The sequence below is a fragment of the Alteromonas sp. ABV4_515 genome (assembly GCF_056160345.1).
This window is the reverse complement of the sequence record NZ_JBSWWZ010000001.1, coordinates 922,741-979,135: the sequence shown is the minus strand read 5'-3', so window position 1 is coordinate 979,135 and position 56,395 is coordinate 922,741. Positions and strand designations below refer to the sequence as shown.

Genomic DNA, 56,395 nt, shown 5'->3' with positions numbered 1-56,395 from the left:
TCGATTCGTTACGTGCCAGAGGGGTACTCAAGCTCCGTATTGATTTATCAAAACAGTTCGATCCGCGAAACGGCACCCCTATTCCTGCAGCTACGCCAGAAGCCCCTGCCAATACGCGAAAAGCCACTAAAACAAGTTTTGCCAGTGAATTCATCAATGCCGAAAGTCTGTATAAGCAAGGTAAGAAAATTCAGCACACGTTGCTTCAGGCTGTTGAGAAAGGACTGCCATTCGATGATCGTATCCCTAGCGAGTTCTCTCACAAACTGGTTGCGTCTGTCGAGCGTAACCCTGATGCGCTGCTTTGCCTTACCCGTATTCGCGAGAAAGATGATTATCTTCTCGAGCACTCATTGAATGTGGCGATTATTCTGGCCAACTTTGCCCGATTTGTTGGCATGAATGACGACGAAGTCCAAGAGCTGGCCTACGCCGGTTTTCTTCACGATATGGGAAAAATTCGAATTCCTGATGACATACTTCATAAGCCTGGCAGGTTGACCGACCAGGAAATGGATGTGATGAAGAAACATGTGCAGTTTGGTGTTGAGGCATTAGAAGAAGTCAATCTTAATGCGGCGCTCATTCGGACTGTCAGCGAACACCATGAACGTCTCGATGGCGGTGGTTATCCTGCCGGCACTGCCAGTGACGGTATCAGTCATGCCGGACGGATGTTGGCTATAGCCGATATGTACGATGCGCTCACCGCTGATCGTTGTTATAAAGCGGGCATGCCGAGCCAGCGTGCTTTTCAAATTCTTATCAGTGAGAGCCCTCATAAACTGGATAAAGGATTGGTTCAACAGTTCATCAAGTGTATGGGGGTTTATCCGGTAGGTAGTTTGGTGCTGTTATCTAACGACAAACTCGCCATGGTGTTGGCCCAAAACGATTCGCCGTTAACGCCGAAAGTAAAACAGTTCTATTCCACGAAAGGTGGGCACTACATCACACCAAAAGATGTCGATCTGAAAGCTGATACAAGAATCACGATTGTTAAAGCAGTGAGAGCGAGTGACTACAAAATTAACTTTAACGAGTTCTTTAACCAGAGTATCGCCCCGTAACGCTGAGTCCACCTGGAACCGAATCCTCATAGTACCGTTGCCTATTTCATACACTTACAGGGAAATATTTACCGGCTAGAAGTGATCTTCAATATTTAATTTCACTTGTTAACTTTATCGTATTGCCGCGTTGTTCAGCGTGTATTCATCCGCTTAGCACTAATCTGCCCACATATTAGCGACTGGAACAGGAATTGCTGTTTTATCCGTTGTAATCACTGCTAAACACGAAGCAGACCCGATACAGAAGTAGAACCTTAAGAGGGACATGATGAAAAAAGTATTCGCAGTAGGATTAATTAGCGCCGCACTTGCGGTTGGCGGTTGTGCAACCAGTCCAAACAACACACAAAAAGGTGCTGGTATTGGCGCGGTAGTCGGTGCTTTGCTGGGTAAGGCCACGGGCGATAATGATAAAAGTCGTTACGCCTGGGGAGCCGTGGTAGGCGCCATTGCGGGTGGTGCAATCGGTAACTATATGGATCGTCAGGAAGAAGAAATGCGTGAGCAACTGGCTGACACTGGCGTTCAGGTAGTACGTGAAGGTGATAACCTACGCCTTATCATGCCGGGTGACATTACGTTTGCCACCAACAGCGCGTCTATCAGTCCGAACTTCAACCCTGTTTTGCAGGATGTTGCCAAGGTTGTAAACAATTACGAGAAAACGGTATTGATGATCGAAGGTCACACCGACGATACCGGTGCTGATTCCTATAATCAGACCTTATCTGAGCGTCGGGCACAGTCAGTGAAAAACCTACTGGTAACATTTAATGTAAATCCGACCCGGGTAACCACCGTTGGACTGGGCGAATATCAGCCCAAAGTGCCAAATACATCTGCTGAAAATCGTCAGATGAACCGCCGTGTAGAACTGAAAATCCAACCGCTGACAAATTAATCTGTCTGCTAGTCAAGAAAGGGAGCACATCTGCTCCCTTTTTAATGCTGCGCGGTTGCTTGAATTTGTTTTACCACGTCATCTACCAATTCATTGGGGAGTGGAATGGTAAGGTGATACTGTGTTACCAGCCATTTACCGTTTCTTTTCTCAAGTACTCCCGTTCCTCGAGTCACGCCGTAACTCTGGCTATCCAACATTTCATCAAACCAGGCGACATCCCCCGATTGTGAAAAATACACATGACGCGCTGTGGGCGTATATGTCCAGCCCTTGCCCTGATCGAAATAAGGCTTTGCGTACGCTTTGAATTCACTCACCGTCCAGGTTTCAGAGGCATCGGTACCGATGAAAACGCCGTCAGTCGCGAAGGTGCTGAAATAGTCTTCATAGCTGGCTGAAGCTGCTGATTGATGAAGTTTATCAAGAACTATTGCTACTGCCTTCTCGCTAGGTGTGGATGCAATAGCGGATGAGCAGAAGACGATTAAACTGCATAGTAGAAGTTGTTTCATAACTTTCCCTGTAACCCGTTAAAGCATCATCTTAACCTTAGAAGCGCATTTTTGATATTCTCGTATTGGTTGATTGCATATGCACAGTGCAAGCAGGAAAATGCAGCGATTACTCTGTAACTACGAGAAGGGACAACAATGAAAATCGGCCGAAACGATCCTTGTCATTGCGGTAGCGGGAAAAATTTTAAACGTTGTTGTATGGACAGTACTTCAAAGCAGCATGCTCAAGTTATGGATGACGTTGAATCTATGTTGGCAATGAATCCTAATTTGACCCTCGATGAACTTAATACGGTTTTGCAAAAAAAGATGTTGGATCGAAATAACCAACCTAACGCTGATTTTTGTGGTGTAACACCAACGCAGATGGCTAATTGGCTTTATGCGCCTTTTGATGAGTTGCAGTGGGTAACAATTAATACGCCAGATGATCTTTCCACCAGCCCGGTAATGCGCTATTTAGCGCTCATTCTCGATGAAGCTATGGCGCAAGAAGGGTCCTTCAAAGCAACAAGTAAAGGCAATTTGCCGACCAAATTAGTCAAGCAGGCCAGTGATTTATTGGCTGAGTTTCCTGTTTCGCAATTCGAACATCATATAAGCATCAGTGAGTTTGCAGGTAGTAATGAAGACAAGTTTAATGCCCTGCACTACACTCGGGTGCTTGCTGAAATTAGCGGTATTATCTATCGACGAAGTGGCCGGTATCATGTAAAAAAATCAGCGCAGAAACAGTTTCAGACGGTAGGCATACAAGCATTTTTTAAACCCATGTTAGAGGCTGCCATTAGCAAATATAACTGGGGATATTTGGACGGTTTTGAGTTTGATGTCGACTTGCGAACATTTTGAGTGTTTATGCTGTGGCGTATTCAAAACCACAAGCGTGTGGATCGGTTGATTGAAGAAGTCCTGACAGCATTCCCAGATTTACTACTGGCATTACCTGCGGACAATTATTTTTCGCCAGAAGAAAATATAAGCAGACTTATCGAGACTCGATTTCTGGAGCGATTTTTACAGTTTTGGGGATTTGTAATCATTGATTCGAGACGTTATATAAATGCCGATCCCGTAGCCAGAGTGGTTAATGTGCAACCTTTACTCACACAAACTTTTCAGTTCTCTGTAAGTCCATAGCAAAGTCATCTGGCATTGCTGTTTCACCCACTCGTTATTACCTACATTCGAGAGAGTTCGTATTTCGTTTAAATCAGGCCAACGATAAGTATATTCACCGTTAGTGGTGATTTTAGATATATTCGTTACCTGTGAACCAATAAATCACCGATATGGGTGATTTATTGTGCGGGATTATAAGGACGGGGATAATTTGTAGGTTTTTCCAGTCTATTGAGCCCGCGGCTTAAATTTTCTAGTCATATACTTGAAGCCTTGATTTATAAAGATGACGTTAGAGAAAGTTGTAAACCGGCGGAATGCATACTTTTAATGGAGTAAGTAGGCTGAGGCAGGCTCAGCCATGTTTTTACTCAATATTCTGGATCTGCTCTCTCATCTGCTCAATCAGCACCTTCAATTCAACCGCAGACTGGGTGATTTCGGAGTTAATCGACTTTGACCCTAATGTATTCGATTCACGGTTAAATTCCTGCATCATAAAATCGAGACGACGGCCGCAGGCGCCACCTTTTTTGAGAATATTTCGGGTTTCTTTCACGTGGGCATTGAGGCGATCAAGTTCTTCGGCGACATCAACTTTTTGTGCCAGCATCACCATTTCTTGTTCAATACGAGTTGGATCCAACTCTACCTTGGCTTCTTCGAAGCGAGATAGAATTTTCTCACGTTGCCACTCCACAATAGCAGGCATCTTTTCGCTCACTGTAGCGGCTTCAGACTCAATGGCATCAAGACGTTGTTCAATCATTGTTTTAAGGGCATCACCTTCGCTGGCGCGGGCTTCTATGAACTGAGTCAGCGTAGTATCAAACGCGGCAAGAATGTCTGCCTGAATGGCGTCCATATCGGCTTCTTCTGCGGCAATGACACCGGGCCAGCGTAATATATCCAAAGGATTGACGCCGGTAGACTGACCATGGGACTGCACCCAATCTGCTGCATGCATCACTTCTTTTGCCAGTGCTTCGTTGAGGTTGAGCTTAGTGACGGCCGCATCGTTTGCATTGAAACGCAGAGCACACTCTACTTTGCCGCGCTGAAGACGTTTACGGAAGCGCTCTCTGAGCACTGGCTCCAATGCGCGAAACTGCTCTGGTAAGCGAAAATATGTTTCCAGAAAACGCTGGTTAACCGAACGGATCTCCCATACTGCAGTACCCCAGTCTTTTTTGACTTCAGAACGGGCAAAAGCGGTCATGCTGTAAATCATAAAAATGCACTCTCCCAGAGGCTCACTATTGTTTGTGTAAACGATCATACGCGACTTTTGGACAGTATGCCCAATTATCAACATGACGCATAATAGCATTGTTAATATGTAAACACTGTTTCTGGCCACAACAGAGTCATGCGCTAAACAATGTATCTAAATGGTATCTAAATGTTTCGTAAATTGATTTTACAACGCAGCTACACTAATCTTTTACACTGTTTAGACAAACGAAATTCAAAAAAGTTAAATACAAGGAAAGTATTAGTATGCGCAGTTTACTTTTTGCCTTTTGCTTAGCCATATCATTTAGCAGCTCTGCTAAATTCACCCTCGAAGAAATAGCTCAGGCTCCTCAATATCGTGACGCCGATATATCCCCAGACGGCAAACACCTCGCCGTCGTTTACATTAAAGATGGAAAACGGAATCTTGCTGTATTAGCCATGAAAGATTTTTCGGTAGTGGGTGGCACTAATCTCGGTCAGGATGCCGAGATTGGTACGGTTTACTGGGCGAATGAAGAACGCTTGGTAATGACGCTTCTGCGTACTGAAGAAAAGCAAGCTGAGTCAATGAGTCATGGTGAAATTTACGCACTGAACTACGACGGTTCCGACGGGAAAATTATCTTCGGATATACCAAGGCCCGGCGAGGCGGTATTAAAGCCCGGCAAACAAACGCGGATATGGCTGGTGGAAGGATCATCAATTTATTACCGGATGATCACGATAATATTCTTGTTTCATCACAACCATTCTCCCGGGATGGCGGCAGTCTTGCAGAAGTTCACAAGCTTAACGTTTATACCGGCAAACTAAGTCCGAGAGTAATACGTGCACCTACAAAGCTCGCATCAGTTTATACAGATAAAGCCGGTAATGTGCTGATGGCGTCGGGCGTCGATGACAATGGTAATTCGCAAATATTCAGAAAAGCAAAAGATTCAAATGACTGGGAAGAAGTGTCTAGTAATTACGGCACTGAATTTGGCATTGTTGGCTTAAGTGAAGATGGCAAGAGTGCGGTCTTTTTTGATAACTACCAGCAGGACAAAATTGGTCTGTTCAGCCTGAATCTCGACACCTTTGAAAGAAAGAGCATTTACACCGACCCTACTGTCGATCTGAGTGATGTTTCTCTTACTTCGGATGGCACTGCGGTTTACGCGGTGAGAGTTGAAAGTGGCTACCCGTCTTATGTGGTGTTCGGTGATGCGGGTGAAGAAGCACAACTATTTAAATCCTTATTACAGGCCCTGCCAGGCTACCGATTGAACATCACCAGTAGCACAAAAGACAACAAGAAGTGGGTAATTCATGCGAGTAGCGATATTGATGCTGGTACCTGGTATATGTTTGATGCTGATAAAAACAGTCTCACTCAGCTTCTTGCCAACATGTCACATATTGCTGTAGATGATCTGTCTGAAATGAAACCCGTCACTTTCAATGCAAGAGATGGTGAAAAGATCCCGGCTTACGTGACCTATCCGGTTACCATGAAAAAAGGTGAAAAGGTGCCACTGGTTACGCTGGTACATGGTGGCCCCCACGGTCCTCGCGATGCCTGGGCATTCTATCAGGAAGTGCAGATGCTCGCTGGTCAGGGGTATGCGGTTTTGCAGGTAAATTTCCGGGGCTCGGGTGGCTATGGCAGAGCTTACATGGAGAGCGGCTACCAGCACTGGGGCGATTTGATTATGCACGACATCATCGACGGCACACAATGGTTAGTGGACCAGGGTAATATCGATGCCGACAATATTTGTATCATGGGTACCAGCTTTGGTGGCTATTCTGCAGTCATGGCGGCAGAGCTTGCTCCGGATTTATTTAAATGTTCGGTAGCTACAGCTGGCGTCTACGACATGAATTTAATGTTTACTGAAGGTGACACAACCGATGTCTTCTTTGGCACTGATACTCTGGAGAAATTCCTTGGTACGGACCGTGAGCAGCGGATAAAGTTTTCTCCAAATTATCACGTCGATAAATTGAAAGGGCCGGTATTAATTGCCCACGGCAAGAAGGACCGCCGTGCACCCTATGAACACGCAGTACGATTAAGAAATGCAATGGATAAAGCTGGTAAGCCTTATCGCTGGTTTATTAAAGAGGATGAGACGCACGGATTTTATGATGATAAGAACCGTGCGGAATATTTCAATGTCGTTGCCAGTTTCCTGGCGGAGAACCTCAAATAACATTCAGTGAACCATAAAGTGTAAAGTGACCCCCATCCATTGGATATGCCAATGACTGGGGGTCTTTTGTTTTATAGGGGAAATTTAAACAAACTCGACTTTGAATCATCAACAAAGCCTAAACTCCCGTTCAACTTACCCTGTTAAGTAAGCTATAATCCCCGCTTATTTATTGCGTCTAAAGCCTATATCAGGAGATCCCTATGCGTCCAAGCGGCAGAACCGCCAGTCAGATCCGTCCCGTTACCATTACCCGCAACTATACCTGCCATGCGGAAGGCTCGGTGCTGGTGGAATTCGGCAACACCAAAGTGCTGTGTACCGCTACTGTGGAAGAAGGGGTTCCTCGTTTCATGAAGGGTCAGGGAAAAGGCTGGGTAACGGCTGAATACAGCATGCTGCCTCGTGCTACGCATACCCGTAGTCAGCGTGAAGCGGCTCGCGGTAAGCAAGGTGGTAGAACGTTGGAAATCCAGCGTCTTATCGCGCGTTCTTTGCGTGCAGCACTGGATCTGAAACTGCTGGGCGAAAATACCATTACGCTGGACTGTGATGTGATTCAGGCTGACGGCGGTACCCGTACTGCGTCGATTACCGGTGCCTGTGTGGCACTGGTAGATGCTCTGACCTATATGCGCGCCAAGGGCATTATCAAAACCAACCCATTGAAATTTATGGTGGCTGCACTGTCTGTGGGTATTTATGAAGGTACGCCGATTGCCGATCTGGAGTACACCGAAGATTCAGCGGCAGAAACCGATATGAACGTTGTCATGACCGAAACCGGTAAGCTGATTGAAATTCAGGGCACTGCCGAGGGCGAACCGTTCTCCTTCGAAGAGATGAACGAAATGCTGGATATTGCTAAGCATGGTCTGCGTGAACTCTTCGACGTGCAAAAAGCAGTACTGGCGTAAGGAGATATCATGAAAGCGTTTAAGCGTGAATTTATTGAATTTGCCATTGCCCGTGGCGTACTGAAATTTGGCGAGTTCACTTTAAAATCGGGCCGCACCAGCCCGTATTTCTTTAACGCCGGTTTGTTTAACAAAGGTGGCGATCTGGCAAAGCTGGGTCGTTACTATGCCGCAGCGTTGGCAGATTCCAACATTGCTTTTGATGTGCTGTTTGGTCCGGCTTACAAAGGCATTCCTATTGCCACAACCACCGCGGTTGCACTGGCTGATCATCACGACATGGACGTGCCTTACTGCTTCAACCGAAAAGAAGCCAAAGATCACGGCGAAGGTGGCAACCTGGTAGGTAGCCCGCTTGAAGGCCGTATTATGCTGGTAGACGATGTGATCACCGCGGGTACGGCTATTCGTGAATCTATGGAGCTGATTGCCAAAAATGGCGCAACGCTGGCTGGCGTGCTGATTGCCTTGGACCGTCAGGAACGGGGTAAAGGCGAACTGTCTGCCATTCAGGAAGTCGAGCGTGACTTCGGTACTGCTGTGGTGTCTATCGTTTCTCTTGGCGACGTGATCGCGTATCTGGAAGAAACCGGTGAGCATGCAGAACACATGGACTCTATTCGTAAATACCGTGAGACTTATGGCATCTGATAACCCGTCTTTTGTCAACGCTGATCATGAACTGGATGCACTGGGCTTACGTTGTCCTGAGCCAGTCATGATGGTGCGCCTGAAAGTACGTAAAATGACAGACGGTGAAACGGTGTTGATAACGGCTGATGATCCGGCAACGGAGCGGGATATTCCTGGCTTCTGCCGCTTCATGCAGCATACGTTGGTGGCAAGTCAGACAGAAACCCTTCCCTATCAGTTTCTGATCCGTAAAGGTGTGTGAGTAGAAAGACTACGAAAATTGAAGAAGCCGGCACCTGCCGGCTTTTTTGTGACTGTAAATGTTGAGCGATTAGCTTGGTTCAGCGATTTCCCGGTGTGGTGCGGTAAACGGTTTCAAAGCCACAAAATATTCCGAACATAGCAATTCCTGCCCCGATAGCCGCGAGTTCATATTGTCCGTAGCGTTGGTTAAGGATGGTATTGAACGCTTCTCGGATACCGCCTGCTTCCGAAGGATCTAACTCAATGCCTGCCTGAACAAAAAAAGCGCCTACCAGAATGTATACAATACCTCGAGCCAGATAACCGAGGCGGCCGACAACACGACTCAGGTGCACCTCATTATCGTGCATGTGATGGGTGTTGAATTTTCCCATAAAGTCAGCCTTAAAAGCATGTTTGAGCTGAATAAACGAGAACACGAGAATACCCACGCCGATTGCCGCTACCAGCCACTCCCCCCAGATTTGCTGCATGAGTTCCTGCGAAACCTGCTGGCTGCCGCCACCGTCTGAACTACCAGCACCTGTCAGTACTTTTATGGCACCCCATGCACCAACGCCGTAAATGATGGCTGATAAAACGAAAAAAGCCCGGGTGATGACATCGCCAGCTTTAGACATGTCAAGATCTTCTGTATTCAGAAAAGCCTGAATCAGACGCCACAACATGTAGCACACCAGTCCGCACACTACACCTGCCAGTAGATACCAGCCAAAAGGCTGTTCCATCAGCGTACGAAAAACATGTTCCTGGGAAGGTTCTTCTGATTTAAGGAATGAGAGCGCGGTGGTCACAACAAATATTCCCAGTAAAACATAGACCACGGTTTTTGCCCCGTAGCCCGCGCGGGCGATATAGCTGATGACGTTTGATTTGTTCACAGATTTTCCTTTCAGCCGTGATATCCGGAACGATGACACCATGTCGGCTTGTCCGTATTATTTATGTGTACGGTAGGAAGGGATAGATAAGATTTATCTGATGTAAAATTTAATCTATTTCCGATATAGCCTGCAGCAATAATTGCTTAAGACGTAACTTATCCTGGTGTCTGCAGCAACGGATATCACTTATATGCAGCGTATGCTGTTGCAGCAGCCGTTTGAGCTGATGGATGTCCAACTCGAGGGTGATAGTATCTGCTGCAGCATGAAGCCGCCCCTGCGTCATTAGTGCAGTACCCGGGAAGAAAGCGTCTGACGCTGATAAAACGCCTGTCCCTGTTGCAGCGAGAAGCTGATTTGTCTGAGATGAGAAAGCATATCGGGCTCTGTAGCAAATAGAGGCGCCAGAGCATGAATTTGTTGTGCTGCGCTATCAAGGCACACGACCGCTTCGTTAATATTGCCTGACGCGGCATGAGTACGGGCCAGTTGAATAGCGGAAGCGCCATAGGCCAATAAGTCATTGTGTTTTGCATTGGTGTGACTGTCTGAAACCTGAATAGACAACATCACTGCCTGGGCCATCTCAAAAGCTTCTCCCGCTGTCTGACAGGCCGTTTCCATTTCCCCTGAGCGAGCTTTCTCCAGAGCGGTCTGACTGGTTTGCGTAAAGTGTTCCCTGGCGTGCTCGGGATGCATCTGAAGCCATTTCCAGTAAACCGGACAAAGATAGTTTGTTTTCATTGTCGCACCTCCTTTCTATTTAAAGTAATGCAAATGAGAACTATTATCAAATAAAAAGTTCACTACTATTTTTGTTTGCTTGGCTCAGCACTGATTCAGAACAATGTTGTGACATACCAAATCAGCACGACCAATAGGGTTAACGCAATAATTGCTTTGGTTTTGTATCGTCTGATCAGCGACTCGGCTTTGTCGCCCGCGAAGTACACAACAGCAGCCAGCCCAAAATAACGTAGTGAGCGAGCGATCACTGTTGCCAATAAAAAGAGTAGCAGTGAATATTTGGTTGCGCCCGCTGCTAACATGGCTATCTGAAACGGTATTGGCGCAATGCCCAGTGTCATGACGAACCAGAACCCTTGGCTTTCCATTTTGCTGGAAACGCTGTCAAATTGTTCGGGGCTGGATAACGTTTGAATAACCCAGTCGCCCACCAAATCAAACAGGTAATAGCCAAGTGCATATCCAAACAGGGCACCAAGAACACAGCCTAGAGTCGAGACTAGTGCTATGGCCCACAGTTTTTCTCTGCGGGCCTGCATCAGCGGGATCAGGATAGCTTCAAGAGGAATAGGAACGATGGTGGATTCAAGAAAGGATGCCAGGGTGATCCCTTTCAGCATGTGTTTCGAATTCACCATCTTTTTGGTGCTGTGTTTTAACTTTTTGGTTATGGGCATTATCTTCTTCTATTGTTAGAAGATTGCCCCATCCTTCATGACGAAAACAACCTTCTCCATCACCTGAATATTCTCAAGTGGGTTACCTTCAACGGCAATGATATCTGCCAGCTTGCCCTTTTCGATAGAGCCAGACTGGTCGTTGATCCCCAACATTTTTGCCGGTGCGATCGTTGCGCTCTTCAACGCTTCTGCTGCTGGCATACCGGCCTCAACCATAAGCGCGAACTCCTGCGCATTATCACCGTGGGCAGATACACCGCTGTCAGTGCCAAAAGCGATGTTTACACCTGCTTTATACGCACGACAGAAGGTCTTTTGGATCAATGGGCCGATAACGGTTGCAGTACAAACAGTGCAGACAGGCACATTAAACGTTTTTTCATCGTTATTATCTTTCGTGAAGTTTGTCCAAAGGCCGTTTTGCATGATTAAAACGGATTGAATCTACTGTAAAGAGTTGTGACCGGTGACGCCAGTGATCAACTGACCACCTGCTTCAATGCACAAAAAAACGCGGTGCCCTTTCGGAAACCGCGTTTTTCAAATCAGTGAAGGGTGTTATTAAAAGCCGTCGTCTACCAGCAGCGACTTCAATTCACGTAGCTTCGCTTTTATGCGACGCATGTTGTCAGGCCCGGTACGTAACAGTTGTTTTTGCGGCGTACTTAACTCTTCCAACTGGGAATCAGCATATTTGTATGCGACCGAATCTGAATACACTTCCACAGGAACGGGCACTTCTGGTGTATCCAGCAGTTGATCAATCGCTTCTACCAATACTGATTCAAAAGGTTGACCTGGCTGACCAATCTCATCGTATTTTGACTGAATTTCGCCCTCATAACGCTTCATTAACTGAAGCAGTGCTTCGTTATCAAAGCTTTCCATCATTGTGACGTAAGGGGTATATCGCTTATAGCTGGCAGCATCGATCCACTCTTTGTCGGCTTGGCGATAAACCTTGAACGATTGCTCCGGCGCCGTCAGCGGAATTTGCTGGCTAGCAGGCATCTCATCGTTGGCAAGGTTTGTCACGGTAACAACAAAGCGCTGGATCAAGCCTTCATTCACAATCAGACTGTTCGCTTCTTCAGAATCGGAAATTTCATTCAGCGCTTCTTCTACGCCTTTATCAGATACATCAAGTGGCTCTGGCTCTGGTTCTTCTGCCGGCTCAGGCATCGGCTCAACCTCGTCAGTTGGCTCAATTTCCATTGGCTCTGGCGGTGGTGCTGGAGAGAAATCTACGGGCTCATTAGGCTCGATGGGTGTGTCCACCACCGGCTCCTCTGTTACCGGAGCGGGTTTCTCTTCTGTGGGCCAGAGCACAACTGCAATAATTACCACAACAATGGCTGCGATAATCAAAAAGTGCGGGGCCAGTGTTTTCTTCTCTGAATCGTCACTCATAACTTTTCACCCTGTAATGTTACCTCTGGATCTCAATACTACCAGAGATGTGTCCACTGTTTTGAGAATCAATGGATCAATTTGTTCCCTGCAAAAAGCAAATTCCTCTTTTCTAACACTTTTCTACACTAAAACGTCACTTTTTGATCGAAATATTCTGTTTATACTCGCAAAAAGTGCAGGAAATATTACATCATCTTAATGTAAAACCGGCGTCAGCGGGCTGGTCACTATAACAACTCATTCATACACTAACTGAGTGTAAATCAGTCAGAGGTTTGTCATGAGTAAGTTCTATTTTCGCGATATCGAACATGCCCCCATGGTGATAGATTATCTTGAAGTGCAGTCATATGAAATGAACGTCTATCTTGTTCATCTGTGCGTTGGTCTTCGTTCCGGGCTCGTCTACGATGAAAAGAACAATCCAATGCGGTTCTACAGTGCCGGGCAGATCCGCGAATTGTTTGCGCATTGTGAGGTGGAAAAAGCCGTGATGAAACACGATACCCCCTACGATGAAATGATCGGTAACCCGCCTAAAGCCGCTTACTCTATGGCGCTTCCGTTCACTATGACGTTACCGTATTAATATCAGCGTCAAAGCCAGGGCGCGGCGATAGCGCGAAGATTCATCTGTGCATTCAGTCGTTTTGCGAGCAAAAACAGGCCTCCCAGTTTGCGGTGAATAAACAATGCGTCTACAGGAGGCACATGCCAGAAATCCTGGTCGTATGTGAGTGCGGTGCCCAAAGTATGAATGCGTGCGATGAGGTCGCTGGTGCCGAAATCGTATTCTGTATCGTGGTGGATAGCTTCACACGCTGTCATCCCCAATTCTACCACCCGTGCTTTTTGTTCATCTGAGTGGGACGATAACAACAGGCCAATAGACAAAGCGGCTTGCTCCATCATGGTGTTGTCTTGGGTAGCGGCTGCTTTCAATAACTGTTGGTAACCTTTTGCGATATAGTCAGGAATTTCCCGGGTTGCCCCGAAGTCGAGCAAGATCACTTTGCCGGATTGAGGATGAAAGCGGTAATTTGCAAGATTTGGATCGCTTTGGATAAGTTTGAAATCAAAGACTTCTTTGAAGAATAAGCGTATCAATGCACTCATGATGTGATTGCGTTGTGCTTGCGATAGCCCAAGTACCTGCTGAATATCTTCGCCACTTTCAAAACTCATGGCCAACACATCTGTTGTGCACAGCGCTGGAAAACTTTTCGGTACAATAAAATCCTGGTCGTTGTTGAGCAACTGATGATAGCGGTCGAGCATCTGCGCTTCGCGCAAATAATCAGCTTCTTGCTTAAGCTGCCCTTTGGCCTCTTCCAATACAGTGGCAATGTCCAACTCTTTTGGGATTAAGCCACTCATTCGAATTAAAGTGGCAACATTATTCACATCACTGTCTATGCTCTCCCGTACACCAGGATACTGTACTTTCACCGCAAGCATGGTTCCGTCCATAGTGATGACTTTATGTACCTGTCCAATGGATGCGGCCGCCTCCGGGGTAGAGGTAAAATATAAAAGGTCGCTTTGCCAGTTGTCGCCCCAAGCTTCAGCGAGTACTTCATCCAGTTGTGCTTTCGGCATAGGCTCAGCATCATCACGAAGGCGGGCAAGAATATCTGCCAATTCCCGGGGCAGGAAATCACCACCATCCATACTAATGAGCTGGCCAACTTTCATGGCCGCGCCGCGCATTGTGGCGAGCTTATCGGCAATGCGTGTTATGTTCGCAGGAGTGAGCAGCAAATCGGACATGGCAGGCCGCTGGCCTTTAAGCAGTTGACTGGCGCCTGATGTCACCACGTTCCCTGCTATTCGCCCTGCTAATGACCCTAACCCGAATACCCGGGAAAGGCGACCAGATGGAACGGCCTTACCTCGGGGAGGTTGACTATTGTGATCGTCGCTCATCGACGTTCACACGAACATAACGGACAGCATTTGAATGAGCATGCCTATCACGCTGCCGACAATAAACCCGATCCAGCCATTTTTATTGATGTAACGAAACACGGTAGCTAAGAATATGCCGCACCAAAGCATAGCGGCGTAGACAGAGAGTGTGCTATTGGCATCGCTGCCGCCGGGAGTAAACAGCAGTACAATAAACATCGCAGCCATTGCGCCAGAGAGCAGCACCCACATAATGTTCTTTTTATCGGTAAAGCTGTTGGGTTGAGTATTGGTTTCAGACATAAGACTTGCCCGTAGACATTCACAATATTTTAACTATGAAGCATTACGGGCAAGTGGGTCAATGTGCAGATATAAGACTTTAGTGTTGCGCGTCGTTGTGACCAGTGAACTCAACGCTAAGTAGTTCCACATTATCACGGAATGTTAGCGTTTTAATGTCGCCCTGACCTTCCACATTCAATGTGTTGACCTGGGATGGCCAAATATCACGTAACGCATCATGACGAATGCGCAAACCTTCTAAGGCGGGTGGTTGTTCCGTTTCCTGGTATACCCAGAAAAATTTTCCTTCCGTTTCATAACCTACGGTTTTCAATGCGAGGGATTTGTCCTCGGCATTCAGTAGATAAAACCGTGAAGTTACATAGTCTGCAAAGGCTTTCTGCGTCGATTCGTCATCAAGAATATCGGCGTGTTTGTCGAACAGTACTTTTACCGCATGTTCGGCATCGTGCAGATTAAAACGGTGCATAACCTCAATGTTCTCAGTGCGCTGATTGAACAACACTGTGGTAATGGCCGCCTTTATTTGGTGTGCCGCAGTAACCTGACTGATAACCAGCAGCAGAGCCGCTAGGCTCCACTGCTGTAAACGGCGAGACTTAGTTGTCATCGCCTTCTTCATCATCGTCGGTCTTCAGCTCGGTTTTCATATCCTGCATCAGGTCCATTGAAGTGCGTGCTTCGCTCTTCTTAGACTTGTACGCTTCGATACGTGAAGGAATGATACGACGCGGGTAGTAGTTATTTTCTACGTCTACGTCTGCCGTTTCCCAACGAGGATCAACCGTTACGCTTACCAGCTCTTTATCTTTGTCAGTCACAATCAGCTTAGATACCGCCTTAGGTGTACGACGCCAGATTTCAGCAGGAATACGCATGGTTTGTTTTGTGCCATCAGCAAATTCCATTTCCAGCAGTATTGGCATTACCAGACCGCCCAGGTTGCTGAAGTCCATTACGTAATAGTTCTTGTCTTCACGAACGGCACGTTCAAAGGTTTCACGTTCCCATGGCTCCAGTTTTTTCAGGAAATCACGGTACTTGTTACGGTCTTTGTTGGTTGGTGTGTACTGGTCGTTGTCATCATAGAAATCTTTGATGTCATCGAAACGTTCAACCCACAACTTACGGCCTTCTTCGCGGTTACGCTCGTCGGTGAGCGACAGCGGCTTGTCCATTTCAGCTTCACGCTGGCGAGCCAGATCGATGTCAGGATCTTTGGTATCTAAACGCAGCTTGTACACGCGGTCGATAGAGATATCTACGTGATCCGTGGTGTAGAACCAACCGCGGAAGAACCAGTCCAGATCTACACCAGACGCTTCTTCCATCGTGCGGAAGAAATCAGACGGTGTAGGACGCTTAAACATCCAGCGTTGTGCATATTCTTTAAACGCAAAATCGAACAACTCACGGCCAAGAATGGTTTCACGCAGAATATTCAGCGCAACGGCAGGCTTGGTGTAAGCGTTAGGGCCTAAGTGCAGAACTGAGTCAGACTGGGTCATGATTGGCACCTGAGATGAGCCTTTCATATAGCCTGTTACATCGCGTGGCTCAACACCCCAAGGAATGTTTGGATCCCATTCACGACCGGCAACGCCATCGAGGAAGCTGTTTAAACCTTCGTCCATCCAGGTCCACTGACGTTCGTCAGAGTTCACGATCATCGGGAAGTAGTTGTGACCCACTTCGTGGATAACTACGCCAATCAGGAAGCGCTTTTCAGACAATGAATATGTCCGTGAACCGTCATCTTGGAGCTCGGTGCGCGGGCCGTTGAAGGAAATCATCGGATATTCCATGCCGCCAACCGGACCGTTTACAGACTGTGCAGTCGGGTATGGGTAAGAGAACGTAAAACGGTTGTATACGTCCAGGGTGTGTACTACAGATTCTGTAGAGTATTTCTTCCACAGATCGCCACCTTCTTTCGGATAGAAAGACATGGCCATGACGTGCTTCTGCGGACCATCCTGTTCAATACCTTTTGCATCCCACATAAACTTACGTGAAGACGCCCAGGCAAAGTCACGCACGTTGTCGGCTTTAAAGTGCCAGGTTTTGGTTTTGCTGGTACCTGCTTTCTCGTTTTCCAGTGCTTCATCTGCGGTTACGATGAAAACAGGGCGCTCAGCGGTTTTAGCTTCTTCTAAACGCTTACGCTGGGTGCTGGTAAGCACATCTTTCGGGTTTTGCAGAACACCAGTAGAAGAAACGATGTGGTCGGCCGGTACAGTTATAGATACATCGTAGTTACCGAATTCCAGGGTGAACTCACCGCGGCCGATAAACTCTTTGTTGGTCCAGGCTTCGTAATCAGTGTATGCCGCCAGACGCGGGAACCACTGTGCCAGCAGGAAGATGTCGTTACCGCCTTCGCGCTCGTCATCCGGGAAGTGCTCGTAACCAGAACGGGCTGATACGGCATCTTCTTCAACGATGTTATAGGCAAAATCGATATCAAACTTGACTGATTTACCCGGCTTAAGCGGGGTTGCCAGGTCAACACGCATTAGGGTGCCAACGATAACTTTATGCAAGTCTTTGCCACCGGCTTTTACTGCATCAATCTGATAGCCTAATTCGTGGTCTGCCACAAATTGGTCACGACGCAGGGCGCCCATGCTCAGTTTTGCCGGGCTGTCGCCGTTGGCTGATTGTGTTGCTGGACCACGGTTGCCAATACCGCCAAAGGTGGTGGTCAATGCAGACAGTGAATCATCACGGAATTTGTTCTGATCGAGCTGAATCCACAAGTACTTCAGTGTATCTGGCGAATTGTTGTGATAAGTGATGGTTTCAGTGGCTTCAATGCGGCGCTTTTCTTCATCCAGTTCAGCTTTGATGACGTAGTCAACTTGTTGCTGCCAGTACTGGTGGCCGGCTTCACCTGCTGCGTTACGGTAAACGTTAGGTGTAGGGAGTACTTCGTCGAGTTGTCTGAATTTATCTTCGAAGTCGCCTTTTGTTTGTTTTATCGCTGCGGTGGCTACAGGAGCCTGAACCAGTAAACCCAGTACAGGAGCCAACCAAAGCAGACGCTTTTGTCGCGTGCTCATTCAATTTCCTTCTTATTATAAAAAGACAGAAAGTCTAAAATGTTATGTTATAGCTTTTTTACATATCGATGCCAGTTTTTAACCGTAGATAGCTCCTGTCTCACCGCAAATCAGCGCAATTTCACTGGTTGTTTTTATGCTGATGGTCTAAGTCTGCAAAATCCGATCTAAAGGATTACCGCTTACACATTTTTTTCTGCCGGTGTTTGCAGTATTCTCGAAGATCTCTTTGCTTATCACTAATTTTCATGAGTAATTTCACCTGGCAACGTGCTGTTATTAAAGTAGGCAGCGCACTCATTGCGCCAGACGGTAATAACGTCAGCGCAAAATACCTGCTTCCTCTCGCTCGATTCATCACCGAGAGCCGTGCGGCAGGAAAGGAAGTCATTGTTGTTTCGTCTGGAAGCGTAGCGGCCGGACGGGGCCGGGTGGTAATAAACCACCCCGCATCCATTGCTGAAAAACAGGCCATGGCAGCCATTGGCCAGATGCAGATGATGGCGAACTGGCAGCGATTTTTCGACTGTCCCTGTGCGCAGGTTCTACTTACTGCCGAAGACCTGCGTGATCGAACCCGCTACGTGAATATTAAAAATACCCTTCGTGAACTGCTTATTCATGAAGCGCTGCCTATCGTCAATGAGAACGACACCGTGGCAGTGGCGGAACTGAAGGTGGGTGATAACGATAATCTTGGCGCTTACACGGCGCTGGTGGCGCAGGCCGACACGTTAATTATCTGTTCTGACATCGACGGCCTTTACACCGCCGACCCACGCAAAAATCCAGATGCCACTTTAATTCCTGTGGTGGAATCCATAACACCGGAAATTTATGGTTTGGCGGGTGGTGCCGGAACGGCAATGGGCACCGGCGGCATGCGAACAAAAATCGAAGCGGCAGATAAATGTGCCCAAAGTGGTATTCAGACACTGATTGTTAATGGCCGCGACGGCAAGGTATTTGACGCATTGCTTAAAGGGCATTGTCCGGGTACGGTATTTTCAGCTCAGCAATCACGCCAAACGGCAAGGTCACTGTGGCTTACTCATACATTGAAAACGCGCGGTGTGGTGGATATCGACGCCGGCGCCAAACGGGCGATCACCGAGCGAGGTGCATCGCTCTTGCCTTCGGGTGTTATCGGAGTAAATGGTAAGTTTGCTGCCGGCGATGCCATTGAACTGCGTTGCGACGGGCAAGTGTTAGCCAAGGGGCTGGCACTGTACGACGCCAAAGATCTGCTGCAGATAAAAGGGCAGAAGAGCAGTCAGATCCAACACATTCTGGGTTATGACTATGGTGAAGTGATCGTTCACCGTGATGACTTGGTACTGTTACCATAAACTGAATTTTTGCGTGTCCTTGGCCGGCGCGCTTCGCAAGGAGAGTAAAGATGACGGATTTCGCCCCCGCATTAAGCGACTATCCCTATCAGGTAAAACTGACATCCCGTCAGGAAGACAACGACGAAAACGGCTTCATCAATAACGTGGCGTTTTACAGCTTTTTCAATACCGGCGTTAACATGTTCCTGCAGAATCACTGTCCGCAAGCGTTCGAGCATGAGGGCATTACGGCGTATGTCGTGAGCTCTCAGTGCCAGTACATGTCGCCTGCCTCCTTCCCTGACGATATTTTTGTTGGTCTTCGTGTGGCAAAAGTCGGGCGCAGCTCGGTAACCTACGGGTTGTCGGTGTATGCCGGTGAAACCAAACGTCGTGTCGCTCATGGTTTGTTCGTGCATGTTTATGTAGAGCGCCATACCGATAATGCAGTGCCTATTCCGGCGGATGTCAAAGATGCACTGTTAACGTTCTCTGAGGAGTTTTAATGAAAGCGGTATTGCTGGACGCCGATACACTTAAACCTGAAGAGTTAGACTTAACCGGTCTTACTGCATTGCCAATTTCGCTCACCCAATATGCAACTACCACCGCGGATGAGCGTATTGCGCGGATAAAAGACGCCGAAATTATTTTGGTGAACAAAGTGGTACTCGATGCCGAAGTGCTGGCTCACGCCAGTGCTTGCAAATATATCGGTGTGTTGGCCACTGGCACCAATAATATCGATAAGGCGTATTGTCAGGAGCAGGGTATTCACGTAGCGAATGTAGAGGGGTACGGTACTGATGCGGTGGCGCAGCATGCGCTCATGCTGATGCTAAATCTTGCTACGTCTTGTCCAGCCTATGCTGCCGATGTGGATGCGGGTAAATGGGCTGCTGGTCCGCACTTTTGTTTGCTTGATCATCCGGTCATGGAGCTGGCGGGAAAAAATCTGGTTATTGTCGGTTATGGTGAGCTTGGACAACGCTTTGCTGCCATGGCAAAGGCTCTGGGGATGAATGTACAGGTTGCTGCCCGCCCGGGAAAAAGTGACGACGAAAGGCCTTCGTTAGATGCGCTGTTACCCGATGCGGATGTGGTTTCGTTGCATTGCCTGCTTTCCGAAGATTCAAAGCACCTGATCAACGCTGAGCGGCTTAAAGTAATGAAGCCAACGGCGTTATTGGTGAATACCGCCCGAGGGGCGCTTATTGATGAATCTGCACTGCTAAGTGCGCTTAAAAACGGCGAAATTTTGGGTGCAGGGCTAGACGGGCTTTCACAAGAGCCGCCTCCGGCTGATCACCCGTTACTAAATACCGGCCTCAAAAACTTACTGATTACGCCACACTCTGCTTGGTTGGCGAAAGAGGCGCGCCAGCGCTTAGTCAACATCGCTACGGGCCACTTAAAAGCCTTTTTATCGGCATAACCCTTCATCGATTTGTTAGATAACATTTCACTTTGTTTAAGAAGTGGAATGTTATTTAACAGCGTGCTGAACCCTTGTCGTCCATTTATTCCCTCTGGCTGCTTCTAACCTACTGCCCTTATTGAATTTTCTCATGTGAGCTTGTTTGCCCTCTATTGGCATTGCCTTTGCTAACTACACTAAATAAAAGCACCGCTAAAACGGTTTGCAAATAACTCGTTCAATAATAAATAAAAGGGTTTCACCATGAAATTAGTTGCCAAGGTCAGCTTACTGACCGCACTTGCTGCTCTGGTTCCTTCTGTTGCGTTTGCGCATACCGGCACGGGTTTTCATTCCCATGGCCTTATGGCGGGTCTGGCTCACCCAGTGATGGGCTGGGACCATCTGGTGGGATTGCTGACCGTAGGTTTCTGGAGTATGACGCTGGTTAAAAGCCAGCAGACAAAAGTTATCACCACCTTTTTTGCAATGCTGATGTTAGGTTTTGTTGCCGGAGCATCGGGTATTGCGTCGTCTGCCGTAGAAAGTGGAATCGCTGCGTCAGTGCTGCTCGCAGGCTTGCTATTAATACGTAATCGCCAATTTGCAATGCCTGCGGCAGCGTTTTTTGCCACTTTCTTTGCCGTGTTTCACGGTATCGCTCACGGCGCTGAGGCATTCGTTGGCGCGTCTTTCGAATTCGCCGTTGGCTTCATGTTAAGCAGTGCCATGCTGTTTGCGTGTGGTGCATTGTTTCAGATGGTATTTGCACAGCGTTTCGCTGCAGTGCGTTATATTGCGGGAGCCGGCGTTGCCTGTGCCGGTTTAGGAATGATGGCGTTCTGATAGTAAGACAAGTCGCGGGCCCACCGCTGATCCGGTGGCCACCCGCGGCGATTTCGTTAGCAAATTCGCGGCAGTTGTTCTCCTACCAGCATATCCATAATGCGTTCGCCGCCGAAAAACGTTTTTACCACAACTCTACCCGCTTTACCTTCCGCTACTTCTCCAATAATGGCTGCGTCCTTTCCCCCAGGATGCGCACGCATAGCCGACAGCACGGTATCGGCAGATCCTGCTGGTACGGCAGCCACAAGCTTTCCTTCGTTGGCGAAGTACAACGCTTCGAGGCCAAGAATTTCACAAACACCGCGAACTTCTTCACGAATGGGCACCGCTTCATCATCCAGACGAATACTTACCTGAGATGACTCTGCAAACTCACAGAGCACAGTAGCGACACCACCACGGGACGCATCGCGAATTGCATGGATATCGGGACACACTGCCAGCATAGCTTGAACTAAGCCATGTAGAGGCTGACAGTCGGTTTTTAGCTCGACGTCCAGCGCCAGATCGCCACGGGCGTTTAAAATAGCCGCACCATGATCGCCAATGAAGCCATTCACGATGATTTTATCTCCGGTCTGGCAGCGCTTCGATGAGATATTTACGCCGTCAGGGATCACGCCGATACCCGTGGTGTTGATAAAGCATTTATCGCCTTTACCTTTCGGTACCACTTTGGTGTCGCCGGTGACAATCATCACACCGGCTTCATCTGCAGCCTGCTTCATTGAGGTAACGATACGCCGTAACTGTTCCACTGGCATGCCTTCTTCGAGGATCATGCCGCACGACAGATATTTAGGCATTGCGCCAGACACGGCTAAATCGTTTACTGTGCCATTTACTGCCAGCGTACCGATGTTACCTCCGGGGAACTCAATTGGATCTACAACGTAGGAATCGGTAGTGAATGCTAACTTCGCTCCTTGTTGTTGGAACGCGGCTAAGTCGAAACGCGCCTGATCTTCCAATCCGTTTAAATGTTCGTTATCGAAGGTGCCGACAAAGACATCGTCGATAAGATCGCGCATGGCTTTGCCGCCAGCACCATGCGCCATGGTAATGGTGGCGGCTTTTAAAGTATGTTTTGACATTGCAACTACCCTGCTTGATGTACGTCTATCTTGCCGTAACTGTAGTAGGCAGAACAGGCGCCCTCGGTGGATACCATCAGCGCGCCGACGGGCGTTTCTGGGGTACAGTCTTCGCCGAACGCAGTGCAATCCCACGGCTTCAGTGCGCCTTTGAGTACTTCGCCGCACTGACAGGATTTAGGATCTTCAACTTGCAGCGTGGCCACTGAGAATGCTCGTTCTGCATCGAATTCTTTAAACGCTTGGCGGATCTTCACGCCAGACTCAGCAATAGAACCCAAGCCCCGCCATTCAAAGTGCTCACGTACCTCAAACACCTCGTTCACCGCCGCCATGGCGTTCAGGTTGCCTTGTTCCGGCACAATCCGAGCGTACTGGTTTTCAACTTCGGCACGTCCATCGCGTAATTGCTCCACCACCATTAATAGCGACTGTAAAATATCCAGTGGTTCAAACCCGGCAACCACCAGCGGGCGGTTGTAGTGAGAGGCGATGAAATTATAAGGTTGTTTACCAATCACCATGCTTACGTGTCCCGGCCCGAGAAAACCGTCGATAGACATGCCCGGCTCATCCAGAATCGCCTTCATGGTTGGAATAATGGTGATGTGGTTGCAGAAAAGATAAAAGTTGTTCAGTCCTTCACGCTTCGCCTGCATCACGGTAAGCGCGGTGCTGGGCATAGTGGTTTCAAAACCGAGGCCAAAAAACACCACCCGCTTGTGCGGGTTTTCCCGGGCGATAGCCAGCGCATCCATCGGAGAGTACACCATACGCACATCACAGCCTTCGGCGCTGGCCTGCTGCAGGCTCTTCTTCGAGCCCGGTACCCGCATGGCATCACCAAAGGTGGTGAAAATTACATCCGGCTGCTCGGCAATAGCAATACAATCGTCCACTCTGCCCATGGGCAGTACACATACCGGACAACCCGGGCCGTGCACCATCTCAATGCCTTTGGGCAGCAATCCTTCCAGGCCATAACGAAAGATAGAGTGAGTGTGGCCACCGCAGACTTCCATAATTTGCAGCGGACGCTCCTTAGCACGTGGAATGTCTGCCACTACCTCGTGGAGTTTTTTCAGTACCTTGCGGGCAAGGGCCGGATCGCGGAATTCATCAACGTATTTCATTATGCTCTGCTCCCCGATTGCGTCATGGCGTCCATTTCTTCCTGCAGCTCGCCAATTTCTTTCAATATCTCCAGCGTGCGCTGTGCTTCGTCTTCATCAATGAGGCTCATGGCGAAACCCACGTGAATGAGCGCCCAGCTGCCGATAACGTCAGATTCGGGCTGATCCGGGGTGTAAACGCAGCTCAGATTCACTTCACGCTTTACACCAAGAATACTGGCGACGCCAAACTGGCCGCCTTCTCTGACCTCAACGATCTGGCCCGGAATACCTAAACACATAATGACTCCTAATGTTTGGGGCGATCGGTGATGTCGCCCTTATCGAGGTCGTAGCGTTCCAGTTTGGAGCGTAAACCGACCCGGGACAGGCCCAGTTCCAGAGAGGCGCTGCTTTTGTTCCAGCGATGGCGGATGAGGGTTTCCCGCAGAATGCGTTTTTCCAGCATCTCCACACGTTCTTTCAGTGTACCGTCCAGATTCGCCAGCAGTTCCAGTTCTCCGCGTTCGGATTCCGGTGAAGCGCGCAGAATACGGCTTTGTAACAGGTCGGCAGTTAGTAAATTACCCTCTGCCATCACCAGCATGCGGCGGACTTCGTTCTGTAATTCGCGCACGTTACCCGGCCAGTGGTAGCGAGCCATACAGGCCAGCGCTTCATCGCTGAAGCCGTTAACCTGCTTGTCGAACTGCGACATCGCGGTATCGAGAAAATGGTTCGCCAGAACAGGTATATCAATTTTGCGACGCGACAGCGCTGGTAATTCCATGGGGACTTCGGCCAGACGGAAATACAAATCCTGACGGAAACGGCCAGCGCGAACTTCTTCTTCCAAATCGCGGTTGGTTGAGGCAATCACCCGCACATTGATTTTGCGACGCTGTTGATCGCCCAAACGACGTATCTCCCGCTCCTGTAAAACTCGCAGCAGCTTTACCTGAAAGGCCGGGCTTATTTCGCCAATTTCATCAAGGAAAATGGTACCGCCATCGGCTTGTTCAAACAGACCTACGTGATCGGTGATCGCGCCGGTGAAGGAGCCCCGCTTGTGGCCGAACAGCTCTGAAGCCAGCAGTTCATCGGGCATGGCACCGCAGTTTTCCACCACAAAGGGTTTGTCGGCGCGCAAGCTGTTGTAATGCAATGCGCGAGCGAACAGCTCTTTACCGGCACCGGACGGACCGCTGATCAACACTGACACATCAAAAGGCGCTATTTTCTCTACCTGCGCGCACACGGCATTCAGTGGACTGTTCTCGTGGCGCTTGATCCCTTCCAGACGGAAGCTTTGTTGCAACTTGCTGCGTTTGTGTTGAACTCGCGACTCTGACTCCATTTCTGTGAGTCGCATTTCCATATTCAGCAAATCGTTTTCCTGCTGAAACGACACCATGTTACAAGCGCTACGCACGGTGGAAATCAGATTATCCGGGTGCCAGGGCTTGGTAATGTACTGGAAAATCCCGGCGTCATTCAGGCCACGAATAATATCTTCTGACTCGGTGTAACCCGACAGAATAAGACGGCCCACCTGAGGCCAGCGCTCTCGCACTTCTGTAAGTAAATCTACGCCGGTACGCTCGGGCATACGTTGGTCGCACAGAATCACGTGAACCGACTCGCTTTCCAGTACTGACAGCGCTTCCGACGCATTTGCTGCGGTGAATACATCAAAATCGTCATCCAGTGTCCGTTCAAGGGTTTCCAGTGAACGCAACTCATCATCAACGCAGAGTACCGCTGGGCGGCTGGCAACGGCGGTCATAGCAGATCCCGAAGGCTGGCTGCTTCCGCCTCAAGTTTCTCTAAACGCTGTCTGATGTGTTTAGAACGGTGCGCATTCAACCAGGACAGCCAGGTTTCCATGCCTTCACCACTACGTGCTGAGATCTGGATGATTTCAATGTCTGGATTTACCTGACGGGCGTAATCGATGCACTTGTCTACATCAAAATCCAGATGTGGCAGCAGATCGGTTTTGTTCAGCAGCATCAGCTTAGCGGCATGGAACATATCCGGGTATTTCAGCGGTTTATCTTCCCCTTCGGTAACCGACAAAATGGCGACCTTGGCGGCTTCGCCCAAATCGAAAGCCGACGGGCACACCAGGTTGCCTACGTTCTCAATAAACAACACGCCGCCAGACAGATTGTCGAAGTTTTCCATGGCATGACCCACCATGTGGGCATCGAGGTGGCAACCTTTACCGGTATTGATTTGGATAGCGGGCACACCGGTTTCGCGAATGCGGTCAGCGTCGTTGGCGGTTTGTTGATCGCCTTCAATTACGGCCATCGGGAACTGTTCGTCGAGGGCTTTGATCGTTTCTGTGAGCAGTGTGGTTTTACCGGAACCCGGACTCGATACCAGGTTCAGCGCCAGCACCGAGTCGCGTGCAAATGCGGCACGGTTGCGGGCGGCGTACTGATCGTTTTTACCCAGAATATCCTGCTCAATTTGAATCATCCGCGACTGGCTTAAACCTGGTACATGGGCGTGGGCCGGGCCTTTACCAAAGTGAATGTTGTGACCTTCTGCATGCACATGATTGTGATCATGATTGTGGTCATTCCCATGATCATATGTGTGACCGTGGTTGTGCTCATGAGTGTGAGCATGGCCATCATGCGCGTGCGCATGATGATGGTGACCATCGTCATGCTGGTGGTGATGACCTTCGATTTTTACTTCACCTTCGGAACAACCGCATACAGTACACATATCAGGCTACCTCTAATTCTTTAATTCGCATTTCATCACCCTGGGTTACTTGCAACTGGTAACTGCCGCAATGACTACAGCTGTCATAACGTTGGGTAATAGAGACTGTTTCGCTGCACTGCAGGCAGTAAGCCACACCAGGGAGCGAGATGATAGTGAGTTTGGCACCTTCTGCCAGACTGCCTTTCATAACCACGTCGAAGCAGAATGTCAGGGCATTTGCATCGATATTGGCCAGTGGGCCGATTTCCAGCCACACTGCTTTTACTTTTTCGTACTGCTGAGTCGCGGCCTGATCTTCTAAGACCTGAAGAATGCCTTCAGCAATGGACATTTCATGCATGGCTTACCTCACTTTTCCAGCTCACGCAGGGATCAATCATTTTTATCATTGTGTCCACCACAGTGGTGGCATTGTCTGCGTCGACTTTCATACCATTACACACAGAGTACAAGGATCCTCGAGGATGAAAATTCCATTCTGTGGGGGCCACAATAGCATAATCCTCTATGACCCACTGTTCACCAAGCTGTCGCAGCTCCACTTTATGCAGCAAGGTACCTCGGGCAGTTTCTGCTAAGCCTATGCCATGGCGTTGAATTCCGGCGTCGGGCAGAAGGCGACGCATGTTTCTGGGTATGGTGGCAAAGTCGTTGACCAAGGCCGACAACCGATTAACGAATACGTTGTCATCTTGATTGCCTGCCCGGGCGAAACAACCGGATTCCCGCGGTTTGCCATTGATCGACGGGAGCTTACAAAATGCCGCCCTGTCGCCGTTATCAAGTTCGTCTAAAACACTATCGAGGTCTGTCTGTACCGAAAGATCCAGTGTGTCTGCCCCTGCACCAAAGGATAAGTTACTGAATAAGGCGGCTGTCTCGGCGTGATGGTTTACTACCCATTCTCTAAGCAAGTCCGGATTTTTAAGTTCGCCCAATGGCGCGCTGAACATTGCTATGATTAAGGTTTCTAAGGCGGCAACGTGGCTGTTGTAGTCCTGGGTGTCTTCTTTTGCTACGGCGTTAAGTTGTAGTGACCAGCGAGCCTTTTGATGACACTGGGCAAACCAAGCGGTAAGCCTGCCCATAATCACGTCTTTACCGGCCACCCAATGTTGCAGCAGGCTAATGCCCAGTTCTCTTGCCGATTCAGCCATGACCAGAAATGCCCTGGCTCGGCGGGTGGGCTCTGATACGGTGATAGACTGCGCCGACTCCATCGCTTTTAAAGACGCTACGGTTTGCGCGACGGCACAAACATTAAAGATCAGCGGTAATGCCCCAACAACCTGTTCCACGGGCTTATCACGAAACCAGGCAGTGAGATGTCGGGGGCGACTGTTGATGATGTCTACAATGGTCAGTTGGCCCTGTTTCCACAAGGCATTTACCTGGATTTCCCCGGCGCTGAACGACGTCACAGCTCCACCTCGTTGTCTAATCCGGTAACGGTTGCAGAAAATTTGCCACGCATGAATGCTCTGCGACTGACACCGGGTTCGTCTGATGTCGTCAACTCGGACGCGGCCAGCGCTTTTGCTTCCGTTTGCGCCGCGTCTTCCCTCGACGCCTCTTCATTGATAATCTCAGTGCGGCGCTGATGCTCGTCTTTTAACAGCTGCCGCTCTGACACGCTATTTTCGTCCTCCTGCATAATGAAACTTAGCGCACTTATCGCGACATCTTCTGCAACGGACTGGGCTTCAAATTCCCACATGGGTGAGAACAATGAACAAATTCCGTAGCGACCCAGGGCACTATCTTCTGACGCGGTAAATTCAAACATGCCGGAAGGCAAGACCAACGCAAAGGTTTCACCACAGTCAGGCAGCGCAGGATGCAGCAACAGTAAGTTCATGCACCACGGCGTTACCACAGCAAACAGTGAATGCTGACAAGGTGTCGCCACCGCGTCACTGCAAAATACAGACAATGCGGGATTGTACACCGGCAGATCGCACATTTTGCTATCGGCTTGCTGATAGAACGCCATGATGTCAGTGCGTGTTATCATCAGTCTTTTCCGGTCACCATGAACTGATCTTTATCACCATCGCACTGAGGGCAGCGCCAGTGTTCGGGCAGTTGCGTAAATGGCGTGCCCGGTGGGATCTGCTCAATATCATCACCCTCGGCGGGGTTGTAAACATACCAGCAAATCTTGCATTCCAGACAGGCGTCATCGCTGATACGGCTGGCATCACCCATAAAACTGCCTTCAAAGCCCTGATAGTTCATGCTTTCCTCACACCAGTACGTCACGAATTTCGTGCAGGCGTTCAGCCGAATCTTCCAGATCTTCCGGTGCCGCACAGCCCACCGCTGGAATATCTACTATCTCGAGGGTATCGAGAATTAACTGATCGGTGCTGTTGTAGTACTGCACACGCCACAGGTTTTCCACGTTGGTGGCGGTGATGCGGCAGTTGCCATAACCTCGCGACAGTATGGTGACAGGACCTGTGCCAGTGAAGTAGGTTAAACAACCATGATCTTCAGGAGAAAATGGCAGCAGCGACAGATTGATGACATGGGGGATTGCCGTTTTGTCCTGGCTGTATTTCTCTGACACTTCTGCAATTTCTACCAGTACCGACGGCGCGTTTAGCAGGTTAGTTGGCAAGCTGGCAAGTTTGGGGGTAAGCGGCTCTGCTTGACTAAATGCCAGTTCGCGGACTGCCACAGGAATATCGGCAACTTCAATGATGTCTGAGGAAAGTTTCTCACCAATCCACGAGCGAACACGCCAAACACCTGCCATCACCGTTTCTTGAACTTGATAGGCTTCGGTACCTTCAATACGGATACTGACTTCTCCTTCTCCCAGCAGGTTATTCAGCAGGGAAAGATCTGGCGCAGGCAGCGACTTAATACTGAAGCGGCTTGAAGGCTGGTCCACCTCGTAGTGGTCTAGCGCATGTTGTAGCTGCTCCAGCACGGCAACGGCATGCGGACAGGACTGTACGTCTTCTGCTTCTGGCAAAATAGGCATGTCATAAGTGTGCATTGCGCCCGGCATTTTCATGTAGTCGAGCACCATATCGCCCTCGTCCTGACTACCCGGACCAATGGGTACTGCACCGACATTACGAATTGGAATTTGATTATCCATAGTGATCTCCTTGTAAGCGCCGCCTAGTGGCCGCAGCTGGCTGGGCCAGGGTTAAACACAACCGGGGTACCAATGCCCGGATCACAAGTAGGCTCTTTTGAAAGCAGGTCGGAAATCATCGACATGTATTCGTCCCAGTTGCGAACTTTGGTAATGTCGCCGAGGTATTTCCCTTGTTTCAGAAATACCAATGCCGGGTAGGCGCGAAAATTATAGCGACCGCGTAGCTCGCGCTCATAATTGGTAGACACCACGGCTGGCGTTAGTTTGGGAAAAGCTTTAATCAGTTCTGGCAGAATCACCGCCACGTCATTCGATTCGGGGAACTGTTTGGGTTGCTCAGTGAGAAACAGTACTGAGAATTCTTCTTCCTGAATGAAGGACTCAAAATTTTCTTCCGACAAGTGCGGGTAATTCAGTTCTTCTATCAGTCTTTCTACTAATGGTGAGGGCATGGGCTGACTTCTTATTTAGCGTGTTGTTGAGTTAACCGGGTTTAATTGAGACTTCAGATGTTCTGGCAGTTCCGGCTCGCGATCATTAAGATCAGCGAACAGCGACTGGTCATAGTCGAGGGTGCCATTCATTACCTGAGTGAGTGCTTTTAATGCATCGGTGATATTCTTTGCGCGATTGGCAGACACGACTTCCCGGGCGGCACCAAGAAAAACCAGCACCCAAGTGCCTTCTTTCTGCGGGCCAACTAACTGCATGTCTACCCATTGCTCATCCTGACTATCACCACACAGGGCGCGTAGGCCGTCGTTCTGAATAACTTGAAGCGGAATGCCGGTACACATTAGTGCGCCTCCTGTTCACCCTGAGCTGGCGGGAAAAAGCGAATATCACCGGTGCGGCAAGCCGAGGCTTCATCCGGTCGACCCTGTTCGTAATCGCTCAGATTCAGCTGTTCGGGCGACAAGGCATGGTTATTGGTTTGCTGCTTCTGCACAGTAATGCCGAAGTCTGTTAAATAGTTCAGGGCGGTATCGATGGCGGGCTCGATTTGCGCTTTGACCACATCTCGCAGACTGCCGCCGAAATCTTCCAGTTCTTCCGGCTGACAGCCAACCAGCAGCAACGCTGACGGGTAGTTGCCAGTGAACTCGGCCATGGCCAGTACTTCCTGGAACCCGGTTTGGTGAAGACTCATTTTCTTTGCGCCCATGAACTTGGGCACATCGTCGTTATATACCACTTTCAGCGTGCCTGGCGCTAAACCATAGTCGATGGCATCAAACACCACTAATACGTCAGCTTCCTGTACGTGCTGCACCAGGTAAATACCCTGGGTGCCACCGTCCATCAGCTTTACATCGCCTTCAAACACATAGTCCTGATTGAGGGCTTCGATGCAGCGTACGCCAAAACCTTCATCGGCCCAGAGCACGTTGCCAATTCCTAAAATTAATACTTTCTTACTGTTCATACCCGCCTGCTTATCTTGTTATTCGTTAAAGGGCTGTAAAGTAATGTTTAAATTTTTTGTTTTTTTCGTCTTTCAGGTATTACAAACTCTGTGCCAATCGAGGAAAAAGGCAGAAAGCCAGTATTGGCGAGGTGTAACGGGGAGCGTTACAGAACGTGATGAATTTTGATTGGAAATTAACTTATCAACTTTATGCTATATCGGAAAGTTTCTTTTCTTTTGCGGCTTGCTGCGCTTGATAGAGATCCCAACGTTGTTGTTTTTCGAGCCAGAACATGGCGGGCGTCTTTAAAAACATGCCGAGGCGCAATGCGGTATCAGCTGAAATTGCGCGGCGACCCTGAACGATTTCATTCACCCGGCGACGGGAAATTTTCAGTTCTGCCGCCAAACGAGACTGGGTGATTTTCATGGGGGTGAGATAACACCGGGCCAGAAATGCGCCGGGATGCTCGGCTTTTTTACAGCCAGGGTTGCAGGGTGAGGAAATGGAATTGATGTCACACATGAGCAGGGAATACGCGCCTGCAAAGGCGCGTATATTCTCGGTTAGTCCGGCTTGTCATCTTTGAACATCCGCCAGCCGCTTACCATGGTGGAGATCAGGCTTTGGCGTGACATGATGTCTTCACGGATGGCCACGTACACGTGGATCATGATGAAGGTGATGATCCACCACATGCCCACACGGTGCCAGGTGTGTACATCCTGACTCTGACCAAATAGCGGGATAACCCAACCAAACATCACGTCGGCCCAGCTGCCCTGCCCGAGGCCTTCGCTGTACAGTGCGAAGCCAGTCACGATCATAAAGATAATGCCTAGCACGAAGAGTACAAACATACCCAGTTGCGCCAGCGGGTTGTGGCCCACGTATTTCTTCGGCGTTTTCTCCATAAACGAGTACCAGCGGATCTCGTGCCACACTTCTTTCCACCAGGCTTTACGGAAAACCTTGGGATAGAAAAGCTCTCTGGCGTGGCTATTGCCCACAATTGCCCAGTAGATCCGACCGATAAATGCAATAGTCACCACGTAGCCCGCGGCAAAGTGCGCGAAACGGATATAGCCCATCAGAAAGTTCTCACTGGCCTCACCCGGCTGCGTTGGCAAAGGCACACCAATGAAGTACCCGGTCACGCATAGTGTGAGCACGCTCAGTACCGTTACCCAGTGCCATAGCCTTACGGGTGCCTGGTATACATAAACGGCGGTTTGTTTGCGTACCAGTTCCTTTTCTTTGCCATCACGATGATTATCCACCAGCTCTTTTTTTTCTACGGTTGATGTCATGACGTTCTCCTGCGTTAGCGCAATGCCTTAGCGAACCTTAACTTTTGTCAGTTCCTGACCGTCTTCTGCCATTACGTGGGTAGAACACGCCAGACAGGGGTCGAAACTATGCAAAGTGCGTAGAATCTCAACCGGCTCATCAGGACGTTCCATGGGGGTGTTAAGTAGCGAGGCTTCAAAGGCACCAATGTTGCCGTTGGCATCGCGAGGGGAGCCGTTCCATGTAGTCGGTACCACCGCCTGGTAGTTCTCAATTTTACCGTCTTTAATTTTGATCCAGTGACCCAGCGCGCCGCGCGGTGCTTCGTTTATGCCCACACCTTTGGCCTCTTTTGGCCAAGTGCTCGGGTCCCATTTCTCAACGTTAGCCGTTGATGAATCGCCGCCTTTAATGTTGGCAACTAACTGATGCCAATCGTCCAGCATAGAATCCACACAGAGTTCAGAGTCCAGCGCTCTGGCGAGGGTACGACCTAAGGTAGAAGGCAGGAATTGTTTCAAGCCGAGATCCATACCGGTGGCAGAGTTGAAGGCATGCAGAGAGCGGTCAACCTGCTCTTTGATGTATTCCTTACCGGATGCATAACCGATGATGTAACGGGACAGCGGGCCTACTTCCATGGCGTGACCTTTCCAGCGCGGTGACTTGATCCAGCTGTACTTGGCACCTTCATCCAGTTCTTTTATGTTGGTTTTGGTGCCCTTGAAGTTAGGACCCAGTTCAAATTTTGCTTCGGTTTCACCATCCCAGGGATGCAGACCTTTGGCACCGTTGGCGTACTGATACCAGCTGTGATCCACAAATTCCTGAATTTCATCCGGATTCCGCACATCTACTGGATGGATTTCGTTCCAGTTTCCACCAATGATTGCACCGGCAGGAACCAGGTCAGTGCTGCGATCGCCGGGCACTACCGTGTGTGTGCCATAGCTCATCACGTTGTGCGCCGCCAGACCGCCGCCGTACAGCCAGTCTTTGTAAAGGGTGGCAATGGCGATGACGTCAGGAATGTAGACGTTCTTGATAAAGGCTTCGGCTTCGCGGATACGTTCCAGCACGAAGTTCAGGCTGGTCATATTCACCGGCGCGCCGGAAGAACCGGTACCGTCCAGGTTGATGGCACAGGCCACACCGCCCACCATATAGTTCGGGTGCGGGTTCTTACCGCCGAAAATGGTGTGAATTTTGACGATTTCTTTCTGCATATCCAGCGCTTCAAGGTAATGCGCAACCGCCATCAAATCCGCTTCCGGTGGCAGTTTGTATGCAGGGTTGGTCCAGTAACCGTTAGCAAACAAACCCAACTGGCCGCTTTCAACGAATTTCTTGATACGGGTTTGCACATCTTTGAAGTAGCCTGGGCTGGATTTCGGATGGGCAATGGACACTTTTTTCTGTAAGTCGGAGGTTTTCACCGGATCGGCTTTCAGCGCGTTAACCGGGTTAACCCAATCCAGCGCGTGCAAGTGGTAAAAGTGCACGACGTGATCGTGAATATTCAAAGTTTTATCCATCAGGTGACGGATGATGTGTGCGTTCAGCGGGATATCGATGCCTAATGCATCTTCTACCGCTCGGACACTGGTCAGCGCGTGACAGCCGGTACAAACACCACAGATACGTTCTACGAACGCCCACGCGTCGCGCGGGTCACGGCCTTTCAGGATCACTTCCAAACCACGCCACATGGTACCGGTGGATACCGCGTTACGAATAATATTGTCTTTATCGACGTTCACTTCGCAGCGCATATGACCTTCAATGCGGGTCACCGGATCGACCACAATCCGACGGCCACTGTTGTCAAGGCTGCTTGAATTTAAATCATTCATTATTCTTGTTCTCCTTTATGCTGTGCGCGCTTCACAGCACTCGCTGCGGCGTGGGCAGCAATGGCGGCACCAACGCCACCGGCAACAGTCATACCGATTTCATCGGCGTTTTTCTCAATACCAAATTGTTTGATGTCGGTGAGGCGATCGTAGAACGAGCCTTTGTCCCAGAAGCCGTCTTCGGAACAACCGATACAGCCGTGACCGGCCTGGATGGGGAACGAGGTACCTTCGTTCCAGCGTACCGTAGAGCAGGCGTTATAAGTGGTTGGCCCTTTACAGCCCACTTTGTACAGGCAGTAACCCTTACGCGCGCCTTCGTCATCCCATTGCTCTACAAACTGGCCTGCATCGAAGTGCGGACGACGGTAGCATTTGTCGTGAATACGTTGGCTGTAGAACATCTTTGGACGACCCTGACGGTCAAGCTCCGGCACGCGGCCGAATGTGAGCATGTAGGTAATAACGCCGGTCATGACTTCGGCAATAGGTGGACAACCCGGTACTTTGATGATGGGCTTGTCTTTAATGACTTTGTGGATAGGCACGGCCTGGGTCGGATTAGGCTTAGCAGCCTGCACGCAGCCCCACGATGCACAGGAACCCCAGGCAATAATCGCGGCGGCATCTTTGGCCGCGTGTTTCAGCTGGTCGAGGAACGGTTTACCACCCACGATACAGAACATACCGTCTTCATTCAGCGGCGGGTTACCTTCTACGGCGAGAATGTATTTACCTTTGTATTTCTGGATGGTTTCCTCAAGGATTGCTTCCGCTTGGTGTCCGGCAGAGGCCATCAGGGTATCGTCGTAATCCAGTGAAATCATCGACAGCACCACGTCTTTTACCAGCGGGTGGGCTGAACGGATGAAAGATTCTGAACAACAGGTACATTCCAAACCGTGTAACCACAGAACGGGCGTCCGCTCTTTGGTTTCCATGGCATGGGCAATGCGAGGTGCGAATGCCGGGCCAAGGCCCAACGCTGCCGCAGTCAGGCTGCAGTACTTAAGAAAACTTCGACGGGTAATTCCCTGCCGACGCATGACGTTATAAAAAGTTTCCAATTGGGACATGGTGGGTCCTCCGCATACTTCTGCTGAAGACGAAATAATCTCGCGTGTACCGTGCCTGTTCGATGATTGGGTATTAAGCAAGTTATCCGGCTATTCAGCGGATTTTTGTTTTTTTGTTTGGTGCAACAATTTCTTTAATGCAACCAGACAGATAGCAAACACCAGACCAGATCGGAATTGCTTTTAATAACAGTAAGTTAACAATTTTAGAGGCGAGAATTGGTTTGTTAGCTTTCCACTGGAGAACGAAACTGGAAAGTCGGTTATCAGTAAAAACAGAGGTGTTCAGGCAGGTGTTGTGCGGGCCAGCGTGATCAGCGCCTGACCAAAGGCAATACCGGCATCGTTAGCGGGAATGCGCTGATGGCTGAGTACGGTGAACCCAGCTTGCTGCAACTGCTGTTGAAGCAAGCCCTGCAGTAAACTGTTCTGCATGACACCACCGGAGAGAACCACAGTACGGAAGTGTTTCTGCTTTTGGATATTCTGCGCTAAGCAGGTGAAAGCCGTTGCCATTGATACATGGAATCCCTTGGCAATATTGGACTTATCTTCGCCCTGTCCGAGCGCGTCTATCATTTCCAGTAGCATGGGGCCGGGATCAATACGTCCTTCCGTATCGGGTGTCAGAGTAAATGGCTTCGCAGGAAGCTGCCCGTTCTCAGCCAGCTTTTGCAGGGCAACGGCTGCTTGACCTTCGTAGCTGATCTGATTGTCGTAACAACCAAGCAGGGCAGCAACGGCATCGAATAAACGCCCGGCAGAGCTGCTAAGCGGGCAATTGAGCTGCTTATCTATCATCTTCGCCAGCGTGGCTGCCGTGGGGGATGCCAGTGTTTTTGGTAATCCGGGAACCGCGATCACGCGTTCTCTAATGTCTTGCTCACTCAGTAAGGGATATAACTGGCCAAACAGACAACGCCAGGGCGCGAGAATTGCCTGTGTGCCGCCGGGTAGTGGTGCGGGTTTGAGTCCGCCCAGTCGTTCTGCTTGCTGATAGTTGCCAAACAGCACTTCGCCGCCCCAAAGCGTACCATCGGTGCCAAGACCCGTGCCGTCAAGGCAAATGCCGAGGAGGTTTTCACTGCTCAGTGGAACGTCATTGTCTCCCATACAGGCTGCCATATGGGCATGGTGATGCTGAGTTTTACTTATTGGCGAATCAACATAAAATGAAGAATCTTCTTCATCGGCACAGCGCTGCGCGTAGCCACTGGAAAGGTAATCGGGATGCAGATCGCAACTTATTTGTGACGGGGAAAACTGATATAAGTCGCGGTACAGTGCCAGTGTCTGCTCCCAGGCATCGAAGGTACGGGCATCACTGAGATCGCCCATGTGCTGTGAGATTACAGCGTTGGGCCCCTGGGTCATGCAGAAGGTGTTTTTCAACTCCGCCCCCAGGGCCAGAATGCTGTGCTCTGTTGAAAAGCCTTCCGGCAGCGGTAATACCAGTGGTGCATAGCCGCGGGCTAGTCGTAGTGGCTGTAACCGGGAGCCCGTTTCATTTGGTAGCACCTGCATGACGGAGTCATCTACCCGGTTGTGGATAGGCCGGTTATGCATCACAAATACGTCGGCAATATCACATAGCTGGCTTCTGGCATCCTCGTTGTCGATGGCTTGGGGCTGCCCAGAGGCGTTGCCGCTGGTCATTACCAGCGGGAAATCCACCGCGTCCATTAGTAACAGGTGAATGGGCGTGTAAGGCAACATAATGCCAAGGCGATTGGTATCGGGTGCTATCGTGTCAGCCAATGGCTTACCTGTAAGCAGCTTACCCGATGGGCTATGGGGCGTTGAAGACGCTTTAGCAGAATCGTCTTTAGGCGGGACAAGTACTACCGGAGCCTGGGGCGACTTCAGCAGCGCGATTTCCTCATTGCCCAGGTGGGTATAGTCACTGGCCTGTTCGATGTTTCTCATCATCAGGGCAAACGCCTTGTGCGAGCGTCGTTTACGTTCGCGCAGCGTGTTTACGGCCAGCTGGTTCGTTGCATCGCAGACCAAATGAAATCCACCCAGCCCCTTCAGCGCAATAATCTTCCCCTCGCGAAGCGCGGCGGCAATATCGGTAAATGGCGAACTGGAAACTAACTTTTCACCCTGGCTATCTTCCAGCCACAGCGTTGGCCCGCAGTCAGGGCAAGCTACCGGCTGAGCGTGAAAGCGCCGGTCTGCAGGGTTCTGATACTCAGCTGCACAGGCATCACAAAGCGGAAAATCCGCCATCGTCGTGCTTGCCCGGTCGTAAGGCAGGGTTTTAATGATGGATAGCCGGGGCCCGCAATTCGTGCAGTTCAGGAACGGGTATTGGAAGCGACGATCTGCGGGATCGAAAAGCTCGTTTCGGCAGTCTTCACAGGTGGCAGCATCGGGCGGACAACCGGTGTTAACCGCGTTGCTCACAGATTCGGTGATGGTGAACGATGTCGGCCCTACGTTGATAAAAATCGGAGTCAGAATAACGCTGTTGATGCGTGATAAGGGCGGTGCGTTATCACGAATCGACGCCACAAAAGTGTTGGCTTCGGCTTCTTCGCACTGCAATTCAATCAGCACGCCCTCGCCGTCATTAAAAATATGTCCGCACAGGGATAATTCATTAGCCAATCGCCAGACAAATGGCCGAAAGCCCACACCCTGTACCAGACCAGTAATGCGGATATGAAAACCGTTGGTTTCAGACGTTGTCATGGCGTATGAATAATCAGGCTAGTGCACCGTGCAGGCCATGCACGGATCAAAAGAACGGACGATGTGCTGTACGGCCACCGGCTCAGTCTCGCCCGGACGTACCGGCGCGCCTTCTAATGCCTGCTCCAATGCACCTGGAATACCGAAGCTGTCTCTGGGGGAAAAGTTCCAGCTGGTGGGGGCCACAATCTGATATTGCGAAATTTTACCCTTTTTAATTTCTATCCAGTGTCCCAGTGAGCCACGGGCGGCTTCCACCAAACCAATGCCTCGCGCACTGTCGGGTAGCTTGGTTTCGTGGCGAAATGGCGCAGAAGGGTCAATGGCTTTAGCCCATGCTTGCATGGCGGGGATCACGCTTGCCAGTTCCAGCAGGCGGGCGACGATTCGAGAATGTACATTCGCGCCGTTAGCAGCAACTAATGCTTCAATCAGCGGGTTTCGATTCAGCATTTGACGGGCAATAGCGCCGGTTTCCATCACGTGATTATCCAGCCTGGGTGATTTACACCAGCTATACGCGTTGTCGTTATCCAGATCGGGCGTGGTTTCGCCCTGCATTGGATTTACCGGTGCAGACAGGGGCGTTAACCAGCTGTGAGCATGATCTTCCGTGACTGCGGAAATGGTCACGTCTGTGCGTTTACCTTTAATCAGCTGGCCCGGTGCAAACAGGTGTCCTTCGGTCAGTGGGTACGCGCCATAACTTAAAAAGTTGCCAGGGCCCCTACCGAGTTTATGTAGCTCCAACTCCTCGCTGATGTGCAGAAAACGGCTAAAATCGCTGTGATCCCAGCTTTTCGATGCCTGCCACGCTTTGAGTTCATCTATTGAAGACAACTTGTTGATAGTATCGAGATTGTCGCCAAACAATTCAGATTCTAAAAATTTGCGGAACGCAGAAATAATGGTTACCACACGAATGCGTTCGGCACGGTCGATGGCACGTGCGGAGCCGTCCGGCTGAATGGTGAGGGTGTGCGGCCACTTGCCTGCCATTAACCCCATCAGATGCAGGAAGGCCGCGCGAGCGGGCAGCATGACTGCAGTGGCGCTGCCGGATGTCGCTTTAAAGCGGTTGGTTATTTCTGCAAACCAGGGCTTGTCGGCATACAGGTCGCGGGCAAAATCTGGCATGAAGAATAGATAGAAATGGGTGAGCAGATCGGTCATGTTCTCATTGGCGAGAATCAAGTTGGTGGCTAACTGGCCGTTACGAGGCATCTCAATACCCATGCAATCAGCCAGTGCCCGGGCGGCAGCAACCGATTGGGTTACTGAACAAATGCCGCAAATCCGTGGCGTGTACACCAGTGCATCTAATGGGGCTTTGCCCAGCATGATTTGCTCGAAACCCCGATAAAGGGTTGAGTTCACTTCGGCGCTGTCGACCTGTCCGTTCTGGATATCCAGGGCAATTTCTAAATCCCCCTCAACGCGGTTAAACGGGCCTGCAACGATTCTGCTCATAGGGTTGCTCTCATTTGTCCCGCTTGTAGATAGTCGGCGGATAAATTAACTGATCGGATACCGCGTTCTGTTTCAGGCGGTTGGGGGTAGCGGCTTTCGACAGTGAAGCCAGCGCCACGAACCAAGCTTTGGGCATATCGGTGGGCAAACCAACAGGAATGCCTGCCACTTTCGGAGTGCGGGTGAAGGTGTGTCCCGGTTCTTCAAATTCAGGGGCAGTACAGTTGATACAGGGGTAACCGCCATTGGTACAAGAGCCCTGCCCGTTCCACGGTCTAATATTGCAGTCGGCGTGCGCTTGCGTGCCTTTACAGCCGGTGTTTTCCATCATACAACCGCGATCACCTAACGATTCAGCGCTGGCTTTGTATTCGTAAAATTCATTGCGATTGCAGCCGTGATGAACAAGGTGATCGGCATACATGCGTGGGCGAGCCAGCGCATCTAAATCGTCATCGGTATGTTCACTCATGGCAATGCTAGTGAGAGTTTCGGTTACCCAGTCTGGATGCGTCGGACATCCCGCGATATTCACTACTTTATTGCCAGACTGTGAGCGGTAGTCTTCACCAAGCAAGCCGCCAGTTTGCTCGCCTTCGAACTGCAAGCCGGTAGCATCGGTAAGGTTATCTGCCGCGGCGGTTATGCCGCCATACGCGGCGCAGGAACCGACTGCCACGGTATGACGACTCTTGGCTGCTAACTCTGACACCCATTCAATCATTGGCTTGCCGGTACCGCCCATCACGTGAAAACGACCGGTGCCGTTTGGGCCGGTCATCATCGAGCCTTCGATGCACAGAATATCCAGCGACAAGCGATCGTTCAGGATATCATCCAGGATGGCAAGGAATTCGCGGCCACTGGCTTCGCTTAACGAGGGGTGCCACAGCAAATTAATGTCGGCAGCCTCAAACAGCGCGATGACGTCTGGCGATTCGGCATTCAACAGTGACATGGAACAGCCACCACAGCCCCCAGATTGTAACCAGAGTAGATTATGCATCGTCTTCTCCCGGCCCCGGCAACCAGAGTCGAGCCCGTGCGCCACCTTGTTCATGATTGATGATACTGAGTTCGCCGTGGTGTTCAGCGATGATGCCGTAGCTAATGGAAAGTCCCAGACCCGTACCTTTTCCTACTGGTTTGGTGGTGAAAAAGGGTTCAAACAAATTGGGTGCATCGGCTTCGCTGATGCCTGGTCCGCTATCTTTTAATGTAACCAATACCCCTCGATGGCAAGGCTCCGCACTCAGAATCAGCGACCTTATTTCACTGTCGGCCATGGCGTCAAACGCATTCTGCACAAGATTTACCACGACCTGATGAATTTGCCCAGCGTGTCCCCAGGCATCTAATTTTGGCGGCAGCTGATAAGTAATATCAACCGCGAATTTGCTCTCTTTCACAATCCAGTGTGCCGCTGTGCGGATGACATGAACAATGTCGAATGCGGCTTTTGCAGATGCCTGCGTGGATGAAAACTGGCGCAGATCATCAACAATTTCTTTCACCCGAACCGCGCCCTCCATGGTGCCTTCCACCAGTGAATTGAGATCTTTAATCGCTTTATCCAGACGCATTTGCGAGCGCATGTCGCGGAGATCTTCCCGGGTGGCACCCTCGCTCACCGCATCGAAATAGGTGCGCAGCTTATTGGTGTAGCGCTGTAATACGTGCATATTGCCGTATACAAAGCTAATAGGATTATTCAGTTCATGGGCAACCCCGGCGACCAGTCGACCCAGAGAAGCCATTTTTTCAGACTGTACCAACCGTTGCTGTGCCAGTTGTAGTTCGGCATGGGCTTCGTTGAGTTCTTTGTAAGCCCGCTGTAATTCGCCCACCGGACGGCCTACCAGCACCACACCCACTTTACGGCCACGGTGGTTAATACGGGGTGAGCAGTTTACCGATAACGGCACATCTCCGAAGCTGCCGTGCAGTACCACATCCACGTCTCGTTCTATGTGTTTGCTGTCGACTTGTTTGAGGAGCGGTAAAAGTGGAACACCGGGGCAACTGATGAGATCTTCTACCGGCGTACCTAGCAGACTGGGGCTATCTTCGTCTGTGAATTCGCTGAGCGCACGGTTTACACCATCAATTTTGCCGTGGTTATCGCAAACAATCAGCACATCGTTCATCGAGCTTTGCACGCTGTCAAAGTAACGCTGTGCTTCTTCCAGCTCAACATTTTTACTTTCTAACTCAACTTGCGAGCGAACCAGATCGGCATAGGCCTCATCCATTTTGTGGATGACATCAACCCACGCAACATCGGCCTGGATGGCCTGTTCGTTATCGACTTCGTGCTCGTTGGTCATTTCAGACCACTAAAATGAGACATTTCATAGCGTAAAACTATACCGAAGATCACGGCGGTTCAAGTACCTGCTCGGTAGGTGCCATAAAAATTTATTCACGATGACTGTAATTTTTTTCAAAATGCCCTGACTATGGGGTAACAAACACACTTTCAGGGCATGAACCCTAAGGACCCGGGAACACCCTTGGCTACCGATTTTGCTGCCATACTCAAGGAATACAACGGACTGCTCAGCCGCGTTGCCAGTGGCTATGAGGCCAATGAAGCATTGCGACAGGAATTGCTGCAAGAGATCGCGCTGGCCGTGTGGCAAGGGTTGCAGCGTTTTGAGCATAAAAGCAGTCTGAAAACCTACATCCTTAAGATTGCTCACAACCGGGCGGTAACGCACGTGGCGACCAATGCGCGTATTCCACGGGCTGAGTCTTTTGACGACCACGAAGCGTCTAATCCGTGTTTCACCCTCAATCCTGAGGACAATGCTGCGCAAGACAAACAGTTGCAGGCGTTACTTAATATCGTGCGCGAACTACCGCTGCCGGGACGTCAGGTGCTTACGCTGTCGCTGGAAGGACTGTCTTACGATGAAATAGCCGACGTGTGTGGTTTAACTACCAGCCACGTGGGTGTACTGCTGAAGCGAACCAAAGCCGCTGTTGTAGAGAGGTTAAACGATGACAAATAATACTGATGATCTGGCCGCGCTTTGGCAAACTCAGGAAGTGCAGCCAATCGATGTGGAAAAAATTCAACGTGAATTGCACATGCAGCGCTGGAAGCAGCGTTTTTACATGCTGGTAGATGTGCTTGGGCCGGTACCGCTGGCGCTCATTCTTTACTATCAGTCAGACAAATTACCGCTGTCTGCATTAATCGTTACCTGGGCCACGCTAATTATCACCGTACCTTTCGTCATTTATTTTCTCTGGCTGCGTCGCCACGCTGCCTTCACCACGGCCGTCGATACCCAATCGCACGTAAATGTGCTTTATCGTCAGGTGGCGAACAATGTGAAAATTGCGTTTTACACCAAACATTCCTGCTGGGTGTCGTGCGTGATGCTGTTGCTGTTCTTCGGCGGAGAAATTTTTAAAACCTTGTCTGCCAGTGAGGAAGGATTATCTTTAGTCAGGATTGCGGTTTGGCTGGGGCTAGGACTGGTGATCAGCTTTGGTTGTTTTATCTGGGCCCGCGGACGGGAACGAAAGTTCAGAGCGAGAATGGAAGAGCTGGCCGGGATAAGAAGCCAGCTCGACTAACGGTTCAAGCTGCCCAGTTCTGTTTTTGCATTACTGAAGCCATGTCGCCCACGTGACGGATGGCGTTGAGACACTTGTCCTGATCGGTGATCGGAAACGAGAAAATCATCTCATCTACACCGGTGGCCTCAATAAATTGACTGATCTGACGTTCCGCCTGTGCTGGTGTACCGACAATGGCAAAGCGCAGGGTATTGTTAATGGCGGCGACTTCATATTCTGAAAGTACCGCATCAATATTGTCGACGGGGGCTGGCATTGGGTCGTTTGCCTGACGGCGCAGATTAGCGAACTGCTGCTGAACCGAAGTAAACAAACGCGCTGCTTCTGCTTCATCATCGGCCACCACACTCATTACACCGGCTGATACATACGGTTTGTCTAACTGTGCCGAAGGACGGAAACTGTCACGGTACACACTGATAGCATCCAGCAGCATGTCTGGCGCAAAGTGTGAGGCGAAGGAATACGGTAGACCAAGCTGTCCGGCGAGCTTCGCAGAATACAGACTGGAGCCCAGTAGCCACAGTGGTACCTTTGTGCCTGCACCGGGAATCGCGAGAACGCGGTTATCGCCTTTGTCGTCAGACAGGTATTCTTGCAGCGCCATCACATCAGCGGGGTAATCCTCAACGCTGGCATTCATGTTGCGGCGAAGTGCTCTGGCAGTGGCCATGTCTGTACCTGGTGCGCGACCCAGACCCAAATCGACCCGGCCCGGAAACAGGGTAGCCAACGTGCCAAACTGTTCGGCAATCACTAGCGGCGAGTGATTGGGTAGCATAATGCCACCCGACCCAATGCGAATCTTGCTGGTGGCCTGGCCCACTGCTGCTAGCAATACCGCTGTTGCTGCACTGGCAACTCCGCGCATACCGTGATGTTCTGCTAACCAAACACGTTGATAGCCTTGCTTTTCCGCTTCTGCGGCTATGGCTTTGCTCTTTTCGAACGCGTTAGCCGCGCTCTGACCCTCACCAATATGCGCCAAATCAAGTATAGAAAATGGAATACTCATGGTTTCTCCTCGCTGGTTGTCTGATTGCTCTGACTGCGGGATGGCGTAGATTCCCCCAGGAAGAATTCATAATAAAAATCGACGGCGAATACCGACTGCTCCTCAATGGTGGTTTGCACGCCTTCAACAAATAAGCGTGGAAGCAAACGATATCGCAGGGCTAAATCAGGCGGTTCCTGGCGACGGCGTAAAGTGCCAGTGGTGTTATTATCACTGCTTAAACCCACGTCCAGGTTGTACTGCACGGTAAGCCGTTCGTTTATCTGACCGTTAATAGACAGCTTGGTAGAGCCACCGTTAGGATTAGATGTGGTGCCAACCGTGAATTCATCAATACCTAAAGCACTGCCCACTTTGTTTTGCAGATTTTCTGTATTAGATAATCCGAAGCCCAGCAGCAAGCTGCCGTAATCACTGCTCGACGATGACGATGAACCCAATCCTTGACCAGTAAGCAGGTAAGACAGGGTGTTACTCTGATTCATACTGGGCTCAGAGTACAAGGCAATGTTCGGACTGTCTGCCGCGCCGTCGATGCGGACACCTGCCACCACGCCGTCTGCGGTTTTATTCGGGTCGCGTACGGCTTCTACCAACAGCGATGGTTGGTCAATTGGACCATTGAATTGCACTTCACCGGTACGGATAACCAGATCCTGACCATAGGCCTGATATCGCCCGTTGAGAATTTGTAGGCTACCAAATGCCACCATGGATGGCTGAGTATCCACTTCGATATTACCGTGTAGATTGGCCGTTAAACCAAAGGCTTCCAGCTTCACCTCGCCGAGTTTTTCCTCATCGATATTCACCGTGATATTGGCATTAACCATGTCGAGAGGATCTTCCGTTGGGGGTTCACCACGTAAATGCACATCCTTTGACGGCGACACAGCGCTTGGCGGTAATTCTTCGATTTCGATACGAGCCCAGGGAATATCGACAGAGCCAGAAACGTTGACTTCTCCGGGCTTCACGCTAGCAGAAATATCTGGCGATACGTCTATGCTGATATCAGGCTGATTCACGCGGAAGCGATCGCCTTTTAGCTTGATATTGGTTTCAAAACCATCGCTCCAGGCCAGGTCGCCACTTAACGTGCCTGGCCCGTTACCGAGTAAAAATTTACCGTCAAAGTCTGCGCTCTGACCATTGAACGTGATTGACTGTTCCCAGTCACCAATACTGACCGGCATATCTTCAATGTCGACATTACCGTTGCCTAGTTTCAGTTGGCCGGTGACTGAAGGCGCCGTCGCTGAGCCTTCTAATTGCAAATCGCCATTCAGGTTACCAGCGAGTTGTCGTATGGCTGGCGACATCGGCTTGAATGGCGCAATCCTGATGTTATCGATATTCACCTTGCCGGTTAGCGGCATGTCATCCTTGGTGGGCTGCATTTCAAGGTCGGCGGTAATGTTGCCTAACTGCTCGCTCATTAATTTAAGCGTGGATGTAAGTGTATCGTTTTTGTAGTTACCCTGCGCTTGCAATGTGTCTACGTTCAGTTTCAACTGTTGTTCCGGGCCCATGGTCCAGGTAGACGGGGTAACGGACACATCAAAATTTGCTGTCATCGGGGCGTTAACACCAAACTCGCCCGTCGTCTTTAAAGACAACTGCGCGTCGGATGTGGCAGTGAATGTATCAGGCAACAATTCGTGCGCCCACAGTCCCACCGGAACTGAGTTCGCATTTACAATCCATTTGGTGCGCTCATCTTTGTAAAGCACATCTTCAATACAAAGCTCGCCTTCATTGCGAGATTCCCAGCAGTTCCGGTGTACTTTCATACTGAACGGCTCTGGTCGCACCGCCACCCGGAATGGCTGATTAAGCTGCCAACGCGTGGTGAGCAGCCCGATTTGACTATCACTGATATCTGCGGTGTAACGATCGTCTTTCCATGCGCCTTTCATGGCAAGTTGCAGTTTGTGTTCAGGGAGTGAAAGGTCTACACCAAAGCTGTGATCGGAGAAAGTACCTTTGGCATTCACCGTACCGTTCACTTTGCCCTGTTCAGCGGCGATAGGACTCAATGTTGCCGAAGCCATCACATCAGTAAGGGTGATGTCGGCGTCGATAATCGGGTCGGTCCATTCGCCCTTCGCCTTAATTTTGCCGTTAACCTTACCAAATACCTGCGGATACAGTTCATCTATGGCGGCAACATTTAAATCGATATCTGCGTTTAAATAACGCTCTTTGAAGATTTGAACCATCGCGCGCACGGTGCTTTCCGCCTGGCTTACATTCAGGTTGGCCACGAGAATATCGTTGCCTTGCGAATAGATAAGACCACCGTTTACCTCTACCGGTACGCCATCACGCATGCCTTTTACCGACAGGTTTCTGATATTAGCTTCTACCCCTTTGTCGGTAAGTCGCATCAGACTATCCAAGCTGCCGTTAATCTGGGTGGGCGCAAAAGGTGATAGTTGGGTAGCTGAAATATCACTGACCGTGGTATTACCCGACCAGCTCACAGACTCATTCAGATACAAAGTGCCCGTATTCACTACCTGCCCTTCGAGGATCTTCACGTTCAGCGCATTAACCGTAATGTCGTTCTGGTTCAGGACCACATCGGCAGTGACCGGTATTGCGCCTATTTCGGCAATATCTGCACCTGAATCAGCGGCAAAGCGGTATGCCCCCATTTCGCCTTGTAGCAGCATGTCGCCTTGCCACAGCTTGCTGTTTTCAACCTGAGGAATGGCCTGTTCCGGCCAGTTGATTTTGAGATCCAGCGGTAGTGTATCGTCGAGAATATTTGCGTGACCGGCTATCTGGGCCGAATACGTGCCGTCCACCGCCACATCCAGATTCAAATCGCGCAGTGAACCATCGGTGGAGAGTGTTACCGTTTCTTCTATACCTTCCAGTGTGATGCCGGCAGTGGCATCAAGGTTCAGCGGATAGTCTTTTGCCAGCGTAACCGAGGCCGACGCGTCGACATTGGCCTTGGCATGTTCCACGTGGAGCTTATCTAATGTGACATCGCTCTTTTCGAGGGTGAGTGAATTAAAGGCTACAACGGGGATCTCTTGTAGTGTCGCACCGCCCTGTTTGACTGAAATGTCTTTCAGCTCGAAAGATTCCACCGTTACGGGAATGGGAATAATAACCTCAGGCAACGCGGGTGCGGTGTAGCTAAGCGCATAACTGGCGGGCTTGTCTGTGGGCTCTGACTCTTGTGGTGCTTCTGGCAATGTTACCACCAGACCTTCCGCTTTTAGCGGCGATAGGCTAACGGTTTTCCAAGCCGTCCCTTGGGTGGACAGCGACTTAAGCGCAACCTGTTGGGCTAGCAAGTCAATGGATATATCGGTAAGTGTGAGTGCATTCAGCTTTACAGAAACAGGAAGTTCAAATTCGGTAAGCGGTTCGCTGTCGGGCTCTTCTTCTACGTCACTAACAGCGAGCTGTTTGAGAGTAAAACCGTCTACAGTAAGGAAGTCCACACACACTTTGGTGGTGATTAAACAGCCGAGTACAAGGTTCGTTTCCGCTTTCTCAACCGAGACCGACCATTGCTCATTTTCCCAGCTCACGCCCCTGACGCTAATATCGCTGAGTATTGTGCCGTCGATGTCGTCAATGTGCAGCCCGTCTACTGCGGCGTTAGCAACGTAGCGGATAACCGGCGCACCTAACGGACTGACGATGTACGCGATCAGCACGCCAATGAGCAAAAATGGCGCAACGACCCAGAGGCTAATCGTACGTTTTCTCATAGCTCTGGCCCCAGGATGAAGTGCAGACGCCAGGTATTTTCATAGTCCGACATGCCTCGTGCAACATAAACCCGCACTGGGCCTATGGGAGACTTCCAGTGAAAGCCCGTGCCCACACCGTAGGCTAAGCCGGGACTACAATCTCCAATCTCGTCATCTGAAGATGAGCCCGTAGAATCATCACAATTATTGCTGACTGAAAACGTGTTTGCAGCGGTACCTGCATCAAAGAAAACAGCGGCCCGCCAGTTAGGAACAACTTCATAAGCATATTCAATACTGCCTGTTGCCAGGTATTTACCGCCAATCGAAACGTTATTAATTTCTCCGGTTTCAGGGTCGAGCACATCATCCTTTGGCGAAATATCACGGAAGGCAAAGCCTCGCACGCTCTGGTCACCACCGGCAAAGAAACGCAATGAGGCCGGTACTTTCGAAAAGTTGTTGGTTTCAATCGCGCCGCCTTCTGCCCGAAGCATAAGCCAATGCCGGTTATAAGTACGCACAATACCCGCTTCTACCACGGCTTTTTGGAAGTCGATGTCAGAGCCATAGCCGTCACGCCCAATTTGATAAAAAGCAGAAAAATACGTGCCTTTTGTGATGTTAAGCGAGTCATCTCGGTTTAGATATCGCACGCCATAGCCTGGCATAACTAATTGGGTGGTTTGCGCTGGGTCTGCACCTTGGGTGTAATTTTCCCGAAGATAAGTTAACGACGCATCGAATTGCCAGGGAGAGCCACTTTCCTGCCAATAACGATGTCCGGCCACCGTGAGGGTTTCTGCTTCGGTGTTGGTATTGCTGTAATCAATAAACTGATAGCCGCCTTCAATGCTGATGTAGTCATTGGTGATATCGCCTTGTGGAATGCGATAATCCATGGTGAATGACTGTTCAGGCTGCGATAAAAATACTTCTGAACTCACTGAATGTCCGCGGGAGTTGACCCAAGGGCGTTCCCACTTCAAACGCAGCCTTGCGCCGGTATCAGTGGCAGCGCCAAGACCCACATTAAAAGCGTCCCGGGGTTTGTGAACCAGTGTAATTTCAACCGGTACTTCTTTGCCCTGCGCTTCGGTAACCACCGGGCGTGCAATAACCCGAGAAAAATAGCTAGACTGATTTAGCCTACGATTAAATTCTGTCAGCTTGGCAGAGGTGTAGTATTCCCCTTTCTCGAAGGGTTGTAGGCGCTTAATGATTGCCATGGCTTTGTCGTCACCAACAATTTTGATGTCGCCAAATTGATAGCGCTGACCGCTATCTGCAATCATCAAAATATTGGCTTCGCGATCTTCTCGCACTAAGTCAAGGCGGGTCGCGCGCCAATTGAAATCAAAATAACCCCGGGACAACGCATAATTAAACGTGGATGATTTGAAGTTTTCATAAACCGGTTGATTCAGCACGTCGCCCTTTTTCAACGCGAAACTGTTAAAGCGCTTGCTGAAGTCTTCATCGGTGCGGGCATCGCCGAATACTTCGGCAAAAACATTTGCGACTTTTAGTGGCGTATTCAATGTGATATGCAGAATCACGTCGTCGTCTTTCAACTCAACCACAGCCTCACTGTTGTAGTAACCAAAAGGCTCTACTGCGGTGGATACCGTTTTACTTATCTGATCTTGCCAGAACGGATCGCCAAGCACCTCAGGACTCACATCAAGGCTGTTAAGGTGCAGACGAATGTTGTCTTCCAGTTTGCTGTCTTCAACGCCTTCAATTTCAACATCGAGGGCTGACGCCTGGAACGCAGTAAAAAACAAAAGGCACGGCAAAACCAGGCGACACCTGAGCGACGCACTGAAAGGACGAATCATAAAGCTGAATGATTCCCTGAAAAGTAATGAGTGGTGGAGCATCTTAGAGTTACCGTAAAACAATTAGTTCACGGTACGACAGACACCGGAAAAACGTGCTGATGGAGAATACCTCAATAAAATACCATGCAATGATAATGGTATTCGTTAAATCGATGCAAAACGATCATCCTGCACCTGCTATAAACGACCAGTTTTCATCGTTCAAAAACAACAAAGCCTCTAGAGCAAAGATGTTATTCCACTTACTAACCGCATAAGATGTGCTGCATTGCCAAATAAAGCCGGTCAAATGGCGATTAATCATATTACATTAAGCTATAATACGCCGCCTATATATTGACTATTTACAAAGCAGATACCAAATTCATGAAAGCACCCCGCACTCCTGTTCCACCAACGCTTGGCTTGTTCGAATTCGTCGCGTTGATGGCACTGATGACATCGCTGGTGGCATTGAGTATTGATGCCATGTTGCCTGCGCTCATACAGATAGGTGAGGCGCTGCATGCAAAAGACCCTCACGAGGCTCACCTGATAGTCTCGATTTTCTTTGGCGGCATGGCGTTCGGGCAGCTTTTCTTTGGGCCCTATTCAGATACCCGCGGGCGAAGAGAAACCATTCTGCTAGGCATCACTATTTTTGTGATCGGTACCGTGGTTTGTATGATGGCCAACGATATGACCAGCATGCTTATCGGCAGGTTGATACAGGCTTTCGGAGTGTCTGGCCCCCGCGTTGCAGCCATGGCGGTTATTCGTGATTTATATGTGGGTGACGCCATGGCCAGAGTGATGTCCTTCATCATGATGGTCTTTATTCTGGTGCCAATGCTGGCGCCTATGGTGGGACAGGCGGTACTGACATTCTTCCATTGGCAGCATATTTTCACCCTGTTTTTGATTGTTTCAATTATTACCGGCGCGTGGTTCATGTATCGGCAACCTGAAACCTTACCCGCCGATCGCCGCCGGAAATTCACCTGGCTGAGATTCTTTGTATCGACAAAGTTCATTCTCACTAACGTGAATGTGATGGGTTATACCGTTGCTATGGGTTTCATATTTGGTGCATTCCTGGGCTACCTCAGTGCTTCGCAGACTATTTTCCAGGAATACTACGGCTTAGGCACCCTGTTCCCCTTTGTATTTGCGTTACTGGCATTTTCCATCGGACTCGCTTCGTTCTTTAACGGCACCATGGTTGTACGCTACGGCATGCGCAAACTGGTAAATATCGCGCTATATGGCGCGGTAGGTTTTGCCGCCGTGATGGTGGTCACGCTGTTCCTGTTTGGTGGACTACCGCCCATTAGGGTTCTAATACCCGTCATGTTTGTGGGCTTTTTCTTTGTGGGTATCCTGTTCGGTAACCTGAACGCATTGGCCATGCAGCCATTAGGTGAAATGGCGGGCCTGGGCGCCGCCATCATCGGTTCGCTTTCAAGCTTGTTTGCAGTGCCTATCGCGTTGTTCATCGACAGTTTCCTCGATGGAAATCTATACCCCATTGGATTTGGATTCCTGGCGTTCTTCTCACTGGCGTTTGTTAGTGTGCGGTTTGCAGATAAAGACGCTCACTAACCGTGAAGTTGTATTAGTTTTCGTTGATATTGTTCCGGGTCATTAATGTTCAGCTTATCGTCGAAGTGAACAAAGTCGGGCGTGCCGAAGTGGCCGCCCCAGCGCAAGCCTTGTCTGCAAACTGCACAAATAAACTGTGTGATGTTGTCCGGAATTTGGGTGCTGCCTTTAAAAGCCCGTGATCCGTAGCAGATGGTTTTATACATAAAGTTGACGTCGACGGCGTGACCCACATGGTGATTTGACACGCTTGCCGGTTTCACAATGGCATTGCCGACGGGCGAAAGCGGTGAACGCAGACTGCTGGTCACAAGTAGCTTTAGCTCGTGATTTTTGGCTTCCTCTTCCATAATCAGCAGTGACTTCTCAAAGTCTTTGTGAATGCGAATCGGTTGTTCGCTGGTGATGCAGTCATTCCGGGACCGATATTGAATGATGCCGTTATCAAAAAGGAAAGGAACAACTTTTTCTGGTGTAATTCGCGGTTTATAAGGCTCCAGATAGTCTTTCAATACGTAGCCCACCTTCCCCAATGGAGTGATAACTTTCACCCAGGTTTGCTCATCAACAGCCGTGAGTTTGGTGTCATCAGGGAGTATTTCCAGCGTGTCTCCGTCAAACGGTGAGTTTCGCAAACGTAAACCATTGTCAGAGCGGGTTCTGAAGTACTTTTTCATGCTCATCACCCAACTGCGTTGTTTTCGTCGTCATCCATGCTGACGTACTCTGGCTGTTCACGCTCAATGTCAAAGAAGTCGGCCGAGCGGATAATCGTTGCTGCTCCGGCTTTTTCTCTCACGGTAAGTTCCTGGCCGGCTATATTGGTCAGCACAAATTTATCCCCTGTTTTATGAAGACCGACTGGTTTGATTAGTATTATGGTATCGTTCACATAGGCACGACCGGATTTTAAATCAATGAAGGCCGCTGCTTTTGCTTCCGGAGTGACGGAACGATAAGGCACTGTTTTGGGCTTGGCGCCACCCAGACGGTCACTGATGCTTCTGACCATCATCAAGATCCATTCGGACGAAAACCCTGCCGCAAAGGCGATAGATATGCCCGTGAACTGACTTTCAAAGTCATCGTTAAGATAGCCGTATGCAATCACAGCAAGTATGGGCGCTGAGGCTACCTGGATAATCTGAAACAATACCAGTTCGGGAAGCTCACAATAGCCAATTGGCGCATAGGAATCGCCACGGAATACTTTTTCGCTGGTATCTTGCTCAGTGCGTTTCAGGCGGGCCTGGAATTCCGGCAGCTTTCTCGCCATGGCAATCATTGCACCGATCAATGCACAGAAAATAAAGTAGGCCGGTACAATAATGCCACCAATAATCAAATTGCCGGTTACATGATTATCAATCACGTAATGGGCATCGAGCGCCTTTTTCTGTTCAATTCGGCCTTCAACCAAGGCCTGGAGCGCAATTAGCTTCGCAATATTTTTAAAATCTGATTCGTCACCGGGGTTAGCACTTAATGCGTAAGTGCGGATTGTATTGTTGTCGTCGGCAACCTTGCCTGCTTTTTTGATTCGAGAGTCAAGGCGTTTAAGCAGTTCTACGGATGCACAGGGGTTGGGGTTATCTTTACTGAGCAGACTATCGATATCTGCGCTGCAGTTTTTCTGGTCGTGATAGAAGTCATTTGCACCGGGTATCGCATTAATGGCTGTTTCAGAATAGGCGGGTGTAATCGCTTTCCCTGCTTTAGCAATCTCTGGTGCATCGACAACGGAGCAATTATTCGTGAGGCTGCATTGGGTTGTTATGCCACCTATCACAAGCATTCTTTGCGGCTCTGTCTGTCCACAGTATTTCAGGTTTGCAGGAATGGTGACTCGCAGTACAGCCTTTAGCTCTGCTGCGTTTTCAGTTTCTTTTGTTTCAGATTGCTTTGGTTCGGCTGGTGCTTGATATTCACAGCCGTAGACGAGTATAGGCAGGAAGGTAGGAATTGTGTTTTCGTTCTTTGTTTTATCATAATCGATAAACATTAGCGCAAACGCAAGGCAGGCAATAGCAATCAGAAACATATAGCCTATTACCAGCACACCTCTGGCGATCCGTCTTTCGCGGTTTGGGTCGTCGTCACTGACTATCAGTTCTGCAGTGAATAAGCTAATAGCGCAGGCTATTGATATGGAAACACCCAAAATAAGGAGGAACTGGGAATAGGAATCGCCGACGCCAAAGAATGTTGTGATTATCCAGAATAGAGCGCCGGTCAATATAAGTACCAAAACAACCGGGCCAGCCCATTTGCGAAACCCTTTATCTGCCGAACTGAAGGAGCTATTCATCAGTATCACTCCCTGCCAGCGAGAGTGCTGTTGCATAAGCGCTCATCCGCGCTTTTGCAGACTGGCGGAGCTTTTCAACTTTTCTCACGTCGGCATCATCCGGCAGTGCATTGATTTCAGCCAGTAGCTGGGCGAGTTCTGATTTGAGGTTGCGTATCACCGTTTTCTGATAATCGATGTCCAGTGCCAGAGCTTCATTCTTTCCGGCCTCGAAGGGTTGCTCGTCATCTGCTTTGTCTTTACCGAAGTCGACTTTGCCAAGGCCAGATAACCCGCCAACTACATTCAGTGCCGCTTCAGTTACAGCGGAGCTTATAGCAATTTGATTTTGTGCAAGTACCGTAGGATTGTTCTTCGCCTGTGCCGTGCGGAAACGGGTTGGCGTGTCCCGAATAACTACCACAGATGTGTTTCCATCGCCTTTGAAGTGCTGTTTATTGATTGTATTCCACTGATTAGCGAACATCGGGTTGACGATGGTTCGCCACACCGGATCACCCGCGTTCTGCAGGCGGTCAATGAGGTCGTTAAGGTTGCTTTTGCTTTTTACCAGGCCTTCTAGTGCAGCTTGCGAGGATGCAGATTCGGGTAAATCGTTGCGCAGTGCTTCCAGTTCGTTGGCCAGATTCAGACTGGCTCCTTGAAAGCTGGTGTCATCGAAACTTCGGGAAATGGTTCGCTGGCCAGTAGCGGGCTGGACTCCAGCTTCTTCATTAAGCGCCACCAGCTTTTTTTGCAATTGACGTGCAAAGTTTTTCCACAGTGGTGCCGACCCGGGACGCACTTCGATGTATTTATTTATCAGAAACTCGATATTGCCCCAGTTGAAGTAAATAGCGGGATGGCTGAGTTGTTTGTAGGCAGCAATAACTTTTGAAACAGTGTTCAGGGTGTCCACTTCAAGATCGACGAAGGATTGTTTACATGTTGAGTTATATTTATCTGTACATAAGGTGACCTCAGTATCAGATTGTTTTACATAAAGTTCTCTAAACTTGGCTGAGGTAGTAATTTTGTCGAACAGATAATTATGTTTTGCCAGTACTTTAACTTCTTTAGTTTTACGAGTTCTGCGAGGTTTTGAGGTGGTTTTCGATACTGTTTCTATTTCAGTGTCTAGATATTCAATAAAAGTTTCCGGGTTATCACATACTTTATTCGTCAGTTCTTCTTTTGTGCTATTAATCAAGAGTTCGCATTGCTTTCTTGCAACAGTAGAATAGGCAATTTTATATACTCTCAGATAGGAAAGTAGCTTGTTGGTGGCTTCCTTGCGGGCCTTATTAAATCGCTCGTATCGATTTTCTAAACAAGTTTGATAAGACTTTAATGGTGTGGCTGAATGAAGCTCTTCTTTAGAGAGTTCAATATCCACTTTTACTTTGACGTCTAGGGCATTATTCAATTCTACATCGGGTGGATTTACCTTATCGTGACGAGAAGCTTCAACCTTTTCTTCATCCGTAAGTTTGGGGCAGCTTACCGTCGCCCGGTATGGGGTCTTTCCGTCTGAAAATTGGCCGCTATCCAGTATAACTTTAAGCGCATCGTCATATAACGCTGATGTACCTGTAGCAAGCTTGATCCTGGTCGCCAACGTCTCATCCGCATTTTCCTGCAGCTTTGCCAGATCCTGAAGCATGGCCTCTACCTTGCGGTCAGATAGCGGCAAGTCCACGGCTGGGTTCTTTTCGAAAATGTCTACGGTCACGTCCAGTGTCGCCGTCGCGCAGCCTGTTAGCGTCATCACGCCTGCCAGGGTAAATAGAAATGGAAGCCGATGTTTCATAGTGAAGACTCCGTGAGTATTACCAGAGACTCAACCTCAGTTCTCAGCTCATCGAGCTGCTGCGCTGCCAGTTTCTTTTCATCGTCGCTTTCTGTTTTTTCTTCAAGGAGCCCTGCGGTGCTTGTCAGCCGAGCACTCAACAGTGAAGCAAAGCGTTCAATATTTTGTTTCTCTTTTGCCAGACGAACGTTTTCTGCATCTTCCTGACCTTTCGCCAGTTGCGATAGTTTCAGGATAGCCCGACTGGTTTCGTTATTTTGAGCTGTCGTTTTTATGCCATTCAACACTTCGTCAGGGTTGGAAGAAAAAGCGATGACAAACTTCTCTCCAGAGTGCATTAATGTGAGGTTAGAAACGGGGTCATACTCAATCTCTTTTGCACCGTCAGGAAGGGGGGTGCCATCACCTGGTACCGCGCGAACCCGTTTTAAAACAAGAAGGTGTTTGGCGATTTCTTCATCTGTGCTGGCAGGATTTTGCGCTGCCTTCATATAAGCGTCATAAGCTGCAACATAGGCATCATCAAAAGCGTTTTTGATCTTTTCATTAGCAAGCTCGGACTTAACGCTTTCAATGTTTCCCGCGCCGTATAGCCTGTCAACTGCTGCGCTGGGAAACCAGCCAGACTCGTAGGCTGCAACCCCTAACACGCTTTTGCCTTTTACGGTGACGCGAAAGTAGTTGGTGTTTTCGCCGCTGGCGACGGCTACGTAGAATACTTCTTCGACATCCATGCTTGCCGTTTGGGAGTTGGCGCACCCTGTAGAAAGTAGAGTGAAATAAGTAATGCAAAGAAAAGAAGCAAGGCTTCTCATCTTCCTTGTGAGAATGGTCATTGCGAAATCCGTTTCGAGCAAAATTGCTTATAAGTTGAACAATATATTAAGAGGAGAGCAAAAAGTAAACGTCTTGAGTGTAAAAAATGTACAGCTTGCTTAGGTGGGGATCGAAAAAATACCCGCTTTTTAATCGAAGTCGGAAGGAAAGTCGTCGTGCAATAGGCTAGATAGTAGTTTGAGTACGAGTGCGTTACAGTACCACCCATTGTCTTTAATACACTTTGTATAACAGAGGGAGTTGGCATGCGTTACCTGCTTATCTCGTTGGTAGTGCTGCTTATAGCTTGCCAACCCAAAGAATCACGATCGGACGAGGAGTCTATGAAATCATCATCAACCGATACTGTCGAATATGGTGGCTGGTCGTCGCCAGTAACCGCTGAAT

Annotated in this window: 54 protein-coding genes and 1 pseudogene (2 of these 55 running past the window's edge); 16 read left to right on the top strand and 39 right to left on the bottom strand. The window is 49.5% G+C overall.

Going from position 1 to position 56,395, the window contains the following annotated elements; translation table 11 throughout:
- Both ACXAGX_RS04195 and ACXAGX_RS04190 read left to right on the top strand, forming a co-directional pair.
- Positions 1–1,070, top strand: the 3' portion of a protein-coding gene (locus ACXAGX_RS04195) for an HD-GYP domain-containing protein (RefSeq protein ID WP_474836820.1). The gene continues 118 nt to the left of window position 1, outside the view; the window shows 1,070 of its 1,188 coding nt (coding positions 119–1,188); its start codon lies off the left edge, out of view; the stop codon is at positions 1,068–1,070.
- A 271-nt stretch (positions 1,071–1,341) separates the two neighbouring features.
- The gene (locus tag ACXAGX_RS04190) at positions 1,342–1,974 is read left to right on the top strand and encodes a YiaD family glycine zipper/OmpA-like lipoprotein (RefSeq protein ID WP_070124369.1); all 633 of its coding nucleotides are present in this window, start codon (positions 1,342–1,344) and stop codon (positions 1,972–1,974) included.
- A gap of 41 nt (positions 1,975–2,015) precedes the next feature.
- On the opposite strand, the gene ACXAGX_RS04185 is transcribed toward ACXAGX_RS04190, so the two are convergent.
- The gene (locus ACXAGX_RS04185) at positions 2,016–2,489 is read right to left on the bottom strand and encodes a nuclear transport factor 2 family protein (protein WP_474818503.1); all 474 of its coding nucleotides are present in this window, start codon (positions 2,487–2,489) and stop codon (positions 2,016–2,018) included.
- Positions 2,490–2,627: 138 nt separating this feature from the next.
- Here ACXAGX_RS04185 and ACXAGX_RS04180 point away from each other — a divergent pair.
- Positions 2,628–3,632: pseudogene (locus ACXAGX_RS04180) on the top strand (YecA family protein).
- A gap of 349 nt (positions 3,633–3,981) precedes the next feature.
- Here the strand turns inward: ACXAGX_RS04180 and ACXAGX_RS04175 are convergent.
- Positions 3,982–4,845, bottom strand: a complete 864-nt coding sequence (locus tag ACXAGX_RS04175) for a YicC/YloC family endoribonuclease (RefSeq protein ID WP_070124372.1) — start codon at positions 4,843–4,845, stop codon at positions 3,982–3,984.
- Positions 4,846–5,114: 269 nt separating this feature from the next.
- On the opposite strand from ACXAGX_RS04175, the gene ACXAGX_RS04170 reads away from it, so the two are divergent.
- From ACXAGX_RS04170 to tusA, 4 genes are all read left to right on the top strand, one after another.
- The gene (locus ACXAGX_RS04170; RefSeq protein ID WP_474836745.1) at positions 5,115–7,052 is read left to right on the top strand and encodes a S9 family peptidase; all 1,938 of its coding nucleotides are present in this window, start codon (positions 5,115–5,117) and stop codon (positions 7,050–7,052) included.
- A gap of 203 nt (positions 7,053–7,255) precedes the next feature.
- Complete coding sequence (gene rph, locus ACXAGX_RS04165) at positions 7,256–7,969, top strand: ribonuclease PH (protein ID WP_474836743.1); 714 nt, start codon at positions 7,256–7,258, stop codon at positions 7,967–7,969.
- 9 nt (positions 7,970–7,978) lie between these two features.
- Positions 7,979–8,620, top strand: a complete 642-nt coding sequence (pyrE, locus tag ACXAGX_RS04160; protein ID WP_070124376.1) for an orotate phosphoribosyltransferase — start codon at positions 7,979–7,981, stop codon at positions 8,618–8,620.
- Positions 8,610–8,864 (top strand): sulfurtransferase TusA, encoded by a 255-nt coding sequence (tusA, locus tag ACXAGX_RS04155; protein WP_474818513.1) that lies wholly within the window; start codon positions 8,610–8,612, stop codon positions 8,862–8,864. The genes pyrE and tusA overlap by 11 nt, the downstream gene beginning before the upstream one ends.
- A 79-nt stretch (positions 8,865–8,943) precedes the next feature.
- Here the strand turns inward: tusA and ACXAGX_RS04150 are convergent, their stop codons facing one another.
- The 5 genes from ACXAGX_RS04150 to ACXAGX_RS04130 all read right to left on the bottom strand — a co-directional run bounded on the left by ACXAGX_RS04150 (position 8,944) and on the right by ACXAGX_RS04130 (position 12,587).
- Positions 8,944–9,747 (bottom strand): DUF1206 domain-containing protein, encoded by an 804-nt coding sequence (locus tag ACXAGX_RS04150; RefSeq protein ID WP_474818515.1) that lies wholly within the window; start codon positions 9,745–9,747, stop codon positions 8,944–8,946.
- Positions 9,748–10,035: 288 nt separating this feature from the next.
- Positions 10,036–10,494 (bottom strand): hypothetical protein, encoded by a 459-nt coding sequence (locus ACXAGX_RS04145; protein WP_474818517.1) that lies wholly within the window; start codon positions 10,492–10,494, stop codon positions 10,036–10,038.
- Positions 10,495–10,589: 95 nt separating this feature from the next.
- Positions 10,590–11,174: a YqaA family protein gene (locus ACXAGX_RS04140; RefSeq protein WP_474836741.1), complete on the bottom strand. Its 585-nt coding sequence runs from the start codon at positions 11,172–11,174 to the stop codon at positions 10,590–10,592.
- 15 nt (positions 11,175–11,189) lie between these two features.
- Positions 11,190–11,603: an amidohydrolase family protein gene (locus ACXAGX_RS04135; RefSeq protein ID WP_474836739.1), complete on the bottom strand. Its 414-nt coding sequence runs from the start codon at positions 11,601–11,603 to the stop codon at positions 11,190–11,192.
- A gap of 135 nt (positions 11,604–11,738) precedes the next feature.
- Positions 11,739–12,587: a DUF3014 domain-containing protein gene (locus ACXAGX_RS04130; RefSeq protein WP_474836737.1), complete on the bottom strand. Its 849-nt coding sequence runs from the start codon at positions 12,585–12,587 to the stop codon at positions 11,739–11,741.
- A gap of 283 nt (positions 12,588–12,870) precedes the next feature.
- On the opposite strand from ACXAGX_RS04130, the gene ACXAGX_RS04125 reads away from it, so the two are divergent.
- Positions 12,871–13,179 carry a DUF6482 family protein gene (locus ACXAGX_RS04125; protein ID WP_474818523.1) on the top strand — a complete coding sequence of 103 codons (309 nt, stop codon included), beginning with the start codon at positions 12,871–12,873 and terminating at the stop codon, positions 13,177–13,179.
- Positions 13,180–13,187: 8 nt separating this feature from the next.
- On the opposite strand, the gene ACXAGX_RS04120 is transcribed toward ACXAGX_RS04125, so the two are convergent.
- The 4 genes from ACXAGX_RS04120 to ACXAGX_RS04105 form a co-directional block, all read right to left on the bottom strand.
- Entirely contained in the window at positions 13,188–14,516 is a 1,329-nt protein-coding gene (locus ACXAGX_RS04120; protein ID WP_474836735.1) for an ABC1 kinase family protein, read from the bottom strand.
- A gap of 6 nt (positions 14,517–14,522) precedes the next feature.
- Entirely contained in the window at positions 14,523–14,801 is a 279-nt protein-coding gene (locus ACXAGX_RS04115) for a hypothetical protein (RefSeq protein WP_474818527.1), read from the bottom strand.
- Positions 14,802–14,880: 79 nt separating this feature from the next.
- The gene (locus ACXAGX_RS04110) at positions 14,881–15,414 is read right to left on the bottom strand and encodes a DUF6702 family protein (RefSeq protein WP_474818529.1); all 534 of its coding nucleotides are present in this window, start codon (positions 15,412–15,414) and stop codon (positions 14,881–14,883) included.
- A complete protein-coding gene (locus ACXAGX_RS04105) occupies positions 15,404–17,866 on the bottom strand; it encodes a M1 family aminopeptidase (RefSeq protein WP_474836733.1) in 2,463 nt (820 codons plus the stop codon). The genes ACXAGX_RS04110 and ACXAGX_RS04105 overlap by 11 nt, the downstream gene beginning before the upstream one ends.
- 248 nt (positions 17,867–18,114) lie before the next feature.
- On the opposite strand from ACXAGX_RS04105, the gene proB reads away from it, so the two are divergent.
- The 4 genes from proB (at position 18,115) to ACXAGX_RS04085 (ending at position 21,460) form a co-directional block, all read left to right on the top strand.
- Positions 18,115–19,215, top strand: a complete 1,101-nt coding sequence (gene proB, locus ACXAGX_RS04100; RefSeq protein ID WP_474818533.1) for a glutamate 5-kinase — start codon at positions 18,115–18,117, stop codon at positions 19,213–19,215.
- Positions 19,216–19,265: 50 nt separating this feature from the next.
- Positions 19,266–19,703 carry an acyl-CoA thioesterase gene (locus tag ACXAGX_RS04095; protein ID WP_070124394.1) on the top strand — a complete coding sequence of 146 codons (438 nt, stop codon included), beginning with the start codon at positions 19,266–19,268 and terminating at the stop codon, positions 19,701–19,703.
- Positions 19,703–20,632, top strand: a complete 930-nt coding sequence (locus ACXAGX_RS04090) for a D-2-hydroxyacid dehydrogenase (protein WP_474836731.1) — start codon at positions 19,703–19,705, stop codon at positions 20,630–20,632. Before ACXAGX_RS04095 ends, ACXAGX_RS04090 begins: the two co-directional genes overlap by 1 nt.
- A gap of 246 nt (positions 20,633–20,878) precedes the next feature.
- Positions 20,879–21,460, top strand: coding sequence for a HupE/UreJ family protein (locus ACXAGX_RS04085; RefSeq protein ID WP_474836729.1), 582 nt, complete (start codon positions 20,879–20,881; stop codon positions 21,458–21,460).
- 56 nt (positions 21,461–21,516) lie between these two features.
- Here the strand turns inward: ACXAGX_RS04085 and hypE are convergent, their stop codons facing one another.
- The 21 genes from hypE to ACXAGX_RS03980 all read right to left on the bottom strand — a co-directional run bounded on the left by hypE (position 21,517) and on the right by ACXAGX_RS03980 (position 41,651).
- Positions 21,517–22,557 (bottom strand): hydrogenase expression/formation protein HypE, encoded by a 1,041-nt coding sequence (gene hypE, locus ACXAGX_RS04080; protein ID WP_474836727.1) that lies wholly within the window; start codon positions 22,555–22,557, stop codon positions 21,517–21,519.
- 5 nt (positions 22,558–22,562) lie between these two features.
- A complete protein-coding gene (hypD, locus tag ACXAGX_RS04075) occupies positions 22,563–23,690 on the bottom strand; it encodes a hydrogenase formation protein HypD (protein WP_474818540.1) in 1,128 nt (375 codons plus the stop codon).
- Entirely contained in the window at positions 23,690–23,971 is a 282-nt protein-coding gene (locus ACXAGX_RS04070) for a HypC/HybG/HupF family hydrogenase formation chaperone (RefSeq protein ID WP_474818542.1), read from the bottom strand. The genes hypD and ACXAGX_RS04070 overlap by 1 nt, the downstream gene beginning before the upstream one ends.
- A gap of 8 nt (positions 23,972–23,979) precedes the next feature.
- Positions 23,980–25,455, bottom strand: a complete 1,476-nt coding sequence (locus ACXAGX_RS04065; protein WP_474836725.1) for a sigma-54-dependent transcriptional regulator — start codon at positions 25,453–25,455, stop codon at positions 23,980–23,982.
- Positions 25,452–26,411 (bottom strand): hydrogenase nickel incorporation protein HypB, encoded by a 960-nt coding sequence (hypB, locus tag ACXAGX_RS04060; protein WP_474836723.1) that lies wholly within the window; start codon positions 26,409–26,411, stop codon positions 25,452–25,454. Before hypB ends, ACXAGX_RS04065 begins: the two co-directional genes overlap by 4 nt.
- A 1-nt stretch (position 26,412) precedes the next feature.
- A complete protein-coding gene (gene hypA / locus ACXAGX_RS04055; RefSeq protein ID WP_474818551.1) occupies positions 26,413–26,754 on the bottom strand; it encodes a hydrogenase maturation nickel metallochaperone HypA in 342 nt (113 codons plus the stop codon).
- A complete protein-coding gene (locus tag ACXAGX_RS04050; RefSeq protein ID WP_474836721.1) occupies positions 26,747–27,835 on the bottom strand; it encodes a hypothetical protein in 1,089 nt (362 codons plus the stop codon). The genes hypA and ACXAGX_RS04050 overlap by 8 nt, the downstream gene beginning before the upstream one ends.
- Positions 27,832–28,428: a [NiFe]-hydrogenase assembly chaperone HybE gene (hybE, locus tag ACXAGX_RS04045; RefSeq protein ID WP_474836719.1), complete on the bottom strand. Its 597-nt coding sequence runs from the start codon at positions 28,426–28,428 to the stop codon at positions 27,832–27,834. The genes ACXAGX_RS04050 and hybE overlap by 4 nt, the downstream gene beginning before the upstream one ends.
- Positions 28,428–28,676, bottom strand: a complete 249-nt coding sequence (locus ACXAGX_RS04040; protein WP_474836717.1) for a rubredoxin — start codon at positions 28,674–28,676, stop codon at positions 28,428–28,430. The genes hybE and ACXAGX_RS04040 overlap by 1 nt, the downstream gene beginning before the upstream one ends.
- Positions 28,660–29,526: a hydrogenase expression/formation protein gene (locus ACXAGX_RS04035; protein ID WP_474836715.1), complete on the bottom strand. Its 867-nt coding sequence runs from the start codon at positions 29,524–29,526 to the stop codon at positions 28,660–28,662. The genes ACXAGX_RS04040 and ACXAGX_RS04035 overlap by 17 nt, the downstream gene beginning before the upstream one ends.
- A gap of 23 nt (positions 29,527–29,549) precedes the next feature.
- Complete coding sequence (locus ACXAGX_RS04030) at positions 29,550–29,981, bottom strand: hypothetical protein (RefSeq protein WP_474818562.1); 432 nt, start codon at positions 29,979–29,981, stop codon at positions 29,550–29,552.
- A 15-nt stretch (positions 29,982–29,996) separates the two neighbouring features.
- Entirely contained in the window at positions 29,997–30,326 is a 330-nt protein-coding gene (hypC, locus tag ACXAGX_RS04025; protein ID WP_474836713.1) for a HypC/HybG/HupF family hydrogenase formation chaperone, read from the bottom strand.
- Positions 30,326–30,955, bottom strand: coding sequence for a HyaD/HybD family hydrogenase maturation endopeptidase (locus tag ACXAGX_RS04020; protein WP_474836711.1), 630 nt, complete (start codon positions 30,953–30,955; stop codon positions 30,326–30,328). The genes hypC and ACXAGX_RS04020 overlap by 1 nt, the downstream gene beginning before the upstream one ends.
- A 190-nt stretch (positions 30,956–31,145) precedes the next feature.
- Entirely contained in the window at positions 31,146–31,463 is a 318-nt protein-coding gene (locus ACXAGX_RS04015) for a HigA family addiction module antitoxin (RefSeq protein ID WP_474836709.1), read from the bottom strand.
- A gap of 41 nt (positions 31,464–31,504) precedes the next feature.
- Positions 31,505–32,248 carry a Ni/Fe-hydrogenase, b-type cytochrome subunit gene (cybH, locus tag ACXAGX_RS04010; protein WP_474836707.1) on the bottom strand — a complete coding sequence of 248 codons (744 nt, stop codon included), beginning with the start codon at positions 32,246–32,248 and terminating at the stop codon, positions 31,505–31,507.
- A gap of 27 nt (positions 32,249–32,275) precedes the next feature.
- Positions 32,276–34,081 carry a nickel-dependent hydrogenase large subunit gene (locus ACXAGX_RS04005; protein ID WP_474836705.1) on the bottom strand — a complete coding sequence of 602 codons (1,806 nt, stop codon included), beginning with the start codon at positions 34,079–34,081 and terminating at the stop codon, positions 32,276–32,278.
- Positions 34,081–35,157 (bottom strand): hydrogenase small subunit, encoded by a 1,077-nt coding sequence (locus ACXAGX_RS04000; protein ID WP_070124425.1) that lies wholly within the window; start codon positions 35,155–35,157, stop codon positions 34,081–34,083. The genes ACXAGX_RS04005 and ACXAGX_RS04000 overlap by 1 nt, the downstream gene beginning before the upstream one ends.
- Positions 35,158–35,442: 285 nt before the next feature.
- Complete coding sequence (gene hypF / locus ACXAGX_RS03995; protein ID WP_474836703.1) at positions 35,443–37,854, bottom strand: carbamoyltransferase HypF; 2,412 nt, start codon at positions 37,852–37,854, stop codon at positions 35,443–35,445.
- Between the two features lie 18 nt (positions 37,855–37,872).
- Complete coding sequence (locus ACXAGX_RS03990; protein WP_474818577.1) at positions 37,873–39,324, bottom strand: nickel-dependent hydrogenase large subunit; 1,452 nt, start codon at positions 39,322–39,324, stop codon at positions 37,873–37,875.
- A gap of 10 nt (positions 39,325–39,334) precedes the next feature.
- Complete coding sequence (locus tag ACXAGX_RS03985) at positions 39,335–40,330, bottom strand: NADH-quinone oxidoreductase subunit B family protein (protein ID WP_474836701.1); 996 nt, start codon at positions 40,328–40,330, stop codon at positions 39,335–39,337.
- Positions 40,323–41,651 (bottom strand): sensor histidine kinase, encoded by a 1,329-nt coding sequence (locus ACXAGX_RS03980; RefSeq protein ID WP_474836699.1) that lies wholly within the window; start codon positions 41,649–41,651, stop codon positions 40,323–40,325. Before ACXAGX_RS03980 ends, ACXAGX_RS03985 begins: the two co-directional genes overlap by 8 nt.
- Before the next feature lie 186 nt (positions 41,652–41,837).
- Between ACXAGX_RS03980 and ACXAGX_RS03975 the strand changes: the two genes are divergently transcribed.
- Both ACXAGX_RS03975 and ACXAGX_RS03970 read left to right on the top strand, forming a co-directional pair.
- A complete protein-coding gene (locus ACXAGX_RS03975) occupies positions 41,838–42,338 on the top strand; it encodes an RNA polymerase sigma factor (protein WP_474836697.1) in 501 nt (166 codons plus the stop codon).
- Positions 42,328–42,912 (top strand): hypothetical protein, encoded by a 585-nt coding sequence (locus ACXAGX_RS03970; protein ID WP_474818586.1) that lies wholly within the window; start codon positions 42,328–42,330, stop codon positions 42,910–42,912. Before ACXAGX_RS03975 ends, ACXAGX_RS03970 begins: the two co-directional genes overlap by 11 nt.
- A gap of 4 nt (positions 42,913–42,916) precedes the next feature.
- Here ACXAGX_RS03970 and ACXAGX_RS03965 read toward each other — a convergent pair whose 3' ends face one another.
- The 3 genes from ACXAGX_RS03965 to ACXAGX_RS03955 are packed head-to-tail and all read right to left on the bottom strand — an operon-like array spanning position 42,917 to position 49,490.
- Positions 42,917–43,930: an LLM class flavin-dependent oxidoreductase gene (locus tag ACXAGX_RS03965; RefSeq protein ID WP_474818588.1), complete on the bottom strand. Its 1,014-nt coding sequence runs from the start codon at positions 43,928–43,930 to the stop codon at positions 42,917–42,919.
- A complete protein-coding gene (locus ACXAGX_RS03960) occupies positions 43,927–47,667 on the bottom strand; it encodes a translocation/assembly module TamB domain-containing protein (RefSeq protein WP_474836695.1) in 3,741 nt (1,246 codons plus the stop codon). Before ACXAGX_RS03960 ends, ACXAGX_RS03965 begins: the two co-directional genes overlap by 4 nt.
- Positions 47,664–49,490: an autotransporter assembly complex protein TamA gene (locus ACXAGX_RS03955; RefSeq protein WP_474818593.1), complete on the bottom strand. Its 1,827-nt coding sequence runs from the start codon at positions 49,488–49,490 to the stop codon at positions 47,664–47,666. Before ACXAGX_RS03955 ends, ACXAGX_RS03960 begins: the two co-directional genes overlap by 4 nt.
- A gap of 369 nt (positions 49,491–49,859) precedes the next feature.
- Between ACXAGX_RS03955 and ACXAGX_RS03950 the strand changes: the two genes are divergently transcribed.
- A complete protein-coding gene (locus tag ACXAGX_RS03950; protein WP_474836693.1) occupies positions 49,860–51,074 on the top strand; it encodes a multidrug effflux MFS transporter in 1,215 nt (404 codons plus the stop codon).
- On the opposite strand, the gene ACXAGX_RS03945 is transcribed toward ACXAGX_RS03950, so the two are convergent.
- Genes ACXAGX_RS03945 through ACXAGX_RS03930 form a run of 4 tightly spaced genes read right to left on the bottom strand, consistent with a single transcriptional unit; the run spans position 51,071 to position 56,007 of the window.
- On the bottom strand, positions 51,071–51,751 hold the full coding sequence (locus tag ACXAGX_RS03945; protein WP_474836691.1) for a M15 family metallopeptidase: 681 nt from the start codon (positions 51,749–51,751) through the stop codon (positions 51,071–51,073). The two genes, ACXAGX_RS03950 and ACXAGX_RS03945, sit on opposite strands and share 4 nt — an antisense overlap.
- Before the next feature lie 5 nt (positions 51,752–51,756).
- Complete coding sequence (locus tag ACXAGX_RS03940) at positions 51,757–53,382, bottom strand: hypothetical protein (protein WP_474818603.1); 1,626 nt, start codon at positions 53,380–53,382, stop codon at positions 51,757–51,759.
- Positions 53,375–55,171, bottom strand: a complete 1,797-nt coding sequence (locus ACXAGX_RS03935) for a hypothetical protein (RefSeq protein WP_474836689.1) — start codon at positions 55,169–55,171, stop codon at positions 53,375–53,377. The genes ACXAGX_RS03940 and ACXAGX_RS03935 overlap by 8 nt, the downstream gene beginning before the upstream one ends.
- The gene (locus ACXAGX_RS03930; protein WP_474818605.1) at positions 55,168–56,007 is read right to left on the bottom strand and encodes a hypothetical protein; all 840 of its coding nucleotides are present in this window, start codon (positions 56,005–56,007) and stop codon (positions 55,168–55,170) included. The genes ACXAGX_RS03935 and ACXAGX_RS03930 overlap by 4 nt, the downstream gene beginning before the upstream one ends.
- 324 nt (positions 56,008–56,331) lie before the next feature.
- Between ACXAGX_RS03930 and ACXAGX_RS03925 the strand changes: the two genes are divergently transcribed.
- A protein-coding gene (locus tag ACXAGX_RS03925; RefSeq protein WP_474836687.1) for an alpha/beta hydrolase family protein crosses the window boundary here: on the top strand, positions 56,332–56,395 show its start. Its footprint extends 1,901 nt past the window's final position; only the first 64 of its 1,965 coding nucleotides appear in the window; its start codon is at positions 56,332–56,334; its stop codon lies off the right edge, out of view.

Bases quoted from the DNA above. Each gene is read 5' to 3' on its own strand.
- ACXAGX_RS04085 (WP_474836729.1), top strand. From the start codon at position 20,879: ATGAAATTAGTTGCCAAGGTCAGCTTACTGACCGCACTTGCTGCTCTG.
- ACXAGX_RS04005 (WP_474836705.1), bottom strand. From the start codon at position 34,081: ATGAATGATTTAAATTCAAGCAGCCTTGACAACAGTGGCCGTCGGATT.
- ACXAGX_RS03930 (WP_474818605.1), bottom strand. From the start codon at position 56,007: ATGACCATTCTCACAAGGAAGATGAGAAGCCTTGCTTCTTTTCTTTGC.
- ACXAGX_RS04095 (WP_070124394.1), top strand. From the start codon at position 19,266: ATGACGGATTTCGCCCCCGCATTAAGCGACTATCCCTATCAGGTAAAA.
- hypB (WP_474836723.1), bottom strand. From the start codon at position 26,411: ATGTGTACTGTATGCGGTTGTTCCGAAGGTGAAGTAAAAATCGAAGGT.
- ACXAGX_RS03935 (WP_474836689.1), bottom strand. From the start codon at position 55,171: ATGAAACATCGGCTTCCATTTCTATTTACCCTGGCAGGCGTGATGACG.
- cybH (WP_474836707.1), bottom strand. From the start codon at position 32,248: ATGACATCAACCGTAGAAAAAAAAGAGCTGGTGGATAATCATCGTGAT.
- ACXAGX_RS04120 (WP_474836735.1), bottom strand. From the start codon at position 14,516: ATGAGCGACGATCACAATAGTCAACCTCCCCGAGGTAAGGCCGTTCCA.
- ACXAGX_RS04190 (WP_070124369.1), top strand. From the start codon at position 1,342: ATGAAAAAAGTATTCGCAGTAGGATTAATTAGCGCCGCACTTGCGGTT.
- ACXAGX_RS04115 (WP_474818527.1), bottom strand. From the start codon at position 14,801: ATGTCTGAAACCAATACTCAACCCAACAGCTTTACCGATAAAAAGAAC.
- ACXAGX_RS03980 (WP_474836699.1), bottom strand. From the start codon at position 41,651: ATGACCAACGAGCACGAAGTCGATAACGAACAGGCCATCCAGGCCGAT.
- ACXAGX_RS03965 (WP_474818588.1), bottom strand. From the start codon at position 43,930: ATGAGTATTCCATTTTCTATACTTGATTTGGCGCATATTGGTGAGGGT.
- hypD (WP_474818540.1), bottom strand. From the start codon at position 23,690: ATGAAATACGTTGATGAATTCCGCGATCCGGCCCTTGCCCGCAAGGTA.
- hypE (WP_474836727.1), bottom strand. From the start codon at position 22,557: ATGTCAAAACATACTTTAAAAGCCGCCACCATTACCATGGCGCATGGT.
- tusA (WP_474818513.1), top strand. From the start codon at position 8,610: ATGGCATCTGATAACCCGTCTTTTGTCAACGCTGATCATGAACTGGAT.
- ACXAGX_RS04125 (WP_474818523.1), top strand. From the start codon at position 12,871: ATGAGTAAGTTCTATTTTCGCGATATCGAACATGCCCCCATGGTGATA.
- ACXAGX_RS04065 (WP_474836725.1), bottom strand. From the start codon at position 25,455: ATGACCGCCGTTGCCAGCCGCCCAGCGGTACTCTGCGTTGATGATGAG.
- ACXAGX_RS03950 (WP_474836693.1), top strand. From the start codon at position 49,860: ATGAAAGCACCCCGCACTCCTGTTCCACCAACGCTTGGCTTGTTCGAA.
- hypA (WP_474818551.1), bottom strand. From the start codon at position 26,754: ATGCATGAAATGTCCATTGCTGAAGGCATTCTTCAGGTCTTAGAAGAT.
- ACXAGX_RS03990 (WP_474818577.1), bottom strand. From the start codon at position 39,324: ATGAGCAGAATCGTTGCAGGCCCGTTTAACCGCGTTGAGGGGGATTTA.
- ACXAGX_RS03970 (WP_474818586.1), top strand. From the start codon at position 42,328: ATGACAAATAATACTGATGATCTGGCCGCGCTTTGGCAAACTCAGGAA.
- ACXAGX_RS04170 (WP_474836745.1), top strand. From the start codon at position 5,115: ATGCGCAGTTTACTTTTTGCCTTTTGCTTAGCCATATCATTTAGCAGC.
- ACXAGX_RS04185 (WP_474818503.1), bottom strand. From the start codon at position 2,489: ATGAAACAACTTCTACTATGCAGTTTAATCGTCTTCTGCTCATCCGCT.
- ACXAGX_RS04020 (WP_474836711.1), bottom strand. From the start codon at position 30,955: ATGAACAGTAAGAAAGTATTAATTTTAGGAATTGGCAACGTGCTCTGG.
- ACXAGX_RS04110 (WP_474818529.1), bottom strand. From the start codon at position 15,414: ATGACAACTAAGTCTCGCCGTTTACAGCAGTGGAGCCTAGCGGCTCTG.
- ACXAGX_RS04135 (WP_474836739.1), bottom strand. From the start codon at position 11,603: ATGCAAAACGGCCTTTGGACAAACTTCACGAAAGATAATAACGATGAA.
- proB (WP_474818533.1), top strand. From the start codon at position 18,115: ATGAGTAATTTCACCTGGCAACGTGCTGTTATTAAAGTAGGCAGCGCA.
- ACXAGX_RS04070 (WP_474818542.1), bottom strand. From the start codon at position 23,971: ATGTGTTTAGGTATTCCGGGCCAGATCGTTGAGGTCAGAGAAGGCGGC.
- hypC (WP_474836713.1), bottom strand. From the start codon at position 30,326: ATGTGTACCGGCATTCCGCTTCAAGTTATTCAGAACGACGGCCTACGC.
- pyrE (WP_070124376.1), top strand. From the start codon at position 7,979: ATGAAAGCGTTTAAGCGTGAATTTATTGAATTTGCCATTGCCCGTGGC.
- ACXAGX_RS04030 (WP_474818562.1), bottom strand. From the start codon at position 29,981: ATGCCCTCACCATTAGTAGAAAGACTGATAGAAGAACTGAATTACCCG.
- ACXAGX_RS04130 (WP_474836737.1), bottom strand. From the start codon at position 12,587: ATGAGTGACGATTCAGAGAAGAAAACACTGGCCCCGCACTTTTTGATT.
- ACXAGX_RS03945 (WP_474836691.1), bottom strand. From the start codon at position 51,751: ATGAAAAAGTACTTCAGAACCCGCTCTGACAATGGTTTACGTTTGCGA.
- ACXAGX_RS04090 (WP_474836731.1), top strand. From the start codon at position 19,703: ATGAAAGCGGTATTGCTGGACGCCGATACACTTAAACCTGAAGAGTTA.
- ACXAGX_RS04105 (WP_474836733.1), bottom strand. From the start codon at position 17,866: ATGAGCACGCGACAAAAGCGTCTGCTTTGGTTGGCTCCTGTACTGGGT.
- hypF (WP_474836703.1), bottom strand. From the start codon at position 37,854: ATGACAACGTCTGAAACCAACGGTTTTCATATCCGCATTACTGGTCTG.
- ACXAGX_RS03985 (WP_474836701.1), bottom strand. From the start codon at position 40,330: ATGCATAATCTACTCTGGTTACAATCTGGGGGCTGTGGTGGCTGTTCC.
- ACXAGX_RS04145 (WP_474818517.1), bottom strand. From the start codon at position 10,494: ATGAAAACAAACTATCTTTGTCCGGTTTACTGGAAATGGCTTCAGATG.
- ACXAGX_RS03940 (WP_474818603.1), bottom strand. From the start codon at position 53,382: ATGAATAGCTCCTTCAGTTCGGCAGATAAAGGGTTTCGCAAATGGGCT.
- ACXAGX_RS03960 (WP_474836695.1), bottom strand. From the start codon at position 47,667: ATGAGAAAACGTACGATTAGCCTCTGGGTCGTTGCGCCATTTTTGCTC.
- hybE (WP_474836719.1), bottom strand. From the start codon at position 28,428: ATGATAACACGCACTGACATCATGGCGTTCTATCAGCAAGCCGATAGC.
- ACXAGX_RS04035 (WP_474836715.1), bottom strand. From the start codon at position 29,526: ATGGATAATCAAATTCCAATTCGTAATGTCGGTGCAGTACCCATTGGT.
- ACXAGX_RS04140 (WP_474836741.1), bottom strand. From the start codon at position 11,174: ATGCCCATAACCAAAAAGTTAAAACACAGCACCAAAAAGATGGTGAAT.
- ACXAGX_RS04000 (WP_070124425.1), bottom strand. From the start codon at position 35,157: ATGTCCCAATTGGAAACTTTTTATAACGTCATGCGTCGGCAGGGAATT.
- ACXAGX_RS04175 (WP_070124372.1), bottom strand. From the start codon at position 4,845: ATGATTTACAGCATGACCGCTTTTGCCCGTTCTGAAGTCAAAAAAGAC.
- ACXAGX_RS03955 (WP_474818593.1), bottom strand. From the start codon at position 49,490: ATGATTCGTCCTTTCAGTGCGTCGCTCAGGTGTCGCCTGGTTTTGCCG.
- rph (WP_474836743.1), top strand. From the start codon at position 7,256: ATGCGTCCAAGCGGCAGAACCGCCAGTCAGATCCGTCCCGTTACCATT.
- ACXAGX_RS04015 (WP_474836709.1), bottom strand. From the start codon at position 31,463: ATGTGTGACATCAATTCCATTTCCTCACCCTGCAACCCTGGCTGTAAA.